This is a genomic window from Dolichospermum compactum NIES-806 (genome assembly GCF_002368115.1).
Lineage (GTDB): Bacteria > Cyanobacteriota > Cyanobacteriia > Cyanobacteriales > Nostocaceae > Dolichospermum > Dolichospermum compactum.
This window is the reverse complement of the sequence record NZ_AP018316.1, coordinates 383,865-441,535: the sequence shown is the minus strand read 5'-3', so window position 1 is coordinate 441,535 and position 57,671 is coordinate 383,865. Positions and strand designations below refer to the sequence as shown.

Here is a 57,671-nt window from a genome sequence, read left to right as displayed (position 1 = left end):
GGTAATTGGTAATGAAGCTGGTCTTCAATATTCAATTACCCATTTTTGTTGTTAAACAGCAACAATACCAAATTTATGTGAGGCTTCACAGAATCATGAAATTCATTAATTCATCCGTCTTTATCTGCGTTTATCTGCGTCCACCTGCGGTTAATAATTCTTGAGATATGAGGTTGTATCCTTCTAACCCATCCTTGGCTTCTATTACCTCAAAATTACCTGGTGGTAACATTTCTCGTACTTTTACCCTGACAACGGTAGTGTCGTCAATAACTAAAATTTTGTTACTTGCCACAGTTGATTACTCTACTAAAAATTTTATGTTTAGATGGCTGGTTGCCGACTGCTTTTAGGAATTCTCTCACTATATCTAAAATTTATGTAGATTGGGGTGAGTGTTTTCTGACACAAAGTTCTAAAATCACAGCTGTTGTAGGAAACTCTCACTGGTGTTCTGATCAATTTGTATCATAGTTGTGTAGACTACACACAACTAATATCCTGTGTAGTGAAAGATTTATTAATCTAACTTCTCAGTTTGGGGTATATCTGAAATTACAGTACCTCTATGTAAATAGTCATTACGCGCTCCTACTTTTTGCCTAATTAACAAATCGTTATATGAATTCTCCACAACAAGTTGATATCAAGTCAGAAATCATGACTATGCCTAGCTGGTTGCGTCGGCCCATTGGCAAAGCCAGTGAAATCTCTACTGTCCAACGTATCATTAAGCAGCGACAAATTCACACAATTTGTGAAGAAGGTCGTTGTCCAAATCGGGGTGAATGCTACGCCCAAAAAACAGCAACTTTTTTATTAATGGGGCCAACTTGCACCCGCGCCTGTGCTTTTTGTCAAGTAGATAAAGGTCATGCGCCAATGGCGTTGGATGAGGAAGAACCTCAAAAGGTGGCGGAATCGGTACGGCTTTTAGGGTTGCGGTATGTGGTATTAACTTCTGTCGCCCGTGATGACTTGGCTGATGGAGGGGCTGGTCATTTTGTGAGGACAATGGAGACTATTCGCCAGATGAATCCCGATACTCAAATTGAGGTGCTGACATCGGATTTTTGGGGTGGTGGGGGTGTGGCAGTTCAACGTCACAGTTTAGCCATGATTATTCAGGCTCAACCGGCTTGTTTTAACCATAATGTCGAAACAGTCCGCAGGTTAACTCCAACTGTGCGCCGAGGAGCAAAATATGACCGTTCGTTGGCTGTATTAGCGACGGTTAAGGAGTTGAATGATCAGCTTCCTACGAAGTCAGGTGTGATGGTGGGACATGGGGAAACTATGGAGGAATTAATTGAGACAATGGCGGATTTGCGATCTGTAAAATGCGATCGCCTCACCATTGGTCAATATATGCGCCCTTCTTTAGACCATCTACCTGTTAAAAAATATTGGACTCCAGAGGAATTTACCGAACTGGGTAATATAGCCAAGGAAATGGGATTTAATCACGTCCGTTCCGGTCCCCTGGTTCGCAGTTCCTATCACGCTGGGGAGGAGTAGAGGCAGGGGACCAGGGGGAGTAGGGTAGTAGGGGTAGTAGGGTAGTAGGGGTATAAATGTCTTTCTTCTTTCTTTCTCCTGACTCCTGACTCCTGACTCCTGACTCCTTCTTCCCGACTCCTTACAAAAATATTTTTAAAGAATTTGCAAAATTGGTGCGTGAGTTTGCTATTTCTTAAAAAGTCACTAAATTAGGAGAACCGCTTATGACTGCTAAAGGCAAACCCGCTGCTAAACCTTCCTACGTTTTCCGTACTGGTTGGGCATTGTTACTTTTGGCTGTTAACTTTTTGGTAGCAGCTTACTACTTCCACATCATTGAATAGTTAGAAGTAGACCGGTGCTGTTTAAATCGTGCCTTTGAATAAACCTTTGGGGCGAATAAGCAGCACCACAATCATGATTAGTAAGGCTACACCTTGCTTATACTGTGAACCTAGCCAGGGGGTGCTAACTTCTTGGGCAATACCAATGATAAAGGCTGCGGCGATCGCTCCGTAAGGATTGCCAATTCCCCCCAAAATCACTGAAGCAAACAAAGGTAAAATCAAAAACCAACCCATATTTGGACGCACCGCTGTAATTAGCCCGTACATACTGCCACCTAAAGAAGTGAATGTCCCAGCAATTACCCAAGTCCACAAAATTACTCTATCAACATTAATACCAGATACTCTCGCTAAATCTAAATCATCAGCTACTGCCCGCATCGCCTTACCAATTTTCGTATTTTGTAGCAAGTAGTGGAGGGATAAAATCGCCAGAATCGCTAACCCCAGTACCAATAACTGATTTTGCGGTATTTTTAAAGTCCCAAATTCTAAAGCTGGAATCACGGGTAAATTATAATTTTGGTTTTTACCCCCCCAAAGAAAAATAATCCCATTGCGGAGAAATAAAGCCAGACCGATAGAGATAATAATCAGAGTTGTGGAACTAGCACGGATAGACCGCATTTTTGACCACAGTAATTTTTCTGCCAGTAACATTCCTCCCACAGTTCCCACGGTAGCCACAATCATGGATAACCAAATATTTAGACCCATCGCATTGACCATGAGAGTCAAATAAGCGCCCAATGTGAGAAAATCACCGTGAGCAAAATTAGACAACCGCAAAATCCCATAGGTTAAGGTTAGTCCTACTGCGGCTAAGGCGATAATACTACCGACAGCAATACCGTTAATAATCAATTGAGCAAATTGTGTAATATCCATAAATATGATGTTACTGTGAAATTATTGTGAATTTTTGAAGTTGCTATTCAGTAAGTGATTGTATTCAATCATTCTTGGGATCTTCGTCACATTCGGCAATGCCAGTTATGGGTTATATATAAAAAGCATTTGTAGGTTAATATACATAAATACTGTTTACATTATTTGTGAGCAGAATGTTTTTTCAACGGTCTAGTTGACCATGCAGCAATTTTCAAGCTTACAGGATTGCCCAGTAAGCGTAAAGCGAACGTGTCTTTAGACCTAAGATATAAGCGACACGGGCTAATTAATTTGCTCAAGCTCTTGAGTGGTAACAGTAGATGTGATATAATGGGACTCATTCCTAGAATTTAAGTATAACTAAACAACGTAAAAACTTAACTAATTTGGTTGAGTGCGTAGTCATACCTAAGGGTATTGCAGTTTAGGAAAGCTAAATTTGGTAAACAATAAAATTATTGATAGCGAAGCGCGACCTAAGAATCGAGTAAGCTAGGGCATACCAGAATTAACACCTTAAGAGAATGGATCTCTAATTTAGTTGGAGTAATCCTGATGAAAGCAAGTTGGCTCATGGATTAAAGAATCTCAGTGTCTAAAGACAGTGAGAGTGTCAACAGAACGAAACTCACAAATAAATGGAAACCATCGGCTGACACCAATGGAAAATCTGCGGTATCAGTTGTGGCTGGAAAGCAGCTTAAATCAGTTGCAAATTCGTCTCCAGGATTATCTAATTTCTGTGGCTACTAAGACTGCATTAGGAATAGCCACAGAAGCAGAAATTTTTCAAATCGTTGTCAATGAACTTCACAAAGCGTTAAGTGATAGTTTAATTGCGGTTACCCAGTATATTGTAAGTATTGCCCTATTTGAACCACAGCAAATAGTTGGTCAAATCTCTTATATTTCCCATTCATCATCATTAACTCCCAATTTCGGGGTAATGTCTCCAACTGAGAAAAAGCTATCTTTGAGGTTGCATAAATCTATCAATCTCCAAGATGTACAGCAAATGGAAACTCAAAAATACCAAAGTGCTTGGTATTTATTTGAGGATACCCAAGGAATAAAAGCGTGGTTAATCATCTGCACAACCAATCTTTCATCCGACTGTAAATTACTCAAGGATACTTTTTACCCGCTCAAGTTACAATTAGTCACAAAAACTGTGGAAAATTGTCGCACAGCCTTAACCCAACTTGCACAAATACAATCTTCTCAAAAGTATTACCAGGATTTAGCTAATTTTAATCAAGAACTAGAACGGAGTAATCAACTTAAAAATCAGTTTTTGGCAAATACTAGTCATGAAATCCGCACTCCCCTAAGTTCAATTATTGGTTTTACCCATTTGCTATTAGCACAGGGTTATGAACCTGAGAAAGCCCGTCATCAAGAGTATTTACAAATTATTCAATCTAGTGGTAAGCATTTATTAGGATTAATTAATGATATTTTGGATCTCTCTAAAATTGAAGCCAACCAGCTAGAAGTACAATGGGAACTAGTTGATATTTCTACTTTGTGTCGGAATGTTTTAGCTTTGGTGAAAGAGAAAGCTGCTAATAAAGGTTTAACACTGCGTTTAGAAATTGAACCAGAGATTAAAAACATCATCGCTGATCCTTTGCGACTTAAACAGATGTTATTGAATTTACTTTTCAATGCGATTAAATTCACGATGAAAGGTAATGTGGGCTTACAGGTTTCTAGTCAAGATGGATTTTTGCGGTTTACAGTTTGGGATACTGGTACAGGTATTTCTTTTGAAGATCAATCTCGACTGTTTCAACCCTATAGTCAAGTGGTTAATCCCGCAGCCGGTCGTAATGAAGGTACTGGTTTGGGGTTGGTAGTGACTCAAAAATTAGCAGAAATTCATGGTGGTTATTTAGAGTTAGAATCTGTAGTTGATCAAGGTTCTCGTTTTAGTGTTTTACTTCCTCTTAAACCAACGGGAGGAGTTTTAGCAGCTATAGAAACAACAGCAGAATATGATTTAGAAGTGGTTAGTCATCCTTGTGATAATGATATGACTCCCTCGCCCGTAATTTTGCTGGTGGAAGATGATTTACCCAATGGGGAATTAATGGGAATTTATTTAAGAAGATTAGGATATCAGGTTAATTGGGTGAAGAATGGGGCAAAAATGTGGAATAGTCTCGAAGAAATAGAAGCAGCCGTGATTTTGATGGATGTGAGTTTACCTGATGCTAATGGTTTAAATTTGGTGCAGCAATTACGAGAAACCCCAAAATATCAGCATATACCGATTATTGCTCAAACGGCTATGGCTATGAAGGGCGATTGTGAAAGTTGTTTTGCGGCTGGTGTTAATGAGTATATTTCTAAGCCAATAGATTTAAAGCTTTTAGCCAGTCTGGTGGCTAAGTATTGTCCCTATGTAGAAAAATCTACCAATGGTCAAAAGTAGAACCCTACGATTCTGAGCAACCACGAGGGGATTGCCCCTAATATTCTTCGTTAAACTGTAACTACGAGGTTTTCTCCTTTTAGCATCCGCGAAGCTGCTTCTAAAAGTGCTTCTTATCAATACCTGCGCCGTCGTCACTGACAGAAATAATGGTTTGGTTTCCTTGTTGTAGGGCGCGAATATTAATGATACCTACGTGTGATTTACCTGCGGCTTGTCTAGCTTCTGGGGTTTCAATGCCGTGAGCGATCGCATTATTGACCATGTGAGTCAATGGGTCTGTGAGACGATCTAAAATCATCTTGTCAACTAAGGTATCCACTCCTTCTGTGACTAATTGTACTTGTTTGCCATATCTAATGGCATTATCCCGTACCCCTCGCCGCAAAGGATCAACAGCTTGGGTAAATGGAACCATTCGGGCTTTTGTTAATCCTTCTTGTAGTTGACTAGTACAGGTCGGCGGAAATAAATAGACCATTCCAAACTACTGGAAAGCTCATTGTATATTCGTTTTGACTTTTGACTTTTGACTTTTGACGAACGCCTTGCGGTACTAGTTGCTTGGCGTAACTGTCTGACGACCTGTTCTGTTTCTTCGGTAACAAAGTCAATATCACTGCCTGACTCCCGAACTCGCACGATGAACTCGATCATTTCTTGTGCCAGGATATGGAAGGGCGTAAACCGATCCATTTCAATTTCGCTAAACCCGCGATTATGGGAATTCTTCAACAGGCTCAAAAATTTCTTGTTCTGCCGTTATTTCTGGAGGTTGAGAAAAATTATTAATTTCTGGTAGGAATAATTCTCTAGATTCGGAAACATTGTTAGATTCTGCATCTATAACATCACTAAATAAATTACCTATGGCTTGCGCCCCAGTATCGCTATCTGATGTGAAGAATAAATCGAAATATTGTTCTTGTTCTTGGGAAGTTAGATCAAACTCTTTTTTATCTACATGATTATTTGTCGTTGCTTGCTGATATTTTGTCCCAATTTCAACAGATGCACTAAATAAACTCTCCTCTAGTTCTTTAGCTATATCTTGATTAATTACAGAAGTGTTTTCTGAGTCACTTATGCCTAGATCATCCCAGAAGTTATCTGGATCATCTACTGAATTAGCAAGATTAGTTGTTATTTCTGGTGTACTGAATAAATCATCAATTTCATTGACTAGCGGTGGCTGGGGTTTTACCGCTTTTGTAAATGAATTATCTAATGATAAACTTTCTGGTGCTGATGGTTTTATTTTTGATATTTTTACAGTTGTAGGAATATTTTCTGCTGGAGAATTGATATCTGCATTCGCTGATAAAAAGGAATTATCAAAACTGATTGGAGATTCTGTAACTATTTCTGAAATTGCAATATTTTTTGATTCAGTTGTTTCATCCGTAAATATTAGTTCATCATCGGCAGTAAACGTCAATAATTCTTCTAAATTATTACTGCTATTTGTCTCATTTTCAGAATTAAGCTGACGAGATTCTCTGGAAATTGAGATTAATTCTAGTAATACATCATCTGATGGAAATTGTAAATCTGTCTGATTTGACAACAGATTACTAGTTTCTATCAGTTGAGAACTAACTGTTTCAGCTATATTCCCTGATTCTAATAAACTATCATCAAACAAGAGACTTAAATCTTCATGATTATTTGCAGTTATTTTATGTGTATTGTCATCTTCAAAGAAGAGAAAATCAGCTAAATTGTGATTATTATCTTCAACTTCACTGTTGGTAATTTGTAACTGATAGCTAGTGACATCTTCTAATATTTCTTCTTGTTGCCAATTATCTTCTAAATCGGGGGTATCGCCTTCAAATAAATCAGCCAGAGTGTTTAACTCAGATGGAGAATGCTGAATCACAGTTGATTGATTATCAAACAAAGGTGGATCAATAAATCCATTTCTATTGGATTTTAAATTTATTTCTGTCGTATCTGTAAATAAAATTTCCCCAGGTTCCGTTTCTTCAAATTCTAATAACTCCAGTTGTGTAAGAGGAAACAGATTTTCTAATTGTTGACTAATAGTAATTTCCGTATCTTTATGTTGGAGAACTAATTCTTGCGCTTGCTTAATTTCAGTAATAATTATTTTGGCTAAAGTTAAATAACTATTATCGGGATTGGATATAGCCAGGGCTGCTGATTCACATAGATTGCACCAATTTGATAAATTTAATTCTCTACCAATTTTTGCTAATTGATGACAGCATTCTTGTAAATTGTTGCGGGAAGTCTCTAGGTTAGTTTTTTTAAACTGTTGCAACATTTCCCGCAGAATTTGTAACACCTGTGTTTGAAACTGTGTCCAATCCTGATTTTGTTTGCTTGGTACAGGTGAATTTTGTATCTGTGGGGAAACAGGCGACTCTATTTGTAACCGGGTTGCGGATGCGTTATGAGGGTTTAATACTTCATTATTACCCTGTTTTACCAGTAGTTCTATATGCTCATTCAGCCATTGCATTATTGGTTCAGTTTTTGCCATCAAAGCTTGAGCTTTTTCTTCTGATAAACCAAAGGGATTGCCAAGATTGTCTATCAGGGCTTTCAATGTATCACAGATATCCAGTAGCAAAGACTCTAACCTTTGGTCTACTTGAATAGGATGTTCTTTAAGAATTTTGAAGCAATCCTCAAGACGGTGGGATGTGTGCTGAATACTACTCAGACCTAACATGGCCGCATCACCTTTGATAGAGTGGGCTGCACGGAAAACTTCATTAATCATTTCTGAATCTTCCAGAGTCCGTTGAAGATTCAGTAATCCTTGTTCAATAGTGTTTAGGTGTTCTCTGGCTTCTTCGAGAAAGTAACCTAAAATCCGTTGTTGTTCCGGCTGCATAGTTAATTAAATCGGCTTACTACAGGTAAAAGGGGTAAGAAAAGGCGCATAGCAAATAAAAAAGGTAAGCTCATTGTATATTCGTTTTGACTTTTGACGAACGCCCTGCGGTACTAGCTGGTTCATACCTAGCAACAGCACAATTTTTATTTCTATAGGTTACACTCAGTCTAATTTAATAAATAAAATTTTTGAGTCTCATAAATTTCTTGATAGGCTTCTCCTCCAGGTTACTCTTTGCTCTCTGATTTTGACTGTCCATGATTTCTGAATGATATTAAGTAGTGTAAAGTAGCAATGCTTACTAAAACCAATCGAGAGTGGGTAATGCGTAAGTCCTAAGTAAAAGTTTTACATGTTCTCATGATGTTTCCCATGGGTCAATGTTGTAATATAGCGTTACCCACTCAAATGAGGGACAAAAATTGGGTCAAAAGCCAGACAGCCAAAGATTTTTACTTCTGAAGGTACAAAAAATGGAGAATGACTCTAAATGGATAGATACGCAACAACACTTGATTAATAGGTCTCGGACGGAAGTTGAGCGTTTACGGGCAGAAGTTGAACGTAATCACTGGGATTTAGAAGGTGCTTGGGAACATCTGCGCGTTGAGCAGCACTGTTTAGAAGAGATTAGATTAAATGTTAAACAGTCTCAATCTGTAGATAATGAGCGCGGTCAGAAATTAAGTGATTTGCTTAATCTTTTATCGAGTACATCTGCTCCTGTTGATATAGCTCAGGAAAGTCTGGATTACGCTTTTGAGTTTACCAATAAACAGCAGGATGCTTTGAATCTACATTGGCAAAAGTTGGACATCCAACGTCATGCAGCTAATCAGCAGCAAAGGGAGGGAGAGGAACTGTTGCAATTCATTTTGGCGATCGCCAAAATGAATTGCAACAGGCACAGGATTCTCTAGCACAAAAAATTACCCATTTACAATCATTTATACTTTTCAAACAACCTCTTAACTACTCGACATCCTGGGTAAGTTTTACTTAAAAAATCTATTTGTGTGTCAAGGTCTAACAACTGGGTTTTTGTGCTGACACGGGCATAGACATAAGATAATTTTTGGAAAACTGCCCCAAATATGAGTCTCAAACCCTTATGATCTCGTTGAAAAAATCATAACTCTGAACTCCGAACTCCTAACACCGAACTCAGGTTAATTGAGGGTAATCCAGTCACCTTGGACTATGGCTGTTGAACCTCCAGGAAAAGGATCTGTTTGGGAACGATTGGGGGCTGTGATTAGGGCTGTGAGTTTTTCAATGTGTTCAAAGTTGGGTGCATGGGGAAGTATTTCTTGGAGGATCTGACGCATGACTCGACGTTGTATTGCTAGGGGTGCTTTTAGTAAAATTCGCCTGTTTATTTGTAAATTATCTTTATCACCCTTTGCTGAGGCTTCTAGCCGCCACTGAAGGGCTGTTTGTTCTAGAAATTCTACCTCTGCTTGGAGGAGTTCTGCTGTTTGGGCTAGGTTTGCTTCTACTTGGGGGTTGAAGTTTTCTTTGAGATATGGAATTAGTTGTTGGCGAATGCGGTTGCGGGGATGTTTGAGGTTTTGATTGGTGGAGTCTTCCCATATTGGGAGATGAAATTTTTGGCAAAATTGTTCTGTTTGGGAACGGGTGATTTCTAGGAGTGGACGGATTAGGGTAATATTTTCGGTGAGTGGACGTTGCCAAGTTAATGCTTGTAAACCGTCTGTGCCAGTACCACGAATCAAATTGTATAGTAAGGTTTCGGCGCGATCGCTGGCGGTATGTCCGGTAATAATATATTGATAGTTATAACATTGGGCGATTTTCGTTAAGGCTTGATATCGCCAATTTCTGGCTGTGGCTTCAGTATTGATAGGTTGGTTGGCTGTTTTTAAATAAAAGGGTGTGTTCCAGCTTTTCGCTAAATTTTCAACATGGTGAGCATTAGCTTGAGAGTCTTCACGCCAACAATGATCACAATGGGCTATGGCTATGTTCCATTCCCATTTGGGTTGTAAGTCTAATAATAATTTAATTAAGCATAAAGAGTCTTGTCCACCGGATACTGCGACTAATAGATTTTTGTCGCGCTCAAATAAATGACGGACGCGGATGGTACGATGTATTTGGGCGTGGAGGGGTGTCCAGGACATATCATCAGTTAATTTGCTTGATTCATTATCGCTCATTTAATTTCCTGGGACTGAAAGTATTTTTTGCAATAAGTTTTTACGGTTTTCTGTAAGGTTATCAAATATGCGATTAAACTCTTGTTGATTCATTTTCGGTTTAAATTGCATCAGTTATGTATTCACTTTTGCGACTATTTTACAGTAAGTTATCCTGAAAACCGATGATTGCTAGACTTTTGCCTCGGCAAAAATCCTTGTATATTAATATTCTTAGAGATTTTAATGGTAAGGCTGCGAACCGTTTTTAGTATAATAGGATTTACGCATTGACAAGATTCCCCAAATATGTGACGTAAATTTTATCCCTTGTAGGGTGCGTCAGACACGATATTTTGACAAAAAAACAGATTCCCTCTATCTGACGCACCCTACTCAATAAGTTATTCCCAAAGCCGAAAACGACGCAATTTCGTTCATTCATATCATGGTAAATTAGTGAGCGTGCGTAAGTCCTATATAATAGACCTCTTGCAGAATTGATTTTGTGTTAAAATGGGGAGTTTTTAATCTTAAATGGGGTGAGATAACTAAAAAGATTGATACCTGGGGTATTTGTAGATCTGTAATCGCGGAACTTCTGGCATAAAAAACATCACCAAAAAAAGATAAAATTAAATTCTGTCATGATCAGAATCTAAGGTGATGAAAAGATGAACTATAAATCCATACAACAACTAAAACCAAGAGCATTTAAACGCCGCTTTGGAGTGAGAAGAAAGACTTTTAAGAAAATGGTTAAAAATCTAAAATAATTTCAAACTATTAATAAAAAAAGCCCAAGTGTATCGAAACCTTTACTGATAATTGAGGAGCAAGTTTTAGTTACCCTAGAATATTGGCGAGAATATCGAACTTATTTTCATATTGCGACTAGTTGGGGAGTATCAGAATCAACTATTTGTCGTATTGTTCATCGTGTAGAATCAGAACTAATGCAGTCAGGAATGTTTCGACTGCCTGGGAAAAAAGCCTTGCTAAAAGGTGGTTTGAGTCAACCTGAAGTAGTGGTAATGGATGTAACCGAAACGCCTATTGAACGTCCAAAAAGAAAACAACAGGAATTTTACTCAGGCAATAAAAAACGTCACACACTCAAAAGCCAATTGATTATTAATCAAGAAACAGGAGAAATTATTTGTACTTTTTTTGGTAAAGGACGCTGCCATGATTTTGCCTTATTTAAAGCTAGTAGGGTTCATTTTCACCCCGAAACACAAAGTTTACAAGATAGTGGTTATCAAGGAATTAATCAGTATCATAGCAACAGTTACACGCCAAAAAAACCTAAAAAGAGAGAACTTTCAACCTTAGAAAAAGACTATAATCGGGTTTTAGCAAAGGAAAGAATCGGTATTGAACATATCAATCGCCGCCTGAAAATTTTTAAGATTTTTGGTGATAGATATCGTAATCGCCGTCGTCGTTATGGTCTACGTTGTAACTTACTAGCAGCAATTTATAACTACGAGTTAAATTTAGCAGTTCCAAAAAGCCGAACCTCCACCATAACATAAAAGTAATTATGCAAGAGGTCTATTTTTGTCCAATTATTTAGTTATTAGAATTACCGATTTTGTACCAATAATCGGTGTTGCTGAGTAAAAGTATGATTTTATTTCACGCAGAGGCGCAAAGAGTAAAAGTTTGAGAGATGGAATTTTCGAATTTATTTCAAAGGTTTATGTCACCCCCTCAGCTACTTATATATATACTTCTTAAAACATATCCGCAGGATCAGCAGATTGGAGTTTGCTAGTAGCAATTGCTCCAGAAATAGCACACATAATTATAGTTAAAAAGAGGACTTGTACACCACGAATTATCGTCATATACATGGGCAAGTTTGTCGCTGTTCTGGTTAGTTGGTAAAGTCCTAAAGATACAGCTAACCCTGGAAAAAATCCCAAAGCTGCTAAAATTAAAGCTTCTTCAAAAACTATAGTTAGTAAATAATTATGACGATATCCTATGGCTTTGAAAGTTGCATATTCTCGTAAATGGGCATTAACATCGGTGGAAAGAACTTGATAAACAATAATTACCCCAACTGCGAATCCCATTGATACACCGAGGTTGAAAATAAACCCAATGGGGGAATTACTACTCCAAAAATTATTTTCAAATTCGATAAATTCCTGATGAGTAAGAACCTTAACATCATCTTTTAAATAAGCCTTTAATTGGGCAACAACTTGATCAAGTTTATAGCCTGGTTTGATTTTAACTAAACCGATACTCACACTACTTGTAGGTTGTCTGGCAAAGATTTGGGAGAAGTTATTTGCACTGGTAATTAAGCTACCATCTGCCGCAAAGGAAGCACCAAGTTTAAATAAGCCACCAATAGTAATTGTATTACCATTAATTTCAGTTGTAACAGTTTTACCTTGTTGAATTTGCTGAATTGCTTGCTGATATTCTCCTCTGGCTGCCCGATCAAATAAAACTGTATTTGGTAATTTAATTTTTTGTAATTGTTGATTAATTTCTGGTAAGTCAAAAGCTGGTTGATCTGGATTAATGCCAATAATTAACACTCCTGTTTCTAATCGTGTTTGGGGATTCTTCCAAATAATATGGTTACAATACATAGCTTCAGCCGATTTCACCCCTGGTACATCCATTGCTTGATAGAGTCGTCTACGAGAAAAAATAGACATACTTTGTAAGCTACGGGCTTGGGGACTAATGAGAATAATATCAGCTTGTAAACTCCGATGTAATCTAGTATTACTATCATATAAAGCAGTTTGAAAACCTGACTGCATAAACATGAGAACATCGGCAAAAGCAATACCAGATACTGCTACAAATAAACGGCTTTTTTCATGGGTAAGTTGTAACCAACCCAAAGGAGTTCGTCGGCACAATTTTTGAAAAATACTAATCATAGAAATGATAATTGACAACTAACAACTGACAACTGACAACTGATAACTGACTAAAGACTAATAATTGCCTTAACTTGCATATTGGTAAATTTGGCTGCTTGGTGACTAGAGGCTTTATTGAGTCGGATGTGAACTTTTACGATTCTGTTGTCAATATTGCTGGAAGGATCTGTATTGGTGAGGTTTTGTTTTCTTACTTGTAAACCGATGCGTTCTACTTTTCCTTGTAATTCTTGAGAAAAGGTATCGCTAACTATCCGTACCTGGTTTCCTTGGATAATTTTTGTAATATCACTTTCGTAAACTTCAGCAACTACATACATCTGACTGGTTTTACCAATGTCAGCAATGCCATTACTAGAAATTAATTCTCCTGGGTGAGTGTAGATTTCAAATATTTGTCCATTTTGAGGAGATTTTACATAAGCTTTTTGAAGATTGATGGTGGCTTTTTTCACTACTGCATCTGCTCGATTTAATTCAGCTATTGCTGCTTCTACATCTACTTTCCTAACTTCAGAAATTTGGTTGAGGGTTGCGGCAGCTTCTTTTATTTTTTGTTGACTACTTAATTCCAGCTTTTTTAACTGTGACTGTGCTGCTTGAAGATTTTTTTTAGCAGTTTGTACATTCAAGTTTTTACTATCTCTTTGAGAAGCAGAAATTGCTCCTTCTGTATATAATTCCTGATAACGGTTATTTTCAGCTTCAGCATTGAGTAATTCTGCTTGTAATTTTTCTAAAGTTGCTTTTTGAGTATCAATATCACCTTGACTTTCGGCTGCTAATCTGTCAATGATGGCTTTTTGGGCGGTAATTTCTCCAGGTTTAGCACCTGCTTGAATTTGGGCAATTTTAGCTTTAATTATGTTTACTTCTGCTGTGGCTTCAGTTAATTCTGCCTGTAAGCGATCGCTATTATCTAAAATAGCAATTACCTGTCCTATTTTTACCATATCCCCCTCTTTGACTAATATCTTCTCAACTCGACTTCCTTCTCCAGATATCGCTGCTGATAATTTAATCACTTCCCCTTCTGGTTCAATTCTACCCAGTGCTGTGACGGTTTTTATCTCTGGTAGGGCTACCACAGGACTGGCTGATTTTTGATGATCTATATCCCGAAATTTGAGGACAATAAACACACTAATACTAGCCACAGATAAAGATGCCAGAATGGCAATAGCGATTCCTGCGGAGCGCTTCGCTATCGCTAATCGGAGAATAAACTGAGAAGATAATGAACCTTTTAGCTTGTGGTTTTGCACAACTGCATACCTTTTCAGTGCTGTTTCAAAATTAGTTAATAAAAAATATCAGGTAGAAAACGAAATCCTGGAAAATCTCAAAATGTAGTTTCTACACTCGTAAGAATTCAGGAGTCAGGAGTTCAGAATAAAGGATAAAGAACATTTTTCTTTTATCTTCCCTGTTCCCTTTTTTGTAATTTAGTCAAGTTATTGCATTACAAATGACAAATCAATTCTAAATTTTTGACAGAAACGAACATTTAGAGATAATATGCCAGAATAGAAAGTCAGATGGTTAACAGATGACAGTTTTCGTAAAATTAGTATATATACCTGTACAAAATTAATTGAACATTTTAAAATTCCTAAACCAATCAATTTTGTAGGGGTCTAACCTCCTGTGGTTGCACCAAATACGAGGGTAGGCACGGGGGCGCTACCCCTACATTAAATCTAAATTTTTTATATAATTAATTTTGCTTGCGTACTGATTTTAGACAAAATGAGATAGAAATATGAATACTTATACAGCAGGAGTCAGGGGTAAAACTGGCTTGCTGTCTGGCTTTGAATTTAGATCATTTACCTCATTAATCTGCAATTTGCTATAACTCATTAATTTCTTTAATTAAACCCACATTCCGCACTTCATTTTGTAATACACCAAGATTACCATTATAGGGCTAAAATAGTCAGATAGCGATTCCTACGGAGCGCTTCGCTTGATTTAACAGCTTCTGTATTAGCCAGAAAAATTTATGCTGATTTAGAAATAACAGGAAAGAGGATTGGTTATCCTGATTGCATGATTGTTGCTATTGCTATTAGTCATAATCTTACCTTAGTTACAGGTAATTTATCTCATTATAAAAGAATTCAAGATTTGGGTTATTCACTAATACTAGAGAATTGGCGTTTATAGTCAAAATGGCGATGAATGAATTAATATCAAATATCCAAATACAGGAACAACCTCTTCCTATTTGTGTAAAAGTATGTCAACATCGTACTTGTAGAAAACAGGGTGCAACGGAAGTTTTAGCGGATTTAAAAGCTTTTCCTCTACCTAATGTGACAGTTACATCTAGTGGCTGTTTAGGTCAATGTGGTAATGGTCCAATGGTGCTAGTTGTACCCGAAATGGTTTGGTATTGTCGGGTTTTACCCCAAGAAGTACCCAGATTGGTAGAACAACATTTATTAGGTGGTCAAAGAGTGAAGAAAATGCTTTATTATCGGTTTCATCCCCAGGGATAAAGATCACTGAAAATATATAAATGCTGTAATTGGGTACAGTAAGAAGTGAGGGAATGAATGGATATTCAGCATTTACGTCAATCATTAAAAAAGAAGTGGCTAATTTATTACGAACAAAATCGTTCTTGGTTAGTGAAAGTACGAATCTGGAAAGATTATTATGGTATTCGCCGACCTTCTTCTGGTTACATTCTAGCGACTTTATCTACTTTAGAACCAGAGTTAAAAAAAATTCTCCCTTTCATTTCGGATTTAAACAATGATCCTGATCAGATAATTGCGGCTTTGTGTTTGCACTTCAATCCTGAACAGGAATTAAACTTATTAAAATCCCAGCATTCTACTGCAAAAAATGAGATTGTTAGTACCTCTCCGGCTCATATAGCCTTGACAGATTCACCTGTACCCAAAGAACACAAACAGGTGTTATTGAAAATGACTACAGGCATTTCTGTGATTGCTGTTGCTACACCGATTCATCATCATTCTTCAGTCAAGCTACCTGGAGGATTGGGAAGGGAACAAATAGATAAACGATTGATAACTACAGGATTTCCCACCCCAAATATTACCCGGATTTCATCTACTCATAACAATATTTTACCGTCTTGGATAGATGAATTGTGTCCAGGTAGAGGAAATGGGTAATGGATAATTAGACATTACTTGATGGATATTCGTGGGAGACAAACGGAATAGCCATTATTTCTCCTGCTGCTTCTCCAACTCGCACTTTTAAGCCAACTCCACCAGCTTTACTCCTGATGTAACCTAGTCCAAAATGACCATCAGGAGTGGTTGTATAGCTAGTAAGTTTACCTACTTTTTCTTCGCCAATGGTGATGACTGTTCCTGGTGCAGCCGCAGCACTGAGATGAATTCCCCACAGGTATTGTTTTACACCTTTGTATGTATTGAGTCTGGCAATGGTTTCTTGACCGATATAACAACCTTTATTAAAGGAAACTGTGTGCCATAAGCCAACTTCCAGGGGATTATAATCATCTGTGAGTTCTGAGTCGGGAGCGGGACGACCTTGTAATATTCGTAACATTTCCCAAGCGCGATCGCTCAATTCCTCAGCCCTCAATGACCGTATTTTCTCCCACCATGTTTGTTTTTCCGCGCGGGGTAAAACCAGTGTATATCCGGGTGCAGCCAAGCCGCTACCCACTGCAACTATCACCCCATCAACTAAAATGTGATTACCATCTGCTTGACCAATTAAATCACCAGCGCCCAATTTTTCAACAATACCATGACTTTGGGGTCCAATGAGGCTTAATATCCCTGTTTCTTCGGTAACATCAGTTAATTTAACCTGATCAGCAGGGAAGATATACCGATCTAACCATTTCATCAGTTCCTGACGACGGTTAGGGGAAACCAACAATAAAACAGCATCATTTAATACATAAGCAGTAACTAAATCTATCGTGCGGGCTGTAGATGTCACCATCACAGTATCGCAGCCCTGACCGGGTTTGAGCGATTGAAAATTATTAGTGCTTTGATTGTGTAAAAAGCGAAGCATATCATCGCCAGAAATACGGATAAGTCCCGAAGGAGAGCGATCGCCCACCACCACCCCTTCCCGTACCGCTTGCATAGCCTTTACATCTTTAGTATCAATTGCTGATATTAACATAGTGGTACAAAGTTACCTTAATTTCAATATTATCTTCTGAAAAATATTAGCAAATAATTTGGTAATTAGTAAAAACTCTGGTCTGTTGCCCCAAAATCAACTTTGAGAATTTTATTATTAATTCCCATCCGTATTTATCAGCTATTTCCTGACATTTATCTCTATCTGTAGCTGCGTGTCTGGAAATTTTTTCTTTATCTGTCATGGTGATTCTACTTGTTGAGATTTTTTATTTTGGGCGATCGCTCTCTTGACAATCACCTTAGCTAATTGCGGAACACTGAGAAACTTTCTAGTAGCCCAATCCTCTAAGTATTTATATTCATCTTTTTCTATGCGAATTGTCATTTGCGGTTTTTTGGAAGGCATATCTCACCATGATTCACTACTCCTAAATTATCGTTCTTATTAGTCTGATTGACTAATAATGAATTACAGTAGTTACAGGTGAGTCACTGGTAAGTATAACATTAACAGGTAATTCAGTGGTCAGCTATATAAAAACCTAACATTATAGCTAAAATAATATATTTAATACCTGACATTATCAGAAATAACAACATCATGACTACCAATATCCTGGATAACATTGATCTACGGACATTAGGAGAACTCCTCCAACAAGCCCGTAAAAAATGCAACATGACTCAAGCTGATGCAGCTAAGATTATTGATGCTGCACGCACTACCATGATCGCGATTGAAAAAGGAGAACGTCGCCTCAAAGCCAATGAATTAATTAAACTTGCTCGTGCTTACGGACGTTCTGTGAGTGAATTTGTTCGTCAACGTCCAATAGTCCAACCTTTTGAAGTGCAGTTTCGCGCAGTTTATCAACGTAGTCAAGAACAACAGGCAGAAATTGAACCATTTATCCTGCATTTAGAGGAATTATGCCAGAATTATCTAGAACTTGAGAAAATCATGGATGCGCCAATAGCGCGTAACTATCCTCTTGAATATCAAGTAACAGATATGCCGATCAAATCTGCTGCGGAAAGTATAGCGGTAGCAGAACGTCAACGGCTGGGTTTAGGTGATGCGCCTATTTCCCAACTACGCGACATCCTAGAACAAGATGTGGGTTTACGGATCTTCTATTTGCAGATGCCGCAAAAATACTCAGAAGTGTATAGCTATAACGAAGAAGTTGGCGGTTGTATGGCTATCAATGCTAATCATCCAGAAGAGCGTCGGTGCTGGTCAATGGCGCATGGATATCTGCACTTTTTAGCGCATCGGCAAAAACCAGAATTTCATTTTGATGGTCAATATCAACGATTTCCTGAAAGTGAACAACTAGCGGAAACTTTCCCCAAGTATTTCTTGATGCCTACCAGTGGATTGCTAAAGCGGTTTAATGATATGTACCGTACTCATGGCAAATTCACACCGACCAATTTATTTACACTAGCGCATTATTATGGTGTGTCCATAGAAGCCCTAGTTTATCGGTTAGAAGAAATGGAACTTCTACCTTCAGGAACTTGGGAGAAATTGCGAGATAGAGGTTTAAAAGTCAGAAAGGTACAGGAAGAACTAGGTTTAGAACAGATTCCCCAACGGGTTGATATGATGCCTCTGCACTACCAACACCTAGCAATTGAAGCATTAGATCAAGGTTTAATTACGGAAGGGCGTTTTGCTGAATTTCTCCATGTTGATCGTTTAGAAGCCCGTCGTATTGCGGAAGTATTACGGGAGTATTCAAGTGGAATGATGGAAGAAGATACGGATTTTGATTTGCGTCAGATACAAACTGCTGGGAAGTGAGGAAAATATGCAAATTAATCACTCCCACATTATTCTTGATGCTTGTTGTGTTCTCAATCTTTGTGCGTCAGGTCAATTTTTAGCAATTTTGAAATCTCTTCCTGCAGAAATTATCGTAACTACAGTTGTACAAGAACGAGAATTAAACACACTCCAAAGTCTTAAGGAAGAAGAAAACGATGCTGTGTTAGAATTTGAGACGGCTATTACACAGAGTTTATTAAAAGTTGTAGATTTTGAATCAGAAGAGGAGGAGGAATCATTTGTTAACTATGCTGCTTTTCTTGATGATGGTGAATCAGCAACCTTTGCTATTGCTGTCAATCGAAAATGGGCAGTAGCAACTGATGATAAACGAGCAATTGCATTTATACAAAAGGAAAATATCAATATTCAAATTTTATCAACTTCAGAAATAATAAAACATTGGTCAGAATCCGAAAACCCTAATTCTTCAATATTAAGTCATGTCCTCAATGCAATTCAGATTAAAGGACGTTTTATCCCACCCAAAAATGATCCTCTACGAAAGTGGTGGATAAGTGCTTCTTAATTTATTTCTCTATGTTTACCTTACAGATTTCTTCATCAATTCCTGAACTTGAGCCGCTACCAGAGGATGTGGATCTGTTTTCAAGTAAGGAAGAATCTCTTGAACAACCCTTCTAGAAACCACATAGGATATAGCCGCTTTCAAAGCCTCTCTCCTTGCAGGGGAAAGGTTTGGAGAGGGGTTTGTTTATACATTAAAAACTTTTCAAACATCTTCTTAACTCCTGACTTCCATTATATAAGCTTTAACTAACAAATCAATTCCAGTAATTGCCCCACCAACAACAACAGCATTAGCGCCTAAATCCAAAGCCTTTTTAGCCATTTCCGGTGAAGAAACACCACCTTCACAAATCACAAAAGTATCAAGATTTTCTATGATTTGGCTGAGTAATTTCCAACCAGGAGGAGAACAGTTTTGAGTTTCCGTTGTGTACCCAAAAAGAGTAGTTCCCACAATATCTGCACCTGCATTTACAGCTAATTGTGCAGCCTCATAGGTATCTACATCTGCCATAACTGGCTTATTTAATTTCTGATGAATGAGAGTAATAATATCTGCCAACTTTTCATCGCCAGGACGATTTCTCGTAGTAGCATCTACGGCAATAATATCCGCACCTGCTTCAGATACAGCCACAGCATGATGAAATTGTGGTGTAATATAAACATTAGAACCAGTTATTACTTGTTTCCACAGTCCAATAATGGGAACTTGGACTTTTTGCCGCACAGCTTGGATATGACTGGGAGTGTCAATTCTCACAGCTACAGCCCCATTATTTACCGCTGCTTGTGCCATGGCCGCAATTACATAAGGATCATGTAATGGAGAGTTTACAGGTGCTTGACAGGAAACGATTAATCCTTTTGGTAAATTAGTCATATTTGATATTGTTATTGTCTAAAAATTGTAATGAAATACTGTCAACAGATTTTGGATTGACTCCAACCTAAAGTGTGGAGCTTGAGGATTTTAGATTGGCGATTTTTGATTAATTCCGCCATGAAGGGGCGGGGCTTGTACCGAAAATTCCCAATCCAAAATCTAAAATCCAAAATCTAAAATTTTTCGGTCAGAAGTCGGGGACTTTACCATATTCATACACTAACTCAATTATACTCAGGGTATCGGTAATCTTTAAGGCTGGTTCATTGCAGTTAATTAAGCGAACCGCTTGCAGCAGTGCTTCGCTATCGCCTAGTTCTAATGCGTAAAATAAGGTATGGAGTCAAATAGGAGTATAATGAATTTTGATTTACTACTTGCTTATAATAACACACTTACTACACTTACCCTCTTTACAAGGAAAGGCTAAATGGTGGAAAGTCAACAGACAAATTTACTATTTCCTACTAAAACCAAGCCTAAAAATTTATTTGTGACACCACATCAACTTGGTAATTTTGAAACCTTTGAGGAATTATTTTATCATTTTCTACCAATGTTATCAGGATCTCTGTACAGGACAAAAAATAGAGAAAAAGCTTGCAAAGGAAACAGAGAAAGGGTTTCATAGAAAGTTACCACACAATCAAAGAAACCCCTATGAACCAGATTAACCTATTACGAGACACACTAAAACCACATTTGGAATGGCATGGAGCGCGTCTAAGCTTTTTAGCGTTATTTTTAATATCTTTATTAAGAGTAAAGACAGTGAACTTGGTAGAATTAGCAACTGGTTTTCGCAACTGTGCTAAAAACGAATCCAATTACAAACGGTTGCAAAGATTTTTCCGAGATTTTGATATAGATTATGCAGTCATAGCGAAAATGATTGTAAAAATCATGAACATTCCCCAGCCTTGGGTGTTAAGTATTGACCGGACTGAATGGCGTTTTGGTCAAATATGGTTAAATATCCTCATGTTGGGAGTAGTACATAATGGTGTCGCTTACCCCCTAGTTTGGCAGATATTGGAGAAGAAAGGTAACTCCAACACGGATGAACGAATGGATTTACTTGACCGATTTGGACAACTGTTCCCAGATGCACAAGTTGACTATATCAGTGCTGACAGAGAATTCGTGGGGGCAGAATGGTTAAGTTATTTACTGCTTGAACCAAATATTCCATTCCGAATCAGGATTCGTCACACTGATTTAATTAGTGATACAGAAAAGACTCTTCCAGGTAGCGTCATTTTTGCTCATCTGGCTGCGGGTGAATCTCAGGTTTTATCTACTCGTCGTTGGGTCTGGGGTCGTTCAGTTTATGTAGCTGGTTTACGTCTTGATGATGGCAAGTTATTAATCGTGATTTCTGATACTTCTCCCCAAACCATAATTGCTGACTATGGCCGTCGTTGGGGGATTGAAACTTTGTTCGGTATGTTTAAAACTCGTGGTTTTTGCTTGGAATCTACACATTTTATTGATTCTAACCGATTGAGTAAGCTCTTAGCTTTACTGTCATTAGCTATGTGTTGGGCTGTCAAGACTGGAGAATGGTTGCATCAACACCAACCTATCAAAATCAAGAAACATGGACGTTTTGCTAAAAGTGTTTTTCGTTACGGTTTAGATTATCTGCGTTCTCTTGTTACTGATTTAGATTTGAAATATGACGACTTTCTTCTCTCTCTCAATTTTTTGTCCTGTACTTAGATTTATTTGACAAACTTCAAGCTAGAGGTTTTGACAAAATTGCGATCGCATCAGGAACAGGTTCATACTCCGATGATAGCCAACATAAACAGTCTATGGAAGCGATTCTCGAAAGATTTGCACCATAGTTATAGCAATACACAACTAAAATCCACAAACGCGGATTAGACGGATTACACAGATTGCGCTGATTTTGTAGTAAAAGAAAAAATATTAGTCGAATTAAAAGCCACCAAACAACTAGAAGATGTCCACTTTGCCCAAGCATTAAATTATCTCAAAGTATATAAATTAGAAGTTGGATTATTGATTAATTTTGGTAGTGAAAGCGTACAATTTAAAAGACTAATAAAAACATAAACATCTGAACACGGATTGAGCGGATTACACAGATGGCACGGATTAGGTTATCTGTCACAGTGATAGATAAACAAAATCTTGAACACCAGCATGATTACACCAATAGCGGGGACTTGTGGCATAACAATAAATTAAAATCCGTGAAATCCTTTAATCCGTATAATCCGTGATTCTGACCGTTTATTAAAATATATAATAATTAGGAGACAAAGCAATGCAAAGCATACAAATAAACGCCCACGTCAACGATCAAGGCGTACTTCAGATTCCACTACCCAACCACTCAGGCGAAGAACTAGAAATTTTACTCGTTTATCAACCTATCTCTAAACCCATAAAACGTCAATGGTCACAGCAATTTCTTATCTTAGCACCTTTGGCGCATGGCAAGGTGAACCACTAAGTAGAGAACCTCAAGGAGAACAACCAGAACGACAAGAACTCCTATGATTTATCTACTCGATACCAACACCTGCATTGGTTATATCAACCGCCGCAGCCCTGCAATATACCAGGACTTTCTAGCCATTTCCCCTGATGATGTCTGTATTTGTGATGTCGTTAAATTTGAGCTTTATTATGGAGCTTATAAAGGTTCACGAACCACCGAAAACTTACAAATCCTAGATAAATTCTTTGCTGATTTAACTAGCTTTCCCTTTGAGGCAAAAGCCGCCCAAATCTGCGGACAAATACGTCCCAAACTACAAGCTAAAGGGACACCTATCGGAGCATACGATCTACAAATTGCAGCGATTGCCCTAGCAACCAATCTCACCCTGATCACCCATAACACCAGAGAATTTGAACGAGTTGAAAACCTAGCCCTTGAAGATTGGGAATAAAAGAAACTCCAGAATTAGCAAACACCCTCTTACTCAAACAGCCAAGACTCTCAGTAATGCCATTAACTAAAGCTGAGTTTGAGTTGATTATAAAATTAGCAAATTAAAAAGTCTGAATCACGGATTATATGGATTACGCTGATTACACGGAGTTTTTTGATTTGCTAAGATAACCAAAATCTGTGAAATCCTTTAATCCATAAAATCCGTGATTCTAACCTTGTTTTTAGCCATTCACGCATCACTCAGGCTTACTCAGGAAAGGCGATCGCCCCTCCATTACCATAAACAATCGCTCATCATTAATTACCAATTATGCACAGAATCAGCGCCACACCAGGCGGATTAAATCAGTCAGAAGGTTTATTTTTCCTCGAACAAACTCCTGCCCCTTTCGTATTGATTACAGCAGCCGATACTGATATTCAAACCCTAGCGGCTGTAGTTCCTAAATTACCTAGTCAATTCCCCGAAATCAGGGTAGCCAACTTATTACAACTACAGCAACAAGTAAGTATAGATGATTATGGTGAACAGGTTTTAGAATCTGCCCAAGTTATTGTACTTCGTCTCATAGGAGGAAGTTCTTACTGGGCGTATGGTTTAGAAGTGGCACAGGAAATTGTACACCGTAATGGTACAAACCTCATTGTCATGCCAGGAGATGACGGACTTGATTTTGATTTAATTTCCAAATCTACAGTTTCTCAAGAAATTGTCCAGAAAATTTGGCAATACTTTCAAGAAGGTGGTACAGAAAATTTCCTCAACGCTTTGCAATTCATCGCTGATACAGCCCTATCAACATCGTTTAATCCCCCACCACCACAAACTGTTCCCCGTGTAGGTTTGTACGAAAGAAGTCAGAATGTAGGGGCGGGGTTTCCCCGCCCAATTATGAGTCAGCCAAAGGTTGGTATTTTGTTTTATCGCGCTCATTATTTAGCAGGAAATACTAAAGTTATTGATGCTTTATGTAATGCTTTGATAGAGAAAAATTTACAACCTGTACCAGTTTTTGTTTCTTCATTGCGTGAACCTGGTGTAAGTGAAAAGTTGTGTGAATTGTTTGCGGCAAAAGATGATTATCATGTTAACTTGTTAATGAATACCACCAGTTTTTCTCTAGCAAGTTTGGAAACAGAAACGCCGCAAACTGAACTTTGGGAAAAATTAAATGTTCCGGTTTTGCAAGTAATTCTTTGTGCTAGTTCTGTTGAACAATGGGAATCAGAATCACAAGGTTTAACACCTCGTGATATTGCCATAAATGTGGCATTACCAGAAGTAGATGGGCGAATTATTAGTCGGGCTGTGTCTTTCAAAACCTTACAAACTCGGAATAATAAATTAGAAACCGACGTGGTAGTTTATGAACCCGTGAGCGATCGCACTGAATTCGTTACCCAACTGGCTGCAAACTGGGTACGATTGCGGGTAAAAACACCCCAAGAACGCCGCATAGCTCTAATTTTAGCAAATTACCCCAACACCAACGGACGGCTCGCCAACGGCGTAGGACTGGACACTCCTGCCAGTTGTGTAGAAATTCTCAAAGCCTTAAAATTAGCTGGTTATGAATTAGGAACTATTCCCGAAACTGGAGACGAATTAATTCAAATTCTCACATCTAGCGTTACCAATGATCCTGAAGGAAAAGACTGGAAACCAATAAATCAAAGTTTGTCAGCAGCAGAATATCAAAACTATTTTTCTACCCTACCAGAAATAATCCAAAAACAAATTATTGATCGTTGGGGACAACCTATTTTAGATGCAATCCAAAATCCAAAATCCAAAATCCAAAATTGGGCGGTTTCTGGAATTCAATTTGGTAACGTTTTTGTCGGTATTCAACCATCACGAGGTTACGATATTGATCCTAGTTTAAATTATCATGCCCCAGATTTAGAACCAACACATAATTATTTGGCCTTTTATTATTGGGTGCGTGAATCTTTTGCTGCTGATGCCATAGTTCATGTTGGCAAACATGGCAACTTAGAATGGCTACCTGGAAAAAGTGTCGCCTTATCTAACACTTGTTATCCAGAAATTGCCTTCGGACCAATGCCCCATTTATATCCATTTATTGTCAATGATCCTGGAGAAGGTTCGCAAGCAAAAAGACGCGCCCAAGCCGTCATCATTGATCACCTCACCCCACCAATGACACGCGCCGAATTATATGGACCATTGCAACAAGTAGAAAACCTAATTGATGAATATTACGAAGCCGAAAGTTTAGATCCTTCCAGATTACCAACAATACGCGATCGCATTCAAGAACTCGTCATCAAAGAAAACCTTTACAAAGACTTAGGAATTACCAACCCCCAAGACATTGCCAACTTTGAAACCTTAATTTTAAACTCCCTAGACGGTTACTTATGCGAACTTAAAGAAGCCCAAATCCGCGACGGCTTGCACATATTTGGTCAATGTCCCCAAGGAACACAATTGCGAGACATCATAGTAGCGATCGCCCGCATCCCCAACCGCTATTATATCGGCATTACCCGCGCCATAGCCCAACAATGGCAAATAGACATAGACCCCCTCACCGACGACTTTTCCACCCCCCTCTCTGCGCCTCTGCGCCTCTGCGAGAGACTTAAATCCTGCCACATCATCGGCGATGTCGTCGAACTCCTAGAAATAGAAGCCGCCCATTTAGTAGAAGAAGTTATCTCTGGGCGCAGGCCCTGCGCCCCTACGGATTGGATCAGCGACAAACTCCTTCCAGCCCTACGACAAACCAATCAAGAAACCACCAACCTCTTACGAGGACTTGACGGCAAATACGTTCCTAGCGGGGCTTCTGGCGCACCTACACGCGGTCGCCCCGAAGTCCTACCCACAGGCAAAAACTTTTACGCCGTTGATATTCGTGCCATACCCACAGAAACCGCCTGGGATATCGGCAGAAAAGCCGCTGAAACCCTGATTGAAACCTACACCCAAGAACATGGAGAATATCCCCAAACCCTGGGTTTATCCGTATGGGGAACAGCTACCATGCGGACTGGTGGTGATGACATAGCCGAAGCTTTAGCCTTACTCGGTGTGCAACCCGTTTGGGATGGTGCAGCGCGACGAGTAGTAGATTTTGAAATTTTACCCTTATCAATTGTCGGTCGTCCCCGTGTTGATGTCACCTTGCGAATTTCCGGGTTTTTCCGGGATGCTTTCCCCAATTTAATCGCTTTATTTGATCAAGCAGTGAAAGCCGTTTCCGCTTTAGATGAACCACCGGATCAAAATCCCCTAGCAGATACAGTTCGTCAAGAAACGGAACAATGGACTCAAGAAGGTTTATCTTTAGAAGTAGCCCAAGAACGATCGCAATATCGTGTTTTTGGTTCAAAACCAGGGGCTTATGGTGCCGGACTCCAGGGACTCATCGCCTCCCAAAACTGGGAAAATGATCAGGACTTAGCCCAAGCTTACACAAATTGGAGTGCTTACGCCTATTCTTCTAGTGAGGAAACAGGGAATAAAAATGCAGAAGCCTTTGCACAACGCCTAAAGCAAATGCAAATCATCCTCCACAATCAAGACAACCGAGAACACGATTTACTCGATTCCGACGATTATTATCAATTCCAGGGTGGTTTAACCGCAGCCGTGCGTTCCCTCCAAGGTAAAAATCCCCAAACCTACTTTGGCGATAATTCCAACACATCCCAGCCCAAAATCCGTCAACTTAGTGCTGAAATTGCCAGGGTTTATCGTTCCCGCGTCGTTAATCCTAAATGGATAGCTGGAGTCATGCGTCATGGATATAAAGGTGCATTTGAAATGGCTGCAACCGTAGATTTTCTCTTCGCTTATGATGCTACCGCCCAATGTATTGAAGATTATATGTATCAAGGTGTCGTCGAAGCCTACTTAGAAAATCCTACCGTTTGTGAGTTTATTCATGACAAGAATCCCTGGGCATTACGCGATATTGCAGAAAGATTACTAGAAGCTAACCAACGCGGCTTATGGCAGGATGTGAATATACAAACCCTCGAAAACCTCCGCAATTTGGTGCATCAAGCGGAAGCAACTATCGAAGAAAAATAATTTCATTTAGGAACTGGATATGGAAAATCTTGCGTATTTACATTTAGCTTTTGCCAATCAAGACGAAGAAACCACTGAGTTAATATCCCTCAGTTCTTTATTTAAAACAGCAGCCACACCAAATTGGCAACTCTTTTCTGGTAGTGCGTGGAAATACATGATTCCCGTGGCTTTAACTGTATCTATTTTGAATAATGTTAGTAGTGTTTTCGCCTTAGAAAAAAATGATAACGCTGCTACCGTAAACCATCTCGAACAAAATTGGATATCCCAAGTTGAAACCAACAATCTCGAACAAAACGAAATATCTCAAATTGAAACCACCAATAACCAAATTATCAGTACAGCCCCAATAACCACTACTACCCCAAATAATATTATTTCCGTGAGTAACAAGCGCAAAAACCCCAATCTCCTCAGCAAAGGTGATGAAGGTGCAGATGTCAAAGTTTTACAAGAACGCTTGAAAATCGCTGGTTTTTATTATGGTAATTCCACAGGCATTTTTGGTCCAATTACTCAAGAAGCGGTAAAACGATTCCAAAAAGCTTATCAACTCACAGTTGATGGTGTTGTCGGTAAATCCACATTAGCCAAATTACCAGCAGTCACCGATGAAAATCAAACAACTACTTCTCAAAAATCAGATCACCCAGATATACTTAGTTTAGGCGATCGCGGTGAAGCCGTCAGAATTCTCCAAGAACAACTAATCACCGCCGGATTTCTCCAAAATCAGCCCAATGGTTACTATGGTTCTAACACAGTTGATGCCGTCAAACGCTTTCAAAAACAATACAAACTAGAAATCAATGGCCTAGCTGGACAAACCACCCGTTCTAAGTTACATAGTTTAGTTAAGAACTCCACCAAAAGTGATTTCACCACCCTAGAAATCCAAAGACGACTACAGAAAAAAGGTTTCTATAAGGGTCAAATCAACGGCATGATGGCATCTGATACCAAAAAAGCAATTAGTCGCGCTCAAGAATTTTATGGTATCAGTCTCAAAGATATAGGGGGAGTCAGGAGGTAAGAATCTCTTACCGGATGGCTTTTACTGTAAATTCTGTATCTCATTCAAGTGCATACCGCTATATTAAAAGCGGAAGTTTTTAATTCCCGCTTTCTCCATATCATCAGATTCCCCACGACTTGATTCATCCTCCAGGATTGTAGATGTCTATCCCTATCATCTAAAGTTCTTAGCCATCTAAATTAAGACTGGTAATTGCTAATTATCCATGATCAATGACTAAAGCGGCATCAATGCTCTTTGACACTTAGGACACACAGCATGAATTGTCATTTGACAATCTAATAAATGAAACCCCTCTTTTTGCGCTGTTTTCCCGCCAATCTTTAAAACTGAGTCATTCTTAAACTCAATAGTCGAATTACAGCGAACACAAATGAGGTGATGGTGGTGATGGGGATAAGGCTGATTAATTTCATAATGTTTATGCCCCTCACCCAATTCTAACTCCCGCAAAATCCCCATTCTCGCCATTAACTTTAAAGTGCGATAAATAGTTGATAAACTAATCCCTTCACCATCAGTTTCTAAACGATGATATAGGTCCTCTGCACTTAAATGTTCGCCTTGCGGGAGTTCCTGAAAAATATGTAGAATTGTTTCGCGCTGTGGAGTTAAACGCCAGCCACGGTCGTTTAATTCTGCTTTAAGTGAACCAGTTGTGTAGACAGTCATAGTAAATTTTCTCAACAAAGCTCATTAATTGAGAATATAACAAATATTTGGCTTGATTTGCAACAATCGCTGCTTATTGAGAATATTTGCTGGTTGCCACTCGATTTTGGATTGACGATTTTGGATTTTGGATTGAGGATTTTTCCGTCAGTAGCGGACTCAGACCCGTACCAAATTTTTTTAATCTAAAATCTAAAATCTAAAATTCCCAGTTGCCTTCTAACTTAACGACTCTAGATAGTCGCGGATGAGATTACGACGTTTGGGTTGGCGGAGTTTTTGTAAAGCCTTGGATTCAATTTGTCTGACCCTTTCCCGTGATAAATCAAGGGCGCGACCAATTTCTGCTAAAGAGTAAGCATGACCATCGGACAAGCCAAAGCGCATCGAGATAACATCCCGTTCTCGACTGGTTAAATCATCAAGAAGATTATGCAAATCCTTATGTAAAGATTCTCGCATTAACATCTCCTCTGGCGTAATCGTATCAGTCTCCAGCAATTCGCCTAATTCAGTATCTTTATCCTTCCCTACCTTCGTTTCCAAGGACACAGACCGAGGAACTCTCAATAACACTTCCCGGACTTGGATAGCTGTCATATCCAACTCAATGGCTAGGTCTTCTAAAGTCGGAGTGCGACCTTTTTCTTGGGCAATTTTCCGTTGCGCCTTTTTAATTTTGTTGAGCTTTTCGGTAATATGGACCGGTAGGCGAATAGTGCGGCTAGAAGTAGCGATCGCTCTGGTAATGCCTTGACGAATCCACCAGTAAGCATAGGTACTAAAACGATAACCCTTTGTAGGATCAAACTTCTCAACGGCCCGTTCTAAACCTAAAGTCCCTTCTTGCACCAAATCCAACAATTCCAAACCCCGATTTTGGTACTTTTTGGCAACAGATACCACTAAACGCAAATTCGCCTTAATCATGTGCGATTTGGCTTGTAGTCCTTGAGCTTGAACTTGTTCTAGTTCTTCTACTGTTAAATTAGCAATTTCGGCCCAGCGTCTTTTCCCATTGGCTAAAGTCGGCTTGAGATCAGGTAAATTTATCCCCGCAGTAGTCGCCCACCGTTCCAAAGAAGGGCGGTGTCCTAGTTCTGATGTCAACCGCTCCTGTACCTCCATTAACCGCGCATAAGGGGCAATTACAGCGTCTCCCTCAGTGGCAGCAGCACTAAGCAATAACCTCATCCGTAAATATCGCTGTACTTTTTGGGCTTCAGCAACTTCCTCATCTCTTCCTAACAAGCGGACTCGACCAATTTCTTGTAGATAGAGGCGTACCAAGTCTGTGCTACTTCGGCTAGTTTGCGCGGCTAAGGCTAAGTCAGACTCAACAGCAGCCATATCTAAATCTGGCAAATCATCATTATTGATTTCAATATCCAAGGGTGGACTAGGATTTTGCCCTTCGTGGGCGGCATTTTTATAAAAAGATGTTGCTGGCATGATGTCTCAAATGGCTCCAGTTAACAATAGATTACGGTCAATAGATTTTGGATTTACGATTTTGGATTGACTCCAACCTAAAGTGTGGAGTTTGAGGATTTTAGATTGGCGTTAGCGAAGCGTACGCAGCGCAGCGAGTATTTTTGATTAATTCCGCCCTGAAGGGGCAGGGAACCTGTACCGAAAATTCCCAATCCAAAATCTAAAATCCAAAATTTTTCGGTCAGCTAAAATTACGGTCAGCTAATCAACTGTTGCTATTCCGTAATTTCGTCATGAAATAACATAGTTTGGGCTTCAGTGTACAATTCTTTGCAAAACTTTGTACTAGTCCAAAGATGTCGAAGAGAAGAAAACTTAATTTATCAGCTTTTGGACTGTTTTAACTGGATAGTTATTTTCACCACAGTGTACTGGGTTAGAAAAATACATTCTTAATGAGTTGTTCGTTACTAGTAGTTGTGTAATTGAATAAATAGCTCTGCAAATCTTCAGTCAGAGTTTCCATTAGGAGTTACCTAGTCAATATTACCATGTTTAAAGATATTGACGGTTATTTTTCTAACTGTTTATTAACATACATTTAGTTGTAATGATGTTTATAAACTACATAGTCATATTTACATCACTCAAAAAGTAATTTCCTGACAATTTGATAAATTTTTTCCAGGGATTTTGCGGTAATCGTTTAATTTCAATTGCACACCTTACAAGAGCATCCGGTAAGCGTAAAGCGAGCGTGTCTTTAGACCTGAGATATAAGCGACTCGTGCAGTTCGGCAAGCTCACTGACCACGGTTTTAACCGCATAGAGTCTTTCTTTTCATGAAGATTGGTTGAGGTGCGCGAAGTTTTGTTATCTTTGCTCTCAATGGTGTTATCCTGTTTACAACAGGAATGGTAATGAACCTGTATAAAAACCTAACTGCCTAACGGCTTTTCTGGTCTTTGACTCTTGTTGATATGCGGTTCTATTCCATAGTTCTAGTGACTGCTCTCCGAATAGGTAAGATATTCATGAGAGTGTCAAACTATCAGCATTTCTCCCCCTATTTACCATATTTGTTCTGTAGGAAAATTATCAAATTCGGGCTTTATGTCTCGTAACATCAGTTTATCTAATGCAAGTCTTGGTGTAACTTCTCCTTCCAGCAGTTGGTATACTTGCTCGGTAATGGGAATAGCAATGCCTTGTTGTTGGGCGATTTCCATTAATACCCGACAAGTGTTCACACCTTCGGCTGTGCCTGGAAGATTTGCCATAACTCCTTGCAGCGTTTTTCCATTGGCTAATTGATAACCAACTTGATAATTGCGACTTAAGGGGCTGTTGCAGGTTGCTAATAAATCCCCTAGACCGGATAAACCATAAAATGTTTCCGTTTTCGCGCCTAAAATCTGACCTATTCGCACCATTTCGGTTAAGCCACGAGTGACTAAGGCAGCTTTGGCATTTGTTCCTAAGTGTAACCCATCACATACACCTGCGGCGATCGCTATCACATTTTTCAGTGTTCCCCCTAATTCTACGCCCACAGGGTCAGGATTAGTATAAACACGAAAGCGACTGGAGGAAAATACTAGTTGGACTGTTTGGGCAGCATTGGTATTTTTACTTGCTACTACCGTTGCCGCTGGTAATTCCTGGGCAATTTCCTGGGATAGATTGGGACCTGATAAAACCACCACTGGATGATCAGGAAAAGCTGCTTGCCAAATTTGCGAAGGTGTGTATGTAGTGTGTGGTTCTAGTCCCTTAGTTGCGGTGACAAAGATTCTTTGTGGAGATAGGGGCCAACACTGCACCATAGAAGCCACATCTCTCACCCCTTTCATGGAAATAGCCGACAAGATTATTTGAGCATTTTGATGCTCTAATACTTTTTCTAGAGGTTGGAAGTCAGAACGTGACCATAGATGCACCTGATGACCATTAATGGCTGCTAATTTGGCCAAAGCTGTACCCCAAGCCCCTGCACCAAGAATAACGACAGATTTTAAATTTGGTAATTGGTGATTGGTCATTGGTAATTGGTGATTGGTAATTGGTGATTGGTGATTGGTGATTGGGGTAGAACAACTGACAACGAACAACTGACCACTGACCACTGACAACGAACAACTGACTATCTGGGGTAACGTTTCATTAATTCTCTGACTTGCTCTGCATGATAGGAGCTTCTTGTCAATGGTGAAGAAACAACTTGTAAAAATCCTAGTTCTTCGCCAAAAGTTTGCCACGCGGCAAATTGTTCTGGTGTGATGAAGTCAGATACTTGTAAGTGTTTTTGACTGGGTTGGAGATATTGCCCAATTGTCAAAATATCACAATCTACTCTTCGTAGGTCTGCCATAACTTGGCGAATTTCCGCATCTGTTTCACCTAAGCCGACCATGATACCAGATTTGGTGTAAGTGGTGGGAGAAATTTGCCGAGAACGTTGTAATAATTCCATTGTGCGATCGTAATTTCCCTGGGGACGCACACGACGATATAAGCGAGGAATGGTTTCTGTATTGTGGTTAATTACTTCTGGTTTCGCTTGGAGAATTATTTCTAAAGCTTGCCAATTACCACATAAGTCGGGAATTAATACTTCTATTGTCGTATGAGGTGAAACTTCATGAATAGCATTAATACAGTGGACAAACTGAGATGCACCACCATCTGGTAAATCATCTCGGTTGACGGAAGTAATCACGACGTGATTAAGCTGCATCCGTTCCACTGCTTTCGCTAGTCTTGTGGGTTCGGTGGGATCTAATGCTTGGGGTTTCTTTTCAAAGTCAATGTCACAATAAGGACAAGCCCTGGTGCAAGCTGGACCCATAATCAAAAATGTGGCAGTACCCGCGTTGAAGCATTCCCCAATATTGGGACAGGAGGCTTCTTCGCAAACAGTATTCAGGGCTAAATCCCGTAAAATCTCTTTAACGTTACCAACACGCTCCCATTGAGGTGCTTTCACTCTCAACCAGTCTGGTTTTACAGTCACAGTCTAATTTTACCATTTTAGTTATACAAATCTTATGGTAGCAAGCAAAGACCTTTGTAGAAGAGAAAAAGTTTGTTATTTTGTTACTAATTGTGGTATTGTAGATTTATATTGCCATTTTTTTGGAAAATTGCTCTACTTGGGATCTCCCCAAGACCGCATTTTCCGCTTTTGTGGCGGGATGTGGCGCAGCTTGGTAGCGCACTTCGTTCGGGACGAAGGGGCCGCTGGTTCGAATCCAGTCATCCCGATTGTTGTACATTCGGAAATTATATGTCGCAGTTCGCAAATTAATGTCGCGGCTGCTGTTTTTTGGAATCAATTTAATGATGCTGAGTTTTCGCAAATTAATGTCGTGATTTTGATGAAGTGGAGTTGATTCCACTGCGCTTCTAAGTATACTAAAAAATCTCAGAATAATCCCGAACGAAGTGCGCCTTTCAACCCTCCCATTGAAAAATATATCTTTTATGTTGTTGTTATCACAGGATGATTCGCTTTCTTTGGTGGAATTTGATCAGAAGATGGCGATCGCATCCCTGGATGAAGGTAAAGCTGTGATTCCTGTGTGGTTAGATATTATTTATCAACAATTAGTTAACAAATTGCGTTAACCTAATAGTTCCCTCCAAGAATAAATCCATTGATAGGAGACAGCATTTTGCCACGTGGAACTAGAAAAAGCACTAAAAAACAACCAGCCGAAAATAATACGCCTGGGCTGTTATCTATATTAGAAGAAATTGATAAAACTGAGGAACGTTTAGACATTCCCACAATGGAAACATGGCTGTGGGATGCAGCTTGTAAAATACGCGGTTCTACAGATGCACCAAAATACAAAGATTTTATTCTACCGTTAATTTTCTATAAACGTTTATCTGATAACTAAGGACGGTATTAAGGTTGTTGGTGAGGTTTTTCGCAATTGGGAAACTAGGGATAAATTGAGTAAGGTTGTGAAAATTGCAGAGTTAAGAGAGGCTGATTATAATCTTAGTCCTTCCCCATTTGTAGATATTAGTGAGAAGTTTGTACATCGTGAAATTGGTGATATTTTAGCAGATTTAGCAGCAGCAAGACAAGCGAGGGAATGGGCTGATAAGGATTTAGATGAGGTTTTGGTTAAGTTGAATTTAGGTAAATGATTTAATCATATCTCGTTCCCAGTCTTCGACTGGGAATGTTCTACAGAGGCTCTGCCTCTACTGTCATTGAAGGCAGAGCCTTCTAGAATTCATTCCCATACAGAGTATGGGAACGAGAAAGATTTTGGGAAGTTTATCCAGTGGTGTAAAATAATTTTAGGAGTTATGAGGTTTTTTAGTTATGACTCAAGCTGTGGAAAAACAAGAATCTATTTTAGATAGAGTCCAGAATTTAACACCGGAACAACAGGAAGAGGTATTAAATTTTATTGATTTTTTGCAATTTAAGAGACAAAAGCAGGATTTAGAGCCAAAAAAACGCCGTAAATGGGGAGATATTAAAGGTAAAGCACCTTATCGTTTAGTTGGTGAAGATGCTCAAATTTGGGTGTCAAGAAATAGAAGAGAGGAGACGGAAAATAGAGAATTACATTTAAGAAGTAACTATGAAGATTGAAGATTATTTAATTCAGGGTAAAAAGTTATTTCTGGATACTGCACCAGTAATTTATTATGTTGAGAATAATCCTCAATATCAATCGTTAGTTAATTATGTATTTGAGAATCTTGATTCAGGTTTGCTGAGTGCTGTTACTTCTCCTATCACTTTATCTGAGTGTTTAGTTTATCCTTATCGTTTAGGATTAACTGAACTAAAAGAGGATTTTATTGATTTGATTGTTTCTGGTGTAAATGTTGAGTTTATTCAAATTGATGAATTAATTGCTAAACAAGCCTCTCAATTACGAGCTAAATATAATTTGGCTTTATTAGATTCTTTACAAATTTCTGTGGCTATTGTGGCTAAGTGTGATGTATTTTTAACGAATGATATTCAATTGAAACGAGTAACAGAATTACCAATTTTAGTTTTGAGTGATTTTTTGGCAGGTGGTAAAAATGGATAAAATAGAATTACCTCCTAGTTGGAAATCTATCCAGTTAGGACAAGTTGTTAGTTTGCAAAGGGGTAAAGACCTCCCAAAAACAGAAAGACAGACTGGTGTTTATCCAGTAGTTGGTTCTAATGGTATTGTTGGTTATCACTCAGAATTTATGTCACACGGTCCAGGTGTAATGGTTGGTCGGAGTGGTAGCGTAGGGAAAATAACCTGGATTGAATGTTATTATTGGGCATTAAATACATCTTTATACGTTAAAAATTTTCATGGTAACGACCCATTATTTATCAGATATTTTCTGAGTTATTTAAAGTTGGGTAAGTATGCTTCAGGTGTTAGTGTACCTAAGTAAGTGAACAGAAAAATTTAAAGGTATATAACGGTATGTAAAGTTGTCTCAATGCGAGATTCTGATTGAGTTTCAGCCATTTTACAAAACGCAATACCCCTCATTTTTATTTTGTTTACCTACTTACATTAAACAGAAATATAGTTCATCCTGTTCTTTTTCCTTTACCAAAAGAAGAAGAACAAAAGGAAATTGCAGATATTTTAAAATCAGGCGATACCAAAATTCAAGCCTTAGAAAAAGAAATCTCCCTCACAGATGAATTATTCCAGGCTGCCCTAGAAAAACTAATGACAGGGAAACTATCCACACAACCATTAATAGAGGTTTAAACATGAGCGAATCATCAGCAGTACAAAAACCAATGCTAAAATACGCCCATCAAATTGGGTGGGAATACCTCACAAAAAATTTACTCGTTCCCAATCACGGTAAACTGTTTAAATGCTTTATGTCTGCTTATTTACCTGATTGGGAAGAGAAAGAGCAAAAATTACAAATGTCTCAAAATTCGCCTAATAACTCTAAATTTTCTTCTGATTTTCTACCATCTCCCCAAACGACAAAAAACACCGATGACACCAACCATCAACCCACAACGCCGGAACTTTAAACCTAGCCCCACAATTAGGACACTCAGACAGCAAACTTAAATGATGCTGCTGACACCCCTGAGTCACCTTAAACTGCCACTCAATCAGAATCTCGCATTGAGACAACTTTACATACCGTTATATACCTTTAAATTTTTCTGTTCACCTACTTATTTTGTCAATTAATGTTGAAGAGGCTCAATATAGGCTAAAATAACAAAAACCTTATATAGCAAGGGTTTAGGGGTTAATATTTTTGTGGACATTAATTTGTCAAGTGGTCATGTAATCTGGCAAGCGACATCAGACCATTGCTAGTACACTGCGGCGTAAGTGAATGAACCATTTTCAAGCCTTGCAATCTATCAAATTTTCGGAGCTTTTAATGGTCATGTCATTTACGCCAACCTGTACTAGATACTATATTCCTCAACAATATAATTGGGAGAAAATTCGTTTTCATCCTAAAGAGGGTTTAGGAGAATTTATAACTACGGCTATGCGAAAAATAGCCGGTTTTAATAAGAATTTATCGGGTATATTGACCCTAAAAGACTACAACGAAAAACAACATGATCAGCGTGTTTTAGATGATGATAGATTATCAGATTTAATTGAAGTTATCAGTCCTCATCATTTGGGGTTGAAAAATGCCAATGCTGATCGTGAAATTGGTGATATTTTAGCAGATTTAGCAGGTAACTGTTCACCCCCCCTATCTTTAACGAGAGATCAAGGGTTTCGATAATTTTAGAGGGGGGGAGTGAATAACTACTTTAGCAGCAGTAAGACAAGCAAGAGAATGGGCTGATAAGGATTTAGATGAGGTTTTGGTTAAGTTGAATTTAGGTTATTAAGTTGAGGAGGAAAATATATGTCTTATAGTGATTTTACTTTAGAAACTGTTAAGAAAAATCTACATCTGAATATTTCTAGCAGAGACAATATTTTTTCTGAAGTTGCACCATTACCAGTTAGTGAATATTTACAGGAAACTTTAGCCTATAATGTACCGGTTGCTTTGGCTAGTAATACGGAAAAATCTCGTTCTGAGATGATTATTACCCCGATTTTATTAGAATTAACTAAAAAGTTTGCTAATCAAATTAGTTTGTTTTCGGGTGTGGAATTTAATATTGAACCTAGTCAGGGTTTAAATGGAAATTGTGATTTTTTAATTAGTCGTTCTCCTGAGTTTTTATTGATTAATACACCTGTGATTATTATTGTGGAAGCGAAGAAGGAAAATATTAAAGGAGGTTTGGGACAATGTATCGCTGAAATGTATGCAGCTAGGTTATTTAATGAACGGGAGGAAAATCAAATTACAGAAATTTATGGGGTGGTAACTACAGGAGAAATTTGGAAGTTTTTAAGGTTATCAGGTGAATTGGTGCAGATTGATTTGGCTGAATATTTTTTAAATGATGTCAATAAGATTTTGGGAATTCTGTCTAGTGGTGTAAAATAATTTTAGCAAAGCATTATTTAAAGATGTGGAGGATAAAAGTCGAAAATCACCTTTTTTAATTTCCATAGGCGATCGCGCTGAAAAAATTCGCCAGCAGTTTGAAGATAGGCAAATTGAAGCAACAGAAGCATTAGCGAAACTCGAAGAAATTGCCAAGGAACGTATTCAAGCGGAAACAGAACGGGAAAATATCCAAATTGATGAAAATACCTATGCTATTTATACTCAAAACGGCTTGATTGTTTGATTCTAAACGTAGGGGTAAAGCAAGAGCTTCATTGGTGTCAACTTAACGTAAAACATCTATCCCGCAAAGAACTCAAGTCGTCTCATTCCCAGTCTCTGACTGGGAATGAATTCTAGAAGGCTCTGCCTTCAATGATATTAGAGGCAGAGCCTCATCAACTGCATTCCTAGTCAGAGACTAGGAACGAGATGTGGTAGGGATTTGATTTTATTGAATTCTATCTAACCACTGTTTTGGATTGCGTTTTGCATGGAAGCAAGCAAATATAAAAACAGTATCTTGTCCAAAAATGTAGAGAATTACACAAGGAAATCGCCTGATTAATACTCTTCTTACCTGTTTGTATGTTTATAGGTAACTTAGTAAGCAAGGGGTTGTCTTCCAATTCCAGATAGACAAGCATCAACAGCACGAACAAATTCCGAACCTAAACCCGGATTTTGGGATTCGTACCACTCAAAAGCATTTTGGATATCGTATTCTGCTTCTGGCTGAATAATCAGGTTATAGTTTATTGGGAAAATCCTAACCGTTTCTTAACGTCTTCCCAACTAGAACCGGTTGTAGGGTTTTTTTCGTAATTTTCTAACCGTCGCTCTAATTCTTGTTGTTGTGCTGAACTCAAGGGAAGTTCTTCTGGCTGTTCTAAGATGCTGTCCCATAAATCTTCAGCAAGTTGGATACGTTCTGCAATGCTGAGTTCAGAAATGTCAAATTTTAATAGGGGATGAAGACTCATAATTAAAGAGTTGGGGTGTAACTTTTATCTATGTCTTTTATCATAACTCATGTCGTTGGACACCAATAGCCTCAGCCATAACATAATCTGAAGGTCTATATCGCAATTTACCTGGCATTTGACTGTTAATATTAAATTCTCTTATCAATATAAAATCGGTGTTTATACCTTCGATTATAGCGTTTTCAATAACCGATGAAGTCATTTTATCATCTGCAAAAATTCCTACAACATTATATCCACTTTTATTGATAAAGTACCTATTACCATCTTGGCAGTATTCCATTAATTTGATTTTTACACATTCTGCAAAAGACAGATTTTTTTTAATTTGTGCAGTATGTATTTCTATGATTCTTGTATCTTTGGTAGTTTCCTGTTTATTACCATTAATACTTAAGAACCATTTATATAATTCTAATTTTTCGTTTCTATATAAACCATCTATTGATTGATAATAATTATTTGGTAAGTAGAAATAAAAATGTATAACTGTACCTTTAGAGTTAAATCTGAAATTTTGAATTAATGATTTAAAAATTAACTCCATATTATAACCATCTTTTTTATAGAATTCCAGGAGATAAAAAAGCTTATCAACTAAATATTTAACGTCAATTATTGCTATTGATCGACTAAAATCAAATGTCAGATTATTTTTGTCAGGTTTTTTAGTTTTTTTAGTAAGATTTTGGCGTTTATTATATCTTATAGTTTCAAGTTCATTCCATGAAATATGACTTAAACTTATTAATTCACTAATAATTTTGCTAATATAGTTTTGAAGTTCAATAAAAAGAGATTCAATGTCAATAAGTTCATTTAAAATTTCAGTAATGTGTTTGCCATTATGAACAACATCGCTTCTATAATCTTTGCTGAATTTCATAAATCTATCAACTAGAAAAAGATATTCTTGATTATTATTTGCTATGTGGGGTATAAATTTCTTTTTCGCATCTTGAAATACTTCAAATTTGTAAGGATTTGCCAAAAAGTCAAACAAGGTCATTATTTGTATAAATTTTGCTGTCAGATTATCTTGCTCAAGAATTTGATAATTTAACCTCAGAGCATTGTTGACTATATGATATACCTCCCCAATTGTATTGATATTACTATAATAGCTCTTTATTTTGGATAAATCTCTAACTTTAAGACCATTTCCAATCACTATCTCTGTACTATATTTATTGTGAATTGCAAATTTGCAAATTACAGGATGACAGAATATGAGGACAACTGATTTGCTGTTGTATATCTGTCCTACTCTACCAGGAACAGAATGAGGATAAAAGTAATCACAATAGTAAAATCTAAATAAATTTAGAATTGGTTCTAACTTCTTGGTAGCTATGTCTATTATTTTAGGATCATATTCTACTGAAATAGGTAAATATGTTTCATCAATTTCTGATGTTTTTATTTTGAAGCATCCTAAAACGTATGAATTTATTTTATCTTTAAGTAAATTTTGTTCATCATCTGCATGAAATATATTGCTGAACAATTCATCTATATTTACTGTTTCTTTTGGATATAATGTAATATCATTTATAGTAATAACTTCAGGAATATGAAATCTTGGAATAGGAACAAGCATCAAACATTCATCATTTTGTAGGTTAACTTGTGAGATTGCTGAATACATATCAATTTTTTCTATGTTTATAATTGTATACCAATACTAAATATTTAGTTTATACCAAAAATCTCAAAAAATAACGGAACTTAGAGAAAAATACGGAAAGTATTTTGGTATTAGTTTAATTATCTTCACTAGATGTTCAAGTGCGATCGCTCATAGTTTACGTTCTCAATAAGCGATCGCATACATCTTGAGTTAATTCCTACTGTCGCGCCATAATAGTCCGCATTTCAGCTTCCCGATCTTGAATCAAATCACCACTAACATCCACCATCACACTATAAATCTTACCCGTAAACTTAAAAGGCGGTTCATAATCCGGCGTAACAGGCGCACCAGGGGCAATTCCACAGGTCACACCACTGGTTAGACCTAGTGCTAAAGGAGTAGTTACAGGCACATCAATCTGCCCGACCAATTTCTCATCAATATACAATTGGCCGCGTCCTGGCGTTCCTTTTCCCTTGGCTAAATCTGGTTGACCCGTGACTTTAAACTCAAAGCGCAACTGGTGACGACCTACCGGCACAGATGACCCAGATTCAACATGATAGAGCGATCGCCCCACATAATTATGAACCCAGTGCAGTTTGCCATTTTGGACATAGAAAGAATAGCCACTATCATTACCCCCATGAGCCAGTAATATCCCTTCAGCGCCACCTGGGGGAATCTCCACATCAGCCGTAATACTGTGGGGACGATTTAACACTCTCACCGCACTACCGGCTGGAATCGCTTGAGTATCAGGATAGTAAACATAGCGACTACGATTGACAGCAATTTGCGGGCGTTCTTCCGCGAATCGTTGCACGCCACGTCCATCCACAGGCAATACATTATACTTACCAGCCTCAATATACCAAGTAGCAATCATCTCAATCAACTTAGGACGATTATCAGCCGCAATATTGTGATTTTCCGCAAAATCTGAAGCAACGTGATACAGTTCCCAATGATGAGTATCCAAATCCGTCAGAGTTTCCGCCGAAATCGCCTCACCAAAAAACTGCCCCGCTTCTGTAAATGAGGGACCCGGCCAAGGACAAACCGCTCGCCAACCATCATAGTAAAGGGAACGATGTCCCATCATCTCGAAATACTGGGTAAGATGCTTAGTAGGTGCGGTACTATGATTAAAAGTAGGGGCAAAACTGACACCTTCAATGGGAGATTGAGTCACACCCTTAATCGTTGTCGGTGGTTCAATTTCTAGTAATTCCAGCACCGTCGGCACAAGGTCAATAGCATGAGCGTACTGAGTCCGAATTTCCCCTTTAGCCTCAATACCTTGACTCCAATGCACAATTAAAGGGTCACTAATTCCCCCTCGATAAGTTTCCCGTTTCCACCGCCTAAAAGGCGTATTCCCTGCCCAAGTCCAGCCCCAAGCATAATGGTTAAAGGTTTCGGCACTGCCTAATTTATCCAATGCTTTGAGATTTTCCTCTAGGGATTCTGGCACATTGTTAAAAAACAGGTTCTCATTCACTGAACCAGTCGATCCCCCTTCCGAACTTGCGCCATTGTCCGAGATCACCATAATGACAGTATTCTCGAATTCACCGATAGATTTAAGGAAATCGAGTAAACGACCGATATGGTAGTCAGTATGGGTTAAAAAACCAGCATATACTTCCATCATCCGAGCATAAAGCCGTTTTTCGGCGGCTGGGAGGGAATCCCAGTGCGGGACATCGGGATCATGACGAGAAAGTTCGGCATCTGCGGGAACAATCCCCATTTCCTGCTGACGGGCAAAAACCTTTTCCCTGTAAGCTTCCCAACCATCATCAAATTGTCCAGCGTAGGCATCAGCCCATTCTTTGGGGACATGATGGGGGGCGTGCATTGCCCCCGGACAGAAATACATGAAAAAGGGCTTATTTGGAGCAACCTGCTTGGCATCAGCGATAAAGCTAATGGCTTTGTCTGCTAAATCTTCCGTTAAATGGTAGCCTTCTGCGGGGGTCTTTTCTGGCTTAACGGTGTGGTTATCATAAACCAACTCTGGATAATACTGGTGGGTTTCTCCGCCCAAAAAGCCATAAAAACGCTCAAAACCGCGACCGAGAGGCCAGCGATCATAGGGGCCTGCGGCTGAAAGTTGGTCTGAGGGGGTTAAATGCCATTTTCCTAACGCATAAGTGTTATAACCCTTCTGGAGTAATATCTCTGAGAGAAACCCATTTTCAAAGGGAATATTCCCATTACCTCCGGGATAACCCGTAGACCCTTCTGTAATGCAGGACATGGCGTTAGAATGGTGATTGCGCCCAGTCAGCAGACAAGAACGGGTGGGAGAACACAGTGCCGTTGTGTGTAGATTATTGTAGCGCAATCCATTAGCGGCTAGTGTGTCTAGGTTGGGTGTTTTGATGGGACTTCCGTAACTTCCAAATTGTCCAAATCCTGTATCATCGAAAACGATAAATAGGACGTTTGGTGTGTTTTCTTTTGCCCGCAATGGTTCTGGCCAAGCTGGACTGGATTTATCAACTGTCCGGCCGATAACTCCAGGGAAGGTAGTTCCGGGTTTGTATTCACGCAGAGACATAAATCTAAACTCTTGAGAATATTTAATTGTTAACAAAAACCCCGAAGTTCTATATCCTCTTTAGGAGGGGTTAATTCTTGACACTCCACTCTCTAAAGCCATTTATGAGAGTATTTTGCGAGATTTGCGATTACTAGGTCGCGCTATCTCTATTCCTATGGCTCCTGCGTCGCCACGCAAACTATCGGTCCCGTCAGGGATACGCTATCGCACTAATCACGCTCAATAGGACATATTTTGTGATATCGCTCGTACCCAACTATGGTAGACGATACAGTCATAGAAAAGATTTACAGCGACCCTAAAAATGCGGAATTAATCAGTTATTTTTGGTCAGGGAAAGTTTATAAAACTATTATCGGTTTAAATTTAATCACTTTATACTACATTGACATTAGTGGTAATTCAGTACCAATTAATTACAGAATATATGATAAAAAGGAGGGAAAACAAAAAACGATTATTTTAGAGAAATGGTGAGTGAAATAATAAGCTGGGGAGTTAAACCCAGAATGGTAACAGGAGATAGTTGGTATTCTGGAGTAGAAAACTTGAAATTTCTAAAAAACCAGAAATTGGGTTTCCTATTCGGAATTGAAAAAAATAGAACTGTTTCCAATGAGCCACACAAGTATTGTCAGGTAAGCACTCTGGCTATTCCTGAAGAAGGATTAAGAACTCATCTGAAAGAATTTGGATTTATAAAGTTGTTTAGGAAAGACTTTAAAAAAGAAGACTCTAGACATTATATTTTATATCTGCCAGATGAGGAAAAAATCCAAGACATAACCAGAAGTACCTTCGTCACAATTCATGATACTCATTGGGGTATTGAAACCTTTCATCGAGCCATAAAACAAGTATGTGGAATTTGTCGGTTTATGGTTAGAGATACCCATGCAATCAAAACACATATATTTTGTTCACTTCAAGCTTTTGTGAAATTGGAGTTTATGCGCTCTGAAAATATAATTAGCAATTGGTATGAAGTACAACGGAATCTGTTTACTTTAGTTTTGCGTGAGCATATTTTTGCTAATCTTAATAGCGATCGCATGATCTAGCACACATAGATAATGTTTTTTGTCAATGCGTAAGTCCTAATTTTTTACTCCTTTCTCATGAAGTAAATTTCGTAATAACCGATTGTGACAGTTAAGGGTGCGGAATGTGGGTTTAATTGGTGCTATTTCTGAATTTTCAGGACTGCATCTATTTTCTGGTTTCAATAGTCCTTTTATCTTTGTTCCTCCTTTAGCTGTGCGGTTTGCTAAGTTTGTATCTGGTGCAGAAGATGAGATAATTAAACAGATGCCTCCTTACTGTTAGTCTTTTTCGACTATATAGGGTTTTAAAAATTGAACGCTGATGAACGCCAATAAACGCAGATAAATATTTAATATTACTTCTCTTCTTCTTTTATTTCTTCGTGTTCTTCGTGTCTTTGTGGTTCATTTAATTGGTACTTTTCCGACGCAAAGGGAATAATCATCCTATTATCTGATTTCATGAGTTTAGCAGCTTCTTGTAATAGTGCTTTTTGTTCATTGTGAATAACTTCTAAACGACGGGAAATTTCTGCTAACCGTTGCTGTTTACTATAATTGAACTGATTAGGTTGAATTTTTCCAAGTCCGAAAATTCCAACTTGGCTAAATATTATCCAAAGAGATTTTAAGAATTTTTGTAATAAAATAAAAGGAATTTTAAAAATTGACCAACTAGCTGTTCCTATAATTTTAACAATTGCTTTGATAATACTCGAAAGCACAGCAATTGTAAATAATAAAATTATTACCCCTCGCACAGGATGATTTATTCCCCATGTGAATATTTCTAATATTTGTAAAAACCAGGGATATTGTGATAATGAATCATGAATAGCAGTATTAATATTTTTTTGGATTACTTCTGATGTATTGTTAGTAATCTTCTCGACATTTTGCCAATTATTTTCTAAATAAGCTTTAGTATTATCTGTTGTTTGTGTGGCTTTTTGTTGTACAGATTGGGTGAAAGTATGAACACCATTTTTTAATATTTGCCAACGTTGAATAACTGTGTCTGATAAGTTTGGATTTAGCTGCATAAGCTTCAAATATATTAAATTTCAGATCCCCGACTTCTTTAAGAAGTCGGGGATCTAATATAATTCTAATTAGCAAATAAGTCTAAATCGGTAACTGCACCTACACTACTGGAAGCTACCAGTTTGGCATATTTCCCAAGTACGCCTTTTGTGTATCTGGGTGGAAGTGGTTGCCAATTTGCGCGACGAATATCTAATTCTGCTTCTGATACATTGAGTTGTAACAAACGGGCATTGGCATCTATGGTAATGCTATCACCTTCTTCTACTAGGGCGATGTTACCGCCTACAGCCGCTTCTGGGGCAACGTGGCCGACTACCATGCCGTAAGTACCACCGGAGAAACGTCCGTCGGTAATTAATCCTACGGAGTCTCCTAAACCAGCACCAATAATGGCGGAGGTAGGGGCTAACATTTCCCGCATACCGGGTCCGCCTTTTGGTCCTTCGTAACGGATCACAATGACATCACCGGCGATGATTTTTCCGGCTAAGATGGCATCTAAACAGGATTCTTCTGATTCAAATACTCTGGCAGGTCCTGTAATAACTGGCTTTTTGACTCCGGTAATTTTTGCTACTGCCCCTTCTGTGGCGAGGTTGCCCTTGAGAATGGCTAGGTGTCCCTGGGCATACATGGGTTTATGCCACGGACGAATTACGTCTTGGTCTGGGCGTGGTTCTGGGGGGATATCTGCTAATACTTCGGCGATGGTCTGCCCGGAAATGGTGATACAGTCTCCATGCAGTAAGTCATGGACTAACAGCATTTTCATGACTTGGGGAATGCCGCCGGCTTTGTGTAAGTCTGTGGCGACATATTTACCACTGGGTTTTAAATCACAAATGACGGGAACTCGTCCACGAATGGTTTCAAAGTCGTCTATGGTTAATTCTACACCAGCAGCGCGAGCGATCGCTAAAAAATGTAATACGGCATTGGTTGAACCACCCACGGCCATAATTACAGATATGGCGTTTTCTATAGATTTCCGGGTGATGATTGTCCGAGGTAATATCTGCTTGCGAATGGCTTCTACTAAAACTTGAGCAGATTTTTCCGTACTGTCGGCTTTTTCTGGGTCTTCGGCAGCCATTGTCGAGGAATAGGGTAAACTCATGCCCATTGCTTCAAATGCTGAAGACATGGTATTGGCTGTAAACATCCCACCACATGACCCTGCACCGGGACAAGCACCGCGTTCAACAGCTAACAGTTCATTTTCGTCAATTTTGCCAGCGCTGTATTGACCAACGGCTTCAAAGGAACTGACAACGGTTAAGTCTTTACCCTCATAATGTCCGGGTTTGATTGTTCCACCATACACAAAGATAGCAGGGATATTCATCCGCGCCATTGCTAACATTGCCCCAGGCATATTTTTATCACAACCACCAATGGCCAATACACCGTCCATACTTTGGGCGCTACAGGCTGTTTCAATGGAATCAGCGATGACTTCCCGTGATACTAGGGAGTATTTCATCCCTTCTGTTCCCATGGAAATCCCGTCACTGACAGTAATTGTCCCGAAAATTTGGGGCATGGCACCGGCGGTTTTGACTGCGGCTTCTGCCCTTTGTGCTAGTTTATTAATCCCCATGTTACAAGGGGTGATGGTGCTGTAACCGTTGGCTATACCGACTATGGCCTTGTTAAAGTCTTCATCTTGAAAACCTACAGCCCGCAGCATGGCACGGTTAGGCGATCGCTGTACCCCTTGTGTGATAGCTTTACTTTTAAGATTTTCTGGCATCTATTTTTTTCCTTTTCTACTATTATCGCTTAGTCTTCAGTATTCCTTATACCAAATCTAAGATGTAGCTGCATAGAATCAGATTTTCAGAATTATTAAATTGGGCGTTGCTGATTAAGGGTATGAATTTTAGTCTCACGCAAAGGCGAGGCAGCGCGGTCTTGGGGGTTTCCCCCATGAGCGACTGCCGTAGCAAAGACGCACTGAGGTTTGAGTTTTAAAGATTCAATTTGGGAATTTCATACCTCAATTCAGCAACGCCTTAAATTGTAAAACCTGTAGGGGTTTCCCCGCCCTTCCCTTATACTTGCGTTAATTTTAAACCCATGAAGATGGGTTTTGTTTGTATGGCTGCGGTTTCTAACCGCTTAACTTCTTCAACACCGCATCCGTAAATGGATTAATTCCGCCCTGAAGGGGCGGGGCTTGTACCGAAAATTCCCAATCCAAAATCTAAAATCCAAAATCTAAAATTTTTCGGTCAATTGTCCGTTGTCCGTTGGTAATTATTTCCCCCTGCTCCCTGTTCCCTACCCCTCTATCTCTTCCCTATTCAGCCAAGTTTAAACCAATAATACTGATAATGATAAAAGACATAGGGATAATTTTTACAACTGCTGTTTTCTCTGCTACTTGATAAAATTACATTGCTAGTTATCTATCTTTGACAAATGTTCAAAATTTTTACTCATTTTCGCAATTTAGCAATTGTTAGCTTGATCTGTCTGATATTAAGCTGGTCACTTCCCGTCCAAGCTGAGACTAAAATAGACCCTCAACTAGAAAAACAAGTTCTAGAAATTATCCGCAAACACCCAGAAATAATTATTGAATCTGTGGGAGCATATCAGCAGCAACAGCAACAGAATATCCAAAAATCACGGCAAGAATTTATCAATAATTTTCAAGCAAATCCTCAATCCGTAATTGGTGATTCTCCCACAATTGGTGCAACCAAATCAAAAACGGTATTGATAGAATTTTCAGATTTTGAATGTCCTTATTGTGCCGAGGCACATCAAACACTCAAAGATTTATTGGCAAAATATCCGAATAAATTCACCTTAGTTTATAAACATTTTCCCCTTTATCAAATTCATGATCAAGCATTACCCGCAGCTACAGCAGCTTGGGCAGCATATCAACAAGGTAAGTTTTGGGAATATCATGATGCCCTGTTTACCAATCAGAAACAATTGGGTGAGACTTTATATTTAAATATTGCCAAAAAGCTCAATTTAAACCTCACAAAATTTGATAATGATCGCAAATTAGCTAATAAATCCATCGAAAAAGACCTATTATTAGCCCAACAATTAGGATTAGGTGGTACACCATCTTTTATTATCACCAGTCCAAATTTTGCTGGACCTGTAAAACTCACAGAAGTAGAAGAAATATTGCAAGGTAAACCATAAAATCTAATGGTTAGGCAATAATTTATACAAGTTTCATAGTTGTTGCCAATAAATCTGCACCTTTAGCTAGAGGTGGCACTTATTAATTAAGTGTTCTAATTACAGTAAGTGTAAGGAGTAGTCTTATGAGAAGTGATGAGGATAACTTTTCGCTTCTCAATTCCTATTTTATTGAAGCAGGAGTCAGTAGTCAGAATAAATTAATGGGGGATTCCCACCTTACGTATATTTCAAAAATCAAATATTAGCCCGATCATACTTTACATTTAATAGCAAAGAAGATTACAACAGATAATAGGTAGTTTCCAAAAAGATTACTACTAGGATTTACGCATTGACAAGATTCCCCAAATATGTGACGTAAATTTTATCCCTTGTAGGGTGCGTCAGACACGATATTTTGACAAAAAAACAGATTCCCTCTATCTGACGCACCCTACTCAATAAGTTATTCCCAAAGCCGAAAACGACGCAATTTCCTTCATTCATATCATGGTAAATTAGTGAGCGTGCGTAAGTCCTAACTACTACAATAATTTCACAAGAAAACGAGGTTATGAATGCGTCACCTGGGATTTTTGCTATTATTACCTATTACGCTATCTTACAGTTGTAGGTAATCAATGACTGAGGCAAATTTGACCATTCTCTCCGATTTAAAACAGACAGTAATTGCCGAAATGAACCTGGTGCGAACAAATCCTGCTGCTTATGTACCGCTTCTAGAAAGCTGGAAACAGAAATTGGAAGGCACAAAAATCAAAATTGCTGAAAATTACTATTTACAAACCAAAGAAGGCGTTATAGCTGTTGATGAAGCGATCGCTTTTCTCAAATCTACCACTCCAATTATCGTCTTAAATCCCTCCACAGGGATGTCTTTAGCCGCAAAAGATCACGTCAAAGACCAAGGCGTAAAAGGTGGAATCGGTCATACTGGTAGTGACGGCAGTGATCCCTTTACCCGTTTAAATCGTTATGGTCAATGGCAAACCACAGCCGGCGAAAATATCAGCTATGGTCAAAAAACTGCCCCAGATATCATCATGCAATTGATAATTGATGATGGAGTCCCCTCCCGTGGACATCGAACCAACATTTTTAACCCAGCTTTTCGTGCCACTGGCGTTGCTTACGGCAATCACATCACCTATGAAACTATGTGTGTAATTACTTACGCTGGCGGTTACATCGAAAAATAAAGAATTGTAGGGGCGCAGGGCCTGCGCCCAACAAGGAGTAAATCTCCATTTTAGACAGAGTTTCACAATCAATTAAATTTATGGGCAATCACACACCTAGAACTGTACCACTTAACTTCTACACCCAAGGTCAAGGATTTCCCATCCTGGGTTTACATGGTCATCCTGGTTCGGGACGTAGCCTTTCCGTCTTCACAAATCATCTATCACAACGCTACCAAACCATTGCTCCAGATTTACGCGGATACGGCAAAAGTCGGTTTCAGGGCAAATTTGTTATGCAAGATCATTTAGACGACCTAGAAGCCCTATTAGACCAGTTAAAAATAGAAAAATTCTTAGTATTGGGATGGTCGCTAGGAGGCATTTTAGCGATGGAACTGGCCATGCGCCTACCCCAACGGATTACAGGCTTAATTTTAGTAGCTACAGCCGCTAGACCCTGGGGGCATCATCCCCGAATTTCTTGGCAAGACAATATTTATACAGGAATTGCAGGTATATTAAACTATATAAAACCCAGTTGGCAATGGAATATTAATACTTTTGGCAAGCGATCGCTCTTTCGCTACTTGATTCAACAACACACATCCACAGCTTACAATTACATAGCTACGGATGCCCTACCAGCCTACTTACAAACCTCAGGAGCAGCTACAAACGCCCTCTACAGTGCCATCAGAGCAGGTTATAATCGCACCCCAGACCTTTGGCAAATTCAATGTCCCAGCCTAGTGCTTGCCGGTGAACAAGATCGCCACATTACCCCTGATGCCAGTTTAGAAACAGCCCGACACCTCAAAAACTCTCAATGGCAATGTTACCCTAACACAGCCCATCTCTTTCCTTGGGAAATACCCCAACAGTTATTAGGAGATATTGACAATTGGTTAGCCACCAACCCCCAAATCGTGAAAGTTTAAATCAGGCACAACTCGTTCCCAGGATTAACCCAGGAACGATAACAGCCTCTGAAATTGGTAATTAGACTAATTTTGACCGCTAAAGACAGGCTTTACTTTACGGTCAATCCATTCCCCCAAATCTTCAGCAATTGTTAAAACATTAGGCTTACAGCGTTTGATATTCACTATAATTCCCTGCGCCCCTTCAATTTCCAAATCTTCTACATAGCCATTACTGGCTTTAGTAGCTGCCGCAGAACTGAAAAATGGACCAAAGTAGTATGTACAACGGGGGTTTTGTGTAACAACTTCTACCCACCAAGCAAGACCGAGTCCATTGAATGTACTAATTAACCTCTCTTGGAAGTTATGCCAAATCGTTGTCATAGTTTTCGCCGATTTATAAACGTGATAACTGGGCGTGTACAAATAGATTAAATTTATTGTCTTTTACATTTACTGATTTCGCAGACAAATATCCACGATATCAGTTCTTGTACTATTGTTTTTTCAAAGCAATTGTCTGTATTTTATCAAGATACAGTGTATTCTGCGATTTTTGACGATAAATTTCGTAAAGTGCCATACCAGTTGCCACCGAAGCATTGAGGCTAGGAGTCTTACCTTGTAAGGGAATAGACACCAAAACATCACAAGAACGTTGTGTCAACATCCCCAGACCTTCGCCTTCACCACCCACAACTAAAACCACAGGTCCGCTAAATTTAACACTTTGTAATGGTTCGCTACCTGTAACCGCAGTTCCATAAATCCAAAAGCCTTCTTCTTTTAACTGTTCTAAAGCGCGACCCAGGTTGACAACTCTAGATACAGGAAAGGTTTCTAATGCACCTGCTGCCACTTTCACCACAGTAGAAGTAATTCCCGCTGCTCTTCTTTGGGGAATCACCAAACCGTGAGCGCCAATAGCCTCCGCCGTGCGAATAATCGCCCCTAAGTTATGGGGATCAGTAATACCATCAGCAACTACAATTACAGGGTCAGTAATAGATTTGGACTTAGCAATCAGGTCTTCTAATTCAATATAGGCATAAGGAGCAATTTGAGCCGCTATCCCTTGGTGGTTAGCGCGACCAGTAATTTGGTCTAACCGCATTGGTTCAACTTCATCAATAACTGCGCCATTATCCTTGGCTTGCAAAATCAAATGGTGAAATCTGGGATCATAACGAAGACGGGTAGTAATCCAAAGACGGTTAATACTGCGTTCATTTTCCAACGCCGTCAAAACTGGATGACGACCATAGATTAAATCAGTCTCTTCTGTGGATGTAATTTCTGGAAGTTGCTGGGAAGACTGATAAGAAGGACGATATCTAGTGGTGAAGGATTTACCTTCATTTGGTAATGCGATTTCTGAGGATGGTTCAGAACCGTAGCGCGATGTCCGGGGTTTCACTGAAAATGATTTACCTTCTCTGTCTCCTCTACCTTCTGGGGATGGTTCAGAACCATAGCGAGATGTCCGGGGTTTCACTGAAAATGATTTACCTTCTCTGTCTACCCTAACTTCTGGGGATGGTTCAGAACCATAGCGAGATGTCCGGGGTTTTGCAGAATAGAATTTACCTTCTCTGTCTCCTGTAACTTCTGGGGATGGTTCAGAACCATAGCGAGATGTCCGGGGTTTTGCAGAATAGGATTTACCTTCTCTGTCTACCCTAACTTCTGGGGATGGTTCAGAACCATAGCGAGATGTCCGGGGTTTTGCAGAATAGGATTTACCTTCTCTGTCTACCCTAACTTCTGGGGATGGTTCAGAGCCGTAGCGAGAGCGAGGTTTTGCAGAATAGGATTTACCTTCTCTGTCTCCTCTAACTTCTGGGGATGGTTCAGAGCCGTAGCGAGAGCGAGGTTTTGCAGAATAGGATTTACCTTCTCTGTCTCCTGTAACTTCTGGGGATGGTTCAGAACCATAGCGAGAGCGAGGTTTTGCAGAATAGGATTTACCTTCTCTGTCTCCTGTAACTTCTGGGGATGGTTCAGAACCATAGCGAGATGTCCGGGGTTTAACGGAAATGGGTTTACCATCACTTTTGCCTTGATTACGGCTAGGTTGAGGCACAACGCGCTTACCCTTAATTTTTACTGGCTGACCACGTTTTGGTTGTCCGCCGGAATGATTTTTCTTTGGTTGACTTGTCATAACAGTATTGAGGTTTGATTTAAATGAGTGAACAGCCCGATGACATCAATTTAATGAACCATTACAAATCAGTAACAATCGCCAGATGTAGCTTCTCACTATTTCTCTAGGGGAAGTTTTTGTAATAGCTCGGTTAAACGGTGGTAATCAGTAAGATATAGGTAGCCAACTAAGGTTTCTAAACTAGTTGCCTGTTGATAAATTTCGGGATTTAGTCGCTTATGACGACTCGTAGCAGAGTTACGACCTCTGCGAACAATTTCTAATTCGTTACTCCTCAAGTAAGGAGTTAACATTCGCAAATGTAGCGCTTGTGTTTCTGCTCTTACCTGATCCACTACGGAACGATGGTAATTTTCCAATCGCTGTTGTGGCCACAGATAAAACATTCTAACATATAATTCGTAAATTGCATCCCCCAAGTAGGCTAATGCTGAAGGAGATATCTGTTTGATTTGGGCTGGGGATATTTGCTGGGGTAGTTGCGTGGCATTTACCAACCACGGGTAGATATCTGATGAATGCTGTGTAGCGGTTTCATCTTCTTCGTGTTCGCCTGTTTCCTCCTTGGACTTCACAGATTAATCATTCCTTAAAAAAGCGCTACATCGGGAGACAATTTTTGCCGTCATTATCTAAAGCAACTTAAATTATATTTAACTCCCAACATCATACATTAAATAGGGGTTCTTCTTTGGTATGGCGGTATGTACTGGAATGAGATCCAGAATCTCAGGTAAAAGCCATACAGAAAGAGACTCTTGACTCCTAACTATAATCCAAAAATTAAGCTATCCAGATTTGACATCGGATAGCTTAATTTAGATTTTCCATTCAAGCAATCAAGCTGTAGGGATGTTTGCTAGGGCTGCTTCAACTGTAACTTGTAGGGAGAGAAATTTTTCTAAACGAACAAGCTTAACGGTTTGGGTGACACGAGCATTAGTGACAATTTGCAAAGTGCCTTCAGCGGTTTGCGCTTGCTTGGCGAGTTGTACCAGCGCACCCAAGCCAGAACTATCCACAAAGTCTATTTGTGAAAGATCCAAAATGATGTTTTTTGGGCCTTCTTCAATTTTAGCGCCGAGTACTTTCCGAAATGTTGGCTCAGAGAAAGCGTCTAATAAACCTGTGAGGCGGAATAGCTGACAGCTATCGCGGACTTCGCGTGTACCTCTCAGGCTCACGGTTAGATTTAGTGGTTCAGCTATGATTTTCTCCTCGTTCTTTTTACTAAAAGTAAACGTTCTAGTATAGATGGTTTTTGAGCAATTTGTCTATGTTGGGAACTGGCAAAATTTTTTACTAATTACCAATGTCCATCATGACCTGGGGATTTTAGATTTTAGATTTTAGATTTTAGATTTTTTGGGGTTTATGCCTTACCTCTGCTGGCATGAATCCAAGTTTGTGAATGTAAAATGCGAGTTCAATCTAAAGTCGGCAATCCCAAATCTAAAATTTATTGCCGTGCTGCTTGCATTTTTAGGACAAACTGCTCAAATAAGTAATCGGCATCATGGGGGCCAGGACTGGCTTCTGGGTGGTACTGGACAGAAAACACAGGTAGGGTCTTGTGACGGACTCCAGCTACGGTCAGGTCATTGAGGTTCAAATGGCTGATCTCAACTGTGGCTGTGGGTAAGGAGTCTGGGGCAAGGGCGAAACTGTGGTTTTGGCTGGTAATTTCGACTCTTTCTTGTAAGCCGGCTGGTTGATTTAAACCGCGATGTCCAAATTTTAGTTTAAAGGTTTCTGCTCCCAGGGCATGACCTAAAATTTGGTGTCCCATACAAATGCCAAATATGGGTTTTTGGCTGTCTAGTAAGGCTCTGGTGGTGTTGATACCTTCTGTAACCGCGGCGGGGTCTCCTGGTCCGTTGGAGAGGAAAATACCATCTGGATTGTATTTGAGAATTTCTTCTGGTTGTGTATCGGCAGGAACAACTATGACGCGACAGCCATAACTGGCGAGACGGCGTAAGATATTCCGCTTGACGCCAAAGTCTAGGGCGACGACGGTGAAGGTTTCGCTAATTTTAGCTACGGCTTCGGGGTTGAATTCCCAAGGGGCGGTTGTGGCTTCAATCCATTCGTAAACGGTTGGTGTGGTGACTTCTTTGACTAGGTTTAAGCCTGTCATGTTGGGCGCTGCTTGTACCATTTCTAACAATTCTGTTTCCTCGAGAATTGTTGTGGAAATGCCGCCATTCATCGCCCCAAACATCCGAATTTTCCGGGTGAGGGCGCGGGTATCTATGCCGTAAATACCGGGAATGTGGTGCTGTTGGAGGTAGTTGGGTAGGGATTGGGTGGAACGCCAGTTACTAGGTTTATGACATATATTGCGAGCGATCGCTCCCTTAACATGGGGTTGATTTGATTCTTCGTCTTCGGAATTAATACCAGTGTTTCCTAGTTCGGGATAGGTAAAAATGACGATTTGACCACAGTAACTAGGATCGGTTAACACTTCTTGATATCCGGTCATGCCAGTATTGAACACGATTTCACCAATGGCAGTTCCTGTAGCGCCGAAAGACCAACCGCGATAAGCAGAACCATCTGCTAGGACAAGTAGAGCAGGTATTGCGTCAGATAGGGACATAGATCATTTGTAATTAGTAATTGGAGAGAAAAAAGAATTTTATATCTTCTATAACTTATTTTTTTAGAAGACAGCAAAGGTATATCTTCTCATGGTTTATGAAGGTGGAGAGTCTACATCTACAATATTCATTTCTATAATTGTCAGTTGCTCTTTCAAGTCCTGGTCGCTAGGTCTTTTAGGGTATTCTTCATGGGTATAAACCCATATGGGATAGACAGAACAAGAAGCTTGATGAACAACATACATAAATCGTTCCCTACGAGAAGCACCTTGAAGTTCCGGCATAAAAAACCGAATTTTTCTAAATTCAAAATCTGGTTTGTAAGCACCTTTAGGAAAATTTTCGCTATCTGAGTCATCAAAGAGCGGATCTGTTGCAAGAGTCTCTCTATACTTTTGTATCAAAGTCTCAAATGAATCTCTAGCTCTTTTATTTTTTTTGTAGTGAGTTTTAACAAGCTTAACAAGACTAAGCTCAAACTTCGGCAATGGCCTTATCGAATATATTTCGCAACCAGGCACTACTATCCTCCGGCTTTACTTCTGGAATACGTTCGTAATTTAAACGCAATTCCTCTAAGGTATCAGATAAAACAGCCTGATAGCCGGGATCATCTTGCTCAATACAATCAAGAATTGTATCAACCAAGAAATCAATAGCATTAAGACAAGCATCATAAGATTCTTTTTGGGAGCTAAGATTCAAAAAAAGCAAATAAATTTTTGATTTGAGGATCTCCAAAAACCCTGTAACTCCCTGATTTGGTTCAATGAAAGAGTAGGCAAAATCTCTTAAGTAATCACGTTGTTCAGAAGAAAAATTGCTCCACTCAGCTTTGATATCCCTAGATGCTTTTTTAAAATATGAAGCAAGATCATCAAATTTTGCAGCAGAACTAACCTTGTTGCCTCGAACTTGATAAATTTGATCAAAATCAATTAAAACTGCGCTAGACATGGTTAATACCTCTACTTGTATATAAATGACAACCTTAAATACCTTTCTAGAGGATATAACTCCTCACAGATAATATTTGGTAATGCCAGACAGACAATATATTCATAATATTGATCGAAAACGCAGAACCTTCCTGTAATTACTATACAATCCTTTACAAAAAAAATCATGTATATGTATATAAAATTACCAGAAATTCCCAATCAAAACTTTAATTTTAAAATGATCAATAGTCAAGCATTTTTAATTGGGTGGGAGGAGTACACTTGGGAAGAGCAGCCAGGGCGGTTAAAACATTCACTATGCTTCAGTATTTTTTATCCCGGACAGCCCTCATTTTTTGTTCCGTTAGTTTAGCGGTTTTGACTGTTGCCTGTGATCAAGATCAGCAGACAACAATAACTGGTGAGTCTAAACAATCTTTATCAACTGGGAGTTTGGCGGCTATCCGTTCTTCCAGTCAACGGAAACAACTGTTAGCTAGTCCAAAGTCAACGCCACAAGCATCTGCTTCCACCCAATTAAGTTCTTTGGAAATGGCTCTAGATAAAGCTGCTGGTGCTAAGAGTATCAGCCAATCTGCTGTATCTGTGGATGATTGGAAGTTGGTGGTGAGTCAGTGGCAAGATGCGATCGCTCTCATGAAGCAAGTTAGGCGCAATAGTAGCAATTTTGCCTTTGCTCAACGTCAAATCGTTGAATATCGCCGTCAAATTTCCTTAGCTCGCCGCCAGGCTTACCCCAAAAATTTAGCATCTTCTGTAACTCAGCCGCAATCAGTAGTCATTGATGTTCCTCAACGACCGGGTAATGGGATAATTTCTGCCCGTCCCGCTGATAAAGCTCTAAAACCATCCTTATCTAAGCCTAGCCTCTCGCCACCATCCATCCTCCCTCGCAACCACGAGGTATTTATTGCCCCAATTAAACGGCGAGTCGGTGGTACACCAATTATTGAAGTTACTTTCAATGGAACGCAGCGGTTTGAGATGATTGTGGATACGGGGGCGAGTGGGACTGTAATTACCCAGAAGATAGCAGCGGCTTTGGGTGTAGTCACTGTCGGCAAGGCTAAAGCGAATACTGCCAGTGCTAAAGCTGTGGAATTTCCCATTGGCTATCTTGATTCTATGGAAGCCGGGGGGATGACAGTAAATAAAGTCCCAGTAGCGATCGCTGGTACAGAATTAGAAACAGGACTTTTAGGACATGACTTTTTCGGTAATTACGATCTAACTATCAAACGTAACGTCGTCGAATTTCGTC

Annotated in this window: 57 protein-coding genes, 1 tRNA gene and 5 pseudogenes (1 of these 63 only partly in view); 34 read left to right on the top strand and 29 right to left on the bottom strand. The window is 39.2% G+C overall.

Features of this window, described 5'->3' with window-relative positions:
- Nucleotides 1–148: 148 nt before the first annotated feature.
- Nucleotides 149–295 (bottom strand): annotated as a pseudogene (locus CA730_RS01950) (response regulator); the annotation flags it as partial.
- Nucleotides 296–621: 326 nt separating this feature from the next.
- Here CA730_RS01950 and lipA (CA730_RS01945) point away from each other — a divergent pair.
- Together lipA (CA730_RS01945) and psaX are read left to right on the top strand one after the other, a co-directional pair.
- Nucleotides 622–1,518, top strand: a complete 897-nt coding sequence (lipA, locus tag CA730_RS01945) for a lipoyl synthase (protein ID WP_096663290.1) — start codon at nucleotides 622–624, stop codon at nucleotides 1,516–1,518.
- Between the two features lie 206 nt (nucleotides 1,519–1,724).
- Nucleotides 1,725–1,844 (top strand): photosystem I protein PsaX, encoded by a 120-nt coding sequence (gene psaX, locus CA730_RS01940; protein ID WP_096663287.1) that lies wholly within the window; start codon nucleotides 1,725–1,727, stop codon nucleotides 1,842–1,844.
- Between the two features lie 21 nt (nucleotides 1,845–1,865).
- Here the strand turns inward: psaX and CA730_RS01935 are convergent, their stop codons facing one another.
- Complete coding sequence (locus CA730_RS01935) at nucleotides 1,866–2,735, bottom strand: branched-chain amino acid ABC transporter permease (RefSeq protein WP_096663284.1); 870 nt, start codon at nucleotides 2,733–2,735, stop codon at nucleotides 1,866–1,868.
- A gap of 613 nt (nucleotides 2,736–3,348) precedes the next feature.
- Between CA730_RS01935 and hrmK the strand changes: the two genes are divergently transcribed.
- Entirely contained in the window at nucleotides 3,349–5,175 is a 1,827-nt protein-coding gene (gene hrmK / locus CA730_RS01930; RefSeq protein WP_269076491.1) for a hybrid histidine kinase/response regulator HrmK, read from the top strand.
- 115 nt (nucleotides 5,176–5,290) lie between these two features.
- On the opposite strand, the pseudogene CA730_RS01925 reads toward hrmK, so the two are convergent.
- Nucleotides 5,291–5,643: pseudogene (locus CA730_RS01925) on the bottom strand (hybrid sensor histidine kinase/response regulator); the annotation flags it as partial.
- Between the two features lie 1,324 nt (nucleotides 5,644–6,967).
- A pseudogene (locus CA730_RS26335) lies at nucleotides 6,968–8,041 on the bottom strand (Hpt domain-containing protein); the annotation flags it as partial.
- Between the two features lie 425 nt (nucleotides 8,042–8,466).
- Here CA730_RS26335 and CA730_RS01915 point away from each other — a divergent pair.
- A complete protein-coding gene (locus CA730_RS01915) occupies nucleotides 8,467–8,964 on the top strand; it encodes a hypothetical protein (RefSeq protein ID WP_157749897.1) in 498 nt (165 codons plus the stop codon).
- A gap of 249 nt (nucleotides 8,965–9,213) precedes the next feature.
- Here the strand turns inward: CA730_RS01915 and tilS are convergent, their stop codons facing one another.
- On the bottom strand, nucleotides 9,214–10,188 hold the full coding sequence (tilS, locus tag CA730_RS01910; protein ID WP_096671213.1) for a tRNA lysidine(34) synthetase TilS: 975 nt from the start codon (nucleotides 10,186–10,188) through the stop codon (nucleotides 9,214–9,216).
- Nucleotides 10,189–10,877: 689 nt separating this feature from the next.
- Here tilS and CA730_RS01905 point away from each other — a divergent pair.
- Nucleotides 10,878–11,741: pseudogene (locus CA730_RS01905) on the top strand (IS5 family transposase).
- 201 nt (nucleotides 11,742–11,942) lie between these two features.
- Here CA730_RS01905 and devC read toward each other — a convergent pair.
- Both devC and CA730_RS01895 read right to left on the bottom strand, forming a co-directional pair.
- The gene (gene devC / locus CA730_RS01900) at nucleotides 11,943–13,118 is read right to left on the bottom strand and encodes an ABC transporter permease DevC (protein ID WP_096663272.1); all 1,176 of its coding nucleotides are present in this window, start codon (nucleotides 13,116–13,118) and stop codon (nucleotides 11,943–11,945) included.
- A gap of 50 nt (nucleotides 13,119–13,168) precedes the next feature.
- Entirely contained in the window at nucleotides 13,169–14,386 is a 1,218-nt protein-coding gene (locus tag CA730_RS01895; RefSeq protein ID WP_096663269.1) for an ABC exporter membrane fusion protein, read from the bottom strand.
- A gap of 915 nt (nucleotides 14,387–15,301) precedes the next feature.
- On the opposite strand from CA730_RS01895, the gene CA730_RS01885 reads away from it, so the two are divergent.
- The gene (locus tag CA730_RS01885; RefSeq protein WP_096671211.1) at nucleotides 15,302–15,625 is read left to right on the top strand and encodes a (2Fe-2S) ferredoxin domain-containing protein; all 324 of its coding nucleotides are present in this window, start codon (nucleotides 15,302–15,304) and stop codon (nucleotides 15,623–15,625) included.
- A gap of 57 nt (nucleotides 15,626–15,682) precedes the next feature.
- Nucleotides 15,683–16,273, top strand: coding sequence for a DUF5331 domain-containing protein (locus CA730_RS25915; protein ID WP_096663266.1), 591 nt, complete (start codon nucleotides 15,683–15,685; stop codon nucleotides 16,271–16,273).
- A 7-nt stretch (nucleotides 16,274–16,280) separates the two neighbouring features.
- On the opposite strand, the gene ygfZ is transcribed toward CA730_RS25915, so the two are convergent.
- From ygfZ to CA730_RS26330, 4 genes are all read right to left on the bottom strand, one after another.
- On the bottom strand, nucleotides 16,281–17,273 hold the full coding sequence (gene ygfZ, locus CA730_RS01875; protein WP_096663263.1) for a CAF17-like 4Fe-4S cluster assembly/insertion protein YgfZ: 993 nt from the start codon (nucleotides 17,271–17,273) through the stop codon (nucleotides 16,281–16,283).
- A 46-nt stretch (nucleotides 17,274–17,319) separates the two neighbouring features.
- Nucleotides 17,320–17,478 carry a hypothetical protein gene (locus CA730_RS24030; RefSeq protein WP_157749896.1) on the bottom strand — a complete coding sequence of 53 codons (159 nt, stop codon included), beginning with the start codon at nucleotides 17,476–17,478 and terminating at the stop codon, nucleotides 17,320–17,322.
- On the bottom strand, nucleotides 17,475–17,642 hold the full coding sequence (locus CA730_RS24795) for a hypothetical protein (RefSeq protein ID WP_172891150.1): 168 nt from the start codon (nucleotides 17,640–17,642) through the stop codon (nucleotides 17,475–17,477). The genes CA730_RS24030 and CA730_RS24795 overlap by 4 nt, the downstream gene beginning before the upstream one ends.
- Before the next feature lie 113 nt (nucleotides 17,643–17,755).
- Nucleotides 17,756–17,836, bottom strand: coding sequence for a hypothetical protein (locus tag CA730_RS26330; protein ID WP_407919792.1), 81 nt, complete (start codon nucleotides 17,834–17,836; stop codon nucleotides 17,756–17,758).
- Nucleotide 17,837: 1 nt separating this feature from the next.
- Here CA730_RS26330 and CA730_RS01870 point away from each other — a divergent pair, with 1 nt between their 5' ends.
- Nucleotides 17,838–19,046: an XRE family transcriptional regulator gene (locus CA730_RS01870; RefSeq protein WP_096663260.1), complete on the top strand. Its 1,209-nt coding sequence runs from the start codon at nucleotides 17,838–17,840 to the stop codon at nucleotides 19,044–19,046.
- Between the two features lie 7 nt (nucleotides 19,047–19,053).
- Nucleotides 19,054–19,599 (top strand): hypothetical protein, encoded by a 546-nt coding sequence (locus CA730_RS01865; protein ID WP_096663257.1) that lies wholly within the window; start codon nucleotides 19,054–19,056, stop codon nucleotides 19,597–19,599.
- Nucleotides 19,600–19,815: 216 nt separating this feature from the next.
- Here the strand turns inward: CA730_RS01865 and CA730_RS01860 are convergent, their stop codons facing one another.
- Nucleotides 19,816–20,484 (bottom strand): N-acetylmannosamine-6-phosphate 2-epimerase, encoded by a 669-nt coding sequence (locus CA730_RS01860; RefSeq protein WP_096663254.1) that lies wholly within the window; start codon nucleotides 20,482–20,484, stop codon nucleotides 19,816–19,818.
- Between the two features lie 433 nt (nucleotides 20,485–20,917).
- Here CA730_RS01860 and CA730_RS25360 point away from each other — a divergent pair, with 433 nt between their 5' ends.
- Both CA730_RS25360 and CA730_RS01850 read left to right on the top strand, forming a co-directional pair.
- Nucleotides 20,918–21,118 carry a hypothetical protein gene (locus CA730_RS25360; RefSeq protein WP_096663251.1) on the top strand — a complete coding sequence of 67 codons (201 nt, stop codon included), beginning with the start codon at nucleotides 20,918–20,920 and terminating at the stop codon, nucleotides 21,116–21,118.
- A 29-nt stretch (nucleotides 21,119–21,147) separates the two neighbouring features.
- A complete protein-coding gene (locus CA730_RS01850; protein ID WP_096663248.1) occupies nucleotides 21,148–22,209 on the top strand; it encodes an IS4 family transposase in 1,062 nt (353 codons plus the stop codon).
- 16 nt (nucleotides 22,210–22,225) lie between these two features.
- Here CA730_RS01850 and CA730_RS24020 read toward each other — a convergent pair whose 3' ends face one another.
- On the bottom strand, nucleotides 22,226–22,477 hold the full coding sequence (locus tag CA730_RS24020) for a hypothetical protein (RefSeq protein WP_157749894.1): 252 nt from the start codon (nucleotides 22,475–22,477) through the stop codon (nucleotides 22,226–22,228).
- Between CA730_RS24020 and CA730_RS01845 the strand changes: the two genes are divergently transcribed.
- The 5 genes from CA730_RS01845 (at nucleotide 22,420) to CA730_RS01825 (ending at nucleotide 28,521) form a co-directional block, all read left to right on the top strand.
- A complete protein-coding gene (locus CA730_RS01845) occupies nucleotides 22,420–22,569 on the top strand; it encodes a GxxExxY protein (RefSeq protein ID WP_231940103.1) in 150 nt (49 codons plus the stop codon). The genes CA730_RS24020 and CA730_RS01845 overlap by 58 nt on opposite strands.
- A 446-nt stretch (nucleotides 22,570–23,015) precedes the next feature.
- Nucleotides 23,016–23,414, top strand: coding sequence for a type II toxin-antitoxin system tRNA(fMet)-specific endonuclease VapC (gene vapC, locus CA730_RS01840; RefSeq protein ID WP_096663243.1), 399 nt, complete (start codon nucleotides 23,016–23,018; stop codon nucleotides 23,412–23,414).
- Nucleotides 23,405–23,521: an EVE domain-containing protein gene (locus tag CA730_RS01835; protein WP_096663232.1), complete on the top strand. Its 117-nt coding sequence runs from the start codon at nucleotides 23,405–23,407 to the stop codon at nucleotides 23,519–23,521. Before vapC ends, CA730_RS01835 begins: the two co-directional genes overlap by 10 nt.
- Before the next feature lie 208 nt (nucleotides 23,522–23,729).
- Nucleotides 23,730–27,485 (top strand): cobaltochelatase subunit CobN, encoded by a 3,756-nt coding sequence (gene cobN, locus CA730_RS01830; protein ID WP_096663229.1) that lies wholly within the window; start codon nucleotides 23,730–23,732, stop codon nucleotides 27,483–27,485.
- A gap of 19 nt (nucleotides 27,486–27,504) precedes the next feature.
- The gene (locus CA730_RS01825) at nucleotides 27,505–28,521 is read left to right on the top strand and encodes a peptidoglycan-binding domain-containing protein (protein WP_096663226.1); all 1,017 of its coding nucleotides are present in this window, start codon (nucleotides 27,505–27,507) and stop codon (nucleotides 28,519–28,521) included.
- Nucleotides 28,522–28,740: 219 nt separating this feature from the next.
- On the opposite strand, the gene CA730_RS01820 is transcribed toward CA730_RS01825, so the two are convergent.
- From CA730_RS01820 to lipA (CA730_RS01805), 4 genes are all read right to left on the bottom strand, one after another.
- Nucleotides 28,741–29,196, bottom strand: a complete 456-nt coding sequence (locus CA730_RS01820) for a Fur family transcriptional regulator (RefSeq protein ID WP_096663223.1) — start codon at nucleotides 29,194–29,196, stop codon at nucleotides 28,741–28,743.
- A 219-nt stretch (nucleotides 29,197–29,415) separates the two neighbouring features.
- On the bottom strand, nucleotides 29,416–30,648 hold the full coding sequence (sigC, locus tag CA730_RS01815) for an RNA polymerase sigma factor SigC (RefSeq protein WP_096663220.1): 1,233 nt from the start codon (nucleotides 30,646–30,648) through the stop codon (nucleotides 29,416–29,418).
- A gap of 1,053 nt (nucleotides 30,649–31,701) precedes the next feature.
- Entirely contained in the window at nucleotides 31,702–32,673 is a 972-nt protein-coding gene (locus CA730_RS01810) for an NAD(P)H-dependent glycerol-3-phosphate dehydrogenase (protein ID WP_096671209.1), read from the bottom strand.
- Nucleotides 32,674–32,774: 101 nt separating this feature from the next.
- Nucleotides 32,775–33,644 (bottom strand): lipoyl synthase, encoded by an 870-nt coding sequence (gene lipA / locus CA730_RS01805; protein ID WP_096663217.1) that lies wholly within the window; start codon nucleotides 33,642–33,644, stop codon nucleotides 32,775–32,777.
- Between the two features lie 177 nt (nucleotides 33,645–33,821).
- On the opposite strand from lipA (CA730_RS01805), the gene CA730_RS01800 reads away from it, so the two are divergent.
- The 12 genes from CA730_RS01800 to CA730_RS01740 all read left to right on the top strand — a co-directional run bounded on the left by CA730_RS01800 (nucleotide 33,822) and on the right by CA730_RS01740 (nucleotide 38,354).
- Nucleotides 33,822–33,895: transfer RNA gene (locus tag CA730_RS01800), tRNA-Pro, on the top strand.
- A 219-nt stretch (nucleotides 33,896–34,114) separates the two neighbouring features.
- Entirely contained in the window at nucleotides 34,115–34,258 is a 144-nt protein-coding gene (locus CA730_RS01795) for a hypothetical protein (RefSeq protein ID WP_231939950.1), read from the top strand.
- Between the two features lie 47 nt (nucleotides 34,259–34,305).
- On the top strand, nucleotides 34,306–34,536 hold the full coding sequence (locus tag CA730_RS25355; RefSeq protein ID WP_231939949.1) for a type I restriction-modification system subunit M N-terminal domain-containing protein: 231 nt from the start codon (nucleotides 34,306–34,308) through the stop codon (nucleotides 34,534–34,536).
- A 55-nt stretch (nucleotides 34,537–34,591) separates the two neighbouring features.
- Nucleotides 34,592–34,792: a hypothetical protein gene (locus tag CA730_RS01785; protein ID WP_231939948.1), complete on the top strand. Its 201-nt coding sequence runs from the start codon at nucleotides 34,592–34,594 to the stop codon at nucleotides 34,790–34,792.
- Nucleotides 34,793–34,973: 181 nt separating this feature from the next.
- Nucleotides 34,974–35,249 (top strand): DUF2281 domain-containing protein, encoded by a 276-nt coding sequence (locus CA730_RS01780; protein WP_096663214.1) that lies wholly within the window; start codon nucleotides 34,974–34,976, stop codon nucleotides 35,247–35,249.
- Nucleotides 35,239–35,700: a type II toxin-antitoxin system VapC family toxin gene (locus CA730_RS01775; RefSeq protein ID WP_053540466.1), complete on the top strand. Its 462-nt coding sequence runs from the start codon at nucleotides 35,239–35,241 to the stop codon at nucleotides 35,698–35,700. The genes CA730_RS01780 and CA730_RS01775 overlap by 11 nt, the downstream gene beginning before the upstream one ends.
- Complete coding sequence (locus tag CA730_RS01770) at nucleotides 35,693–36,046, top strand: restriction endonuclease subunit S (protein WP_096663211.1); 354 nt, start codon at nucleotides 35,693–35,695, stop codon at nucleotides 36,044–36,046. Before CA730_RS01775 ends, CA730_RS01770 begins: the two co-directional genes overlap by 8 nt.
- Before the next feature lie 62 nt (nucleotides 36,047–36,108).
- Entirely contained in the window at nucleotides 36,109–36,375 is a 267-nt protein-coding gene (locus tag CA730_RS01765) for a restriction endonuclease subunit S domain-containing protein (protein WP_096663208.1), read from the top strand.
- Nucleotides 36,376–36,377: 2 nt separating this feature from the next.
- Entirely contained in the window at nucleotides 36,378–36,656 is a 279-nt protein-coding gene (locus tag CA730_RS25350; protein WP_231939947.1) for a M48 family metalloprotease, read from the top strand.
- Between the two features lie 371 nt (nucleotides 36,657–37,027).
- Nucleotides 37,028–37,384, top strand: coding sequence for a type I restriction-modification system subunit M N-terminal domain-containing protein (locus CA730_RS01750; protein WP_231939946.1), 357 nt, complete (start codon nucleotides 37,028–37,030; stop codon nucleotides 37,382–37,384).
- A gap of 126 nt (nucleotides 37,385–37,510) precedes the next feature.
- A complete protein-coding gene (locus CA730_RS01745; protein ID WP_053540464.1) occupies nucleotides 37,511–38,107 on the top strand; it encodes a hypothetical protein in 597 nt (198 codons plus the stop codon).
- A 25-nt stretch (nucleotides 38,108–38,132) separates the two neighbouring features.
- Nucleotides 38,133–38,354 (top strand): hypothetical protein, encoded by a 222-nt coding sequence (locus CA730_RS01740; RefSeq protein WP_096663200.1) that lies wholly within the window; start codon nucleotides 38,133–38,135, stop codon nucleotides 38,352–38,354.
- Between the two features lie 511 nt (nucleotides 38,355–38,865).
- Here the strand turns inward: CA730_RS01740 and CA730_RS01730 are convergent.
- From CA730_RS01730 to CA730_RS01720, 3 genes are all read right to left on the bottom strand, one after another.
- Nucleotides 38,866–39,093 (bottom strand): addiction module protein, encoded by a 228-nt coding sequence (locus CA730_RS01730; protein WP_096663197.1) that lies wholly within the window; start codon nucleotides 39,091–39,093, stop codon nucleotides 38,866–38,868.
- Between the two features lie 40 nt (nucleotides 39,094–39,133).
- Nucleotides 39,134–40,744, bottom strand: a complete 1,611-nt coding sequence (locus tag CA730_RS01725; RefSeq protein ID WP_096663194.1) for a hypothetical protein — start codon at nucleotides 40,742–40,744, stop codon at nucleotides 39,134–39,136.
- A gap of 199 nt (nucleotides 40,745–40,943) precedes the next feature.
- Nucleotides 40,944–43,298 (bottom strand): arylsulfatase, encoded by a 2,355-nt coding sequence (locus tag CA730_RS01720; protein ID WP_096663191.1) that lies wholly within the window; start codon nucleotides 43,296–43,298, stop codon nucleotides 40,944–40,946.
- A gap of 264 nt (nucleotides 43,299–43,562) precedes the next feature.
- On the opposite strand from CA730_RS01720, the pseudogene CA730_RS01715 reads away from it, so the two are divergent.
- Nucleotides 43,563–44,362: pseudogene (locus CA730_RS01715) on the top strand (IS701 family transposase); the annotation flags it as partial.
- Nucleotides 44,363–44,468: 106 nt separating this feature from the next.
- A complete protein-coding gene (locus CA730_RS01710) occupies nucleotides 44,469–44,627 on the top strand; it encodes a hypothetical protein (protein ID WP_197705487.1) in 159 nt (52 codons plus the stop codon).
- A gap of 73 nt (nucleotides 44,628–44,700) precedes the next feature.
- Here the strand turns inward: CA730_RS01710 and CA730_RS01705 are convergent, their stop codons facing one another.
- Together CA730_RS01705 and ilvD are read right to left on the bottom strand one after the other, a co-directional pair.
- The gene (locus tag CA730_RS01705; protein ID WP_197705486.1) at nucleotides 44,701–45,387 is read right to left on the bottom strand and encodes a hypothetical protein; all 687 of its coding nucleotides are present in this window, start codon (nucleotides 45,385–45,387) and stop codon (nucleotides 44,701–44,703) included.
- A gap of 65 nt (nucleotides 45,388–45,452) precedes the next feature.
- Entirely contained in the window at nucleotides 45,453–47,144 is a 1,692-nt protein-coding gene (gene ilvD / locus CA730_RS01700) for a dihydroxy-acid dehydratase (protein ID WP_096663188.1), read from the bottom strand.
- Nucleotides 47,145–47,815: 671 nt separating this feature from the next.
- On the opposite strand from ilvD, the gene CA730_RS01695 reads away from it, so the two are divergent.
- The 3 genes from CA730_RS01695 (at nucleotide 47,816) to CA730_RS01685 (ending at nucleotide 50,687) form a co-directional block, all read left to right on the top strand.
- Entirely contained in the window at nucleotides 47,816–48,562 is a 747-nt protein-coding gene (locus tag CA730_RS01695) for a DsbA family protein (protein ID WP_096663185.1), read from the top strand.
- A gap of 623 nt (nucleotides 48,563–49,185) precedes the next feature.
- A complete protein-coding gene (locus tag CA730_RS01690; protein ID WP_096663182.1) occupies nucleotides 49,186–49,764 on the top strand; it encodes a CAP domain-containing protein in 579 nt (192 codons plus the stop codon).
- An 80-nt stretch (nucleotides 49,765–49,844) separates the two neighbouring features.
- Nucleotides 49,845–50,687 (top strand): alpha/beta fold hydrolase, encoded by an 843-nt coding sequence (locus tag CA730_RS01685; RefSeq protein WP_096663179.1) that lies wholly within the window; start codon nucleotides 49,845–49,847, stop codon nucleotides 50,685–50,687.
- 66 nt (nucleotides 50,688–50,753) lie between these two features.
- On the opposite strand, the gene CA730_RS01680 is transcribed toward CA730_RS01685, so the two are convergent.
- From CA730_RS01680 to CA730_RS01650, 7 genes are all read right to left on the bottom strand, one after another.
- Nucleotides 50,754–51,056 (bottom strand): DUF1816 domain-containing protein, encoded by a 303-nt coding sequence (locus CA730_RS01680; RefSeq protein WP_096663176.1) that lies wholly within the window; start codon nucleotides 51,054–51,056, stop codon nucleotides 50,754–50,756.
- Nucleotides 51,057–51,168: 112 nt separating this feature from the next.
- Nucleotides 51,169–52,167, bottom strand: a complete 999-nt coding sequence (gene rlmB / locus CA730_RS01675; protein WP_096671205.1) for a 23S rRNA (guanosine(2251)-2'-O)-methyltransferase RlmB — start codon at nucleotides 52,165–52,167, stop codon at nucleotides 51,169–51,171.
- A gap of 767 nt (nucleotides 52,168–52,934) precedes the next feature.
- The gene (locus CA730_RS01670; RefSeq protein ID WP_096663173.1) at nucleotides 52,935–53,414 is read right to left on the bottom strand and encodes a Mini-ribonuclease 3; all 480 of its coding nucleotides are present in this window, start codon (nucleotides 53,412–53,414) and stop codon (nucleotides 52,935–52,937) included.
- Nucleotides 53,415–53,678: 264 nt separating this feature from the next.
- A complete protein-coding gene (locus CA730_RS01665) occupies nucleotides 53,679–54,050 on the bottom strand; it encodes an STAS domain-containing protein (protein ID WP_172891246.1) in 372 nt (123 codons plus the stop codon).
- 248 nt (nucleotides 54,051–54,298) lie between these two features.
- Nucleotides 54,299–55,444 carry a glutamine-hydrolyzing carbamoyl-phosphate synthase small subunit gene (carA, locus tag CA730_RS01660; RefSeq protein WP_096663167.1) on the bottom strand — a complete coding sequence of 382 codons (1,146 nt, stop codon included), beginning with the start codon at nucleotides 55,442–55,444 and terminating at the stop codon, nucleotides 54,299–54,301.
- A gap of 96 nt (nucleotides 55,445–55,540) precedes the next feature.
- Complete coding sequence (locus CA730_RS01655) at nucleotides 55,541–55,936, bottom strand: hypothetical protein (protein ID WP_231939945.1); 396 nt, start codon at nucleotides 55,934–55,936, stop codon at nucleotides 55,541–55,543.
- Nucleotides 55,923–56,405, bottom strand: coding sequence for a hypothetical protein (locus tag CA730_RS01650; RefSeq protein ID WP_096663164.1), 483 nt, complete (start codon nucleotides 56,403–56,405; stop codon nucleotides 55,923–55,925). Before CA730_RS01650 ends, CA730_RS01655 begins: the two co-directional genes overlap by 14 nt.
- Before the next feature lie 302 nt (nucleotides 56,406–56,707).
- Between CA730_RS01650 and CA730_RS01645 the strand changes: the two genes are divergently transcribed.
- On the top strand, nucleotides 56,708–57,671 hold the 5' portion of the coding sequence (locus CA730_RS01645) for a retropepsin-like aspartic protease family protein (RefSeq protein WP_096663161.1). Its footprint extends 89 nt past the window's final position; 964 of the gene's 1,053 nt are visible here — the first part of the coding sequence; its start codon is at nucleotides 56,708–56,710; its stop codon lies off the right edge, out of view.

Excerpts from the sequence above, each read along its gene's own strand:
- lipA (WP_096663290.1), top strand. The coding sequence starts at position 622 with ATGAATTCTCCACAACAAGTTGATATCAAGTCAGAAATCATGACTATG.
- psaX (WP_096663287.1), top strand. The coding sequence starts at position 1,725 with ATGACTGCTAAAGGCAAACCCGCTGCTAAACCTTCCTACGTTTTCCGT.
- CA730_RS01935 (WP_096663284.1), bottom strand. The coding sequence starts at position 2,735 with ATGGATATTACACAATTTGCTCAATTGATTATTAACGGTATTGCTGTC.
- tilS (WP_096671213.1), bottom strand. The coding sequence starts at position 10,188 with ATGTCCTGGACACCCCTCCACGCCCAAATACATCGTACCATCCGCGTC.
- devC (WP_096663272.1), bottom strand. The coding sequence starts at position 13,118 with ATGATTAGTATTTTTCAAAAATTGTGCCGACGAACTCCTTTGGGTTGG.
- CA730_RS01885 (WP_096671211.1), top strand. The coding sequence starts at position 15,302 with ATGAATGAATTAATATCAAATATCCAAATACAGGAACAACCTCTTCCT.
- CA730_RS25915 (WP_096663266.1), top strand. The coding sequence starts at position 15,683 with ATGGATATTCAGCATTTACGTCAATCATTAAAAAAGAAGTGGCTAATT.
- ygfZ (WP_096663263.1), bottom strand. The coding sequence starts at position 17,273 with ATGTTAATATCAGCAATTGATACTAAAGATGTAAAGGCTATGCAAGCG.
- CA730_RS24030 (WP_157749896.1), bottom strand. The coding sequence starts at position 17,478 with ATGACAGATAAAGAAAAAATTTCCAGACACGCAGCTACAGATAGAGAT.
- CA730_RS24795 (WP_172891150.1), bottom strand. The coding sequence starts at position 17,642 with ATGCCTTCCAAAAAACCGCAAATGACAATTCGCATAGAAAAAGATGAA.
- CA730_RS26330 (WP_407919792.1), bottom strand. The coding sequence starts at position 17,836 with ATGTTGTTATTTCTGATAATGTCAGGTATTAAATATATTATTTTAGCT.
- CA730_RS01870 (WP_096663260.1), top strand. The coding sequence starts at position 17,838 with ATGACTACCAATATCCTGGATAACATTGATCTACGGACATTAGGAGAA.
- CA730_RS01865 (WP_096663257.1), top strand. The coding sequence starts at position 19,054 with ATGCAAATTAATCACTCCCACATTATTCTTGATGCTTGTTGTGTTCTC.
- CA730_RS01860 (WP_096663254.1), bottom strand. The coding sequence starts at position 20,484 with ATGACTAATTTACCAAAAGGATTAATCGTTTCCTGTCAAGCACCTGTA.
- CA730_RS25360 (WP_096663251.1), top strand. The coding sequence starts at position 20,918 with ATGGTGGAAAGTCAACAGACAAATTTACTATTTCCTACTAAAACCAAG.
- CA730_RS01850 (WP_096663248.1), top strand. The coding sequence starts at position 21,148 with ATGAACCAGATTAACCTATTACGAGACACACTAAAACCACATTTGGAA.
- CA730_RS24020 (WP_157749894.1), bottom strand. The coding sequence starts at position 22,477 with ATGCTTGGGCAAAGTGGACATCTTCTAGTTGTTTGGTGGCTTTTAATT.
- vapC (WP_096663243.1), top strand. The coding sequence starts at position 23,016 with ATGATTTATCTACTCGATACCAACACCTGCATTGGTTATATCAACCGC.
- cobN (WP_096663229.1), top strand. The coding sequence starts at position 23,730 with ATGCACAGAATCAGCGCCACACCAGGCGGATTAAATCAGTCAGAAGGT.
- CA730_RS01825 (WP_096663226.1), top strand. The coding sequence starts at position 27,505 with ATGGAAAATCTTGCGTATTTACATTTAGCTTTTGCCAATCAAGACGAA.
- CA730_RS01820 (WP_096663223.1), bottom strand. The coding sequence starts at position 29,196 with ATGACTGTCTACACAACTGGTTCACTTAAAGCAGAATTAAACGACCGT.
- sigC (WP_096663220.1), bottom strand. The coding sequence starts at position 30,648 with ATGCCAGCAACATCTTTTTATAAAAATGCCGCCCACGAAGGGCAAAAT.
- CA730_RS01810 (WP_096671209.1), bottom strand. The coding sequence starts at position 32,673 with ATGACCAATCACCAATTACCAAATTTAAAATCTGTCGTTATTCTTGGT.
- CA730_RS01795 (WP_231939950.1), top strand. The coding sequence starts at position 34,115 with ATGTTGTTGTTATCACAGGATGATTCGCTTTCTTTGGTGGAATTTGAT.
- CA730_RS01780 (WP_096663214.1), top strand. The coding sequence starts at position 34,974 with ATGACTCAAGCTGTGGAAAAACAAGAATCTATTTTAGATAGAGTCCAG.
- CA730_RS01775 (WP_053540466.1), top strand. The coding sequence starts at position 35,239 with ATGAAGATTGAAGATTATTTAATTCAGGGTAAAAAGTTATTTCTGGAT.
- CA730_RS01770 (WP_096663211.1), top strand. The coding sequence starts at position 35,693 with ATGGATAAAATAGAATTACCTCCTAGTTGGAAATCTATCCAGTTAGGA.
- CA730_RS25350 (WP_231939947.1), top strand. The coding sequence starts at position 36,378 with ATGAGCGAATCATCAGCAGTACAAAAACCAATGCTAAAATACGCCCAT.
- CA730_RS01750 (WP_231939946.1), top strand. The coding sequence starts at position 37,028 with ATGTCATTTACGCCAACCTGTACTAGATACTATATTCCTCAACAATAT.
- CA730_RS01745 (WP_053540464.1), top strand. The coding sequence starts at position 37,511 with ATGTCTTATAGTGATTTTACTTTAGAAACTGTTAAGAAAAATCTACAT.
- CA730_RS01730 (WP_096663197.1), bottom strand. The coding sequence starts at position 39,093 with ATGAGTCTTCATCCCCTATTAAAATTTGACATTTCTGAACTCAGCATT.
- CA730_RS01725 (WP_096663194.1), bottom strand. The coding sequence starts at position 40,744 with ATGTATTCAGCAATCTCACAAGTTAACCTACAAAATGATGAATGTTTG.
- CA730_RS01720 (WP_096663191.1), bottom strand. The coding sequence starts at position 43,298 with ATGTCTCTGCGTGAATACAAACCCGGAACTACCTTCCCTGGAGTTATC.
- CA730_RS01705 (WP_197705486.1), bottom strand. The coding sequence starts at position 45,387 with ATGCAGCTAAATCCAAACTTATCAGACACAGTTATTCAACGTTGGCAA.
- ilvD (WP_096663188.1), bottom strand. The coding sequence starts at position 47,144 with ATGCCAGAAAATCTTAAAAGTAAAGCTATCACACAAGGGGTACAGCGA.
- CA730_RS01695 (WP_096663185.1), top strand. The coding sequence starts at position 47,816 with ATGTTCAAAATTTTTACTCATTTTCGCAATTTAGCAATTGTTAGCTTG.
- CA730_RS01690 (WP_096663182.1), top strand. The coding sequence starts at position 49,186 with ATGACTGAGGCAAATTTGACCATTCTCTCCGATTTAAAACAGACAGTA.
- CA730_RS01685 (WP_096663179.1), top strand. The coding sequence starts at position 49,845 with ATGGGCAATCACACACCTAGAACTGTACCACTTAACTTCTACACCCAA.
- CA730_RS01680 (WP_096663176.1), bottom strand. The coding sequence starts at position 51,056 with ATGACAACGATTTGGCATAACTTCCAAGAGAGGTTAATTAGTACATTC.
- carA (WP_096663167.1), bottom strand. The coding sequence starts at position 55,444 with ATGTCCCTATCTGACGCAATACCTGCTCTACTTGTCCTAGCAGATGGT.
- CA730_RS01650 (WP_096663164.1), bottom strand. The coding sequence starts at position 56,405 with ATGTCTAGCGCAGTTTTAATTGATTTTGATCAAATTTATCAAGTTCGA.